Genomic DNA, 53,577 nt, shown 5'->3' with positions numbered 1-53,577 from the left:
CTCGACGAAGCGCCGCACCGTCTCCGTCCGGTTGGTCGCGAGCACGAATGTTTCGGGCCGGTCGTGCTGGAGCATCAGCCGCATGCCCTCGACATAATCGCGCGCGAAGCCCCAGTCGCGCTTGGCATCGAGGTTGCCGAGTTCGAGCACATCCGCCTTGCCGAGCGCGATCTTGGCGACCGTATCGGTGATCTTGCGCGTCACGAACTCGCGCCCGCGCAGCGGGCTCTCGTGATTGAACAGGATGCCGCTGCAACCGAAGATGTCGAAGCTCTCACGGTAGTTGACGGTCAGCCAGTGCGCGTAGAGCTTCGCGACGCCGTACGGGCTGCGCGGGTAGAAGGGCGTCTCCTCGGTCTGCGGCACCGCTTGGACCTTGCCGAACATCTCGGACGTCGACGCCTGATAGAAGCGGATGCGCTTGTTGACGGTGCGGATCGCCTCCAGCAGGTAGGCGGCGCCGAGGCCGGTGATCTGCCCGGTCGTGATCGGCTGATCGAACGAGACGCCGACGAAGCTCTGCGCCGCGAGGTTATAGACCTCCGTCGCCTCCGACGTCTCGATCAGCCGGATCGCGGAGCCCATGTCGGTCAGGTCGTATTCGACCAGCTTCAGCCCGGGGTTGTCCGCGATGCCGAGCTCGTCGATGCGCCAGAAGTTGACGGAGCTGGTCCGGCGGTAGGTTCCGTACACCTCATAGCCACGCGCCAGCAGGTTCTCGGCCAGATAGGCGCCGTCCTGCCCGCTGATCCCCGTCACGATGGCTGTCTTGGGCATGAGGTTCCTGCATCGGCGCGCGAGAATGCGCGAAAGGTCTGCGGGTCTAGACGCCGCCGTCCGCGTTGGCCAGTATCGTTGCCGGTGAGATGGAGGGCGTCGTGAGCGTTGGCATTCGGATCGCAGTGACCCTGGTCCTGGCAACCGTCCCGGTCGCGGCAACGGCGCAGCAGGTGATCGGCACCGGCGCGCGCGAGGCGACCAGCGCGGCCAGTACCGAGCTCGTGACGACGGAGCTGCCCGCGGCCGTACCGCTCGCCGCCAAGCGGCGCTCCGCCCGGCCGATCAGCGCGAACCAGTCCTACAACCGGGAGCGCGCCGCCGCGGGGCGCGTCGGCGTGCGGCTGGGCGACGACATGAGTTTTCGCGCGGAGAACTGACGCGGCGCCCGCGCAGGCGTGTTGCGCGAGCGGCTATACCGGCAGCAGCTGGAGCGAGCGCAGGTTGATCTGGTGCGGCGTCGTGGTCGGCTGCAGCGTTCCGGTGATCTCCAGCACCGGATAGTCGCACGAGACCACGCCATCGGTGCGGTACCGGCCGACAAGCCCCGGCACCGGTCGCAGCGGCGTAACGGTGTTGCCGCAGGTGAGCTGGAAGCCGAGCACGCCCAGCGCGTCGCCGCCCTGCACCTGCTGCACGGCGAGCTGATAGGCGCCGCGCCGGCCGGTCGTTCGCTGGCGGGCGAACACCGGCACGCCCCGGCCGTCCCAATTGATGTCGAGCTGGGCCGATCCGTTCTCGACATAGGCGCTGGTGCCGTAGCCCTCGCCGGTCAGCAGCGCCCAGTCCAGGTCGACCACGCTCTCCTCGGCGGCCATGCTGTCCCGCGCGGCGGCGCGCGTGAAGGTCGGATCGCTCACCGCGCCGCGCTGCGGCAGGAGTGTTCGCCAGAGCGCCACCGCGAGGTCGGTCCGTCCGCCGGCCTCGAACACGCGGATGGCCGTGATCGCCTCCCCTTCGGTCACCGCATCAAGGGCGCCGAGCTCGCGCAGCAGGGCGTAGCGCGCCACCAGCTGCTCCGGGCTGCGCAGGTGGCCGGTGCTGCTCAGATAATCCCCGCGCCACACCGGCCTGCCGGCCAGCCGGCGCGCGACGACACGCCGCATCTCCGGCTCGACCTCCAGCATGCTCAGCACCGGAACGATCCGCTCGGTCGCCTCGCGACGCCGCAGCAGCGCATCGCACGTGTCCAGGATCGTCCGGATGTCGACCCGCGCGACCGCCAGGGTCAGGCTGTTCTGCAGGCTCACGCTGTCGCGCCAGCCGAGCTGCCTCAGCTGGCGCACCCACGGCTCCGGCGCGTCCCCTGCGTCGACGGCGCTGGTCATCGCCACGTTGACCAGCCGCTGCAGCAGGGGGCTTCCGGTCAGCGCCAGGCGCATGCTCGGCTCCGGTACTGCTGCCAGGGCTGCGCTAGCGGATGGCGTGCGATCCGCGAGCGCAGCCGCGCCGCGCACGAGCGACACCTGCCGGATCGCGTTCGCCGTCCGCGCCGCATAGGCCGCGACCACGAACAGGATCAGGCCGGTGAGCGCCGCTGCTACGATCCGGCGCCAGTCCGCGCGCCGCCCGGCCTCAGCGCTTGCGGCTGCCATAATCGTAGCTGTAGCCGTATTCCGTGCCGTAGCCGTAGCCCGAGCGACCCGGATCGAACTTCAGCAGGACGGCGCCTGCCATGGCACCGCCACCCTGCTTCAGCCGCGACAGCGAGGTTTGCATCATGCGCGGCGCATTGCGGCCCGACTCGACGATGTAGATCGTCGCTTCGACCTCGCTGGAGAGGATGACGGCGTCGGCGAGACCGAGCACGGGTGCGCTGTCGATCAGCACGACGTCGTAGCGCGACGCGAGCTCGGCGAAGAGCGCGCGCACGCGGGGGCTGTCCATCAGCTCGGTCGGGTTGGGCGGGATGTCGCCCGCGACGATCAGGTCGACGTTGCTCTCCGGCGTGTGACGGAGGCTCTCCTCCAGGCTCGTCTGGCCCGTCACGAGGTTGCTGAAGCCGCGCGTATTGTCCTGCTCGAACAGGCGGTGGAGGTTCGGACGACGCAGGTCGACGTCGACCAGCACCACGCGGCGGCCCAGCCGTGCGAGGCTGAGCGCCAGCGCGCGGCATGCGGTCGACTTGCCCTCGCCCTGCTGGGTGCTGGTGAACATGATCGTCCGCGGCGTACCGTTGGACGACAGCAGGGACAGGCTGGTGCGCACGGAGCTGTAGGCGTCCGACTGGAACGACTTCGGGTCGGCCAGATCCTCGTTCGGCGTGCTCGAGGTCGGCACCACGCCGAGCAGCGACAGCCCGGTCGCGGCGGTGACTTCGTCCGGCGTCCGCACTCGGCGGAACAGCTGCTCGCGCAGGAAGACCACCAGCGCCGACAGCAGCATGCCGAGGATCAGCGCCAGGGCGAGATTGAGCGACAGCTTCGGCCAGGACGTACGGTCGGGAATGCTCGCCCGATCGACCACCGCCAGGTTGTTGGTCTGGACGCCCGATTCGGCATTCAGTGCGTTGAATCGCCGCAGCAACGCCTCATACTGCTGGCGGTTGGTGTCCGCCTCGCGCCGCAGGATGGACAGCTCGATGCCCTGGTTCTGCTCGGCGAGCGTCCCGCTCTTCAGAGCGTCGATTTCGCCGGACAACTGCCGCTCGCGTGCTTGCGCGATGCGGTAAGCGCTGCGCACTCCGGCGCGGATGTTGCCGGCAATGGCGCCGATCTGACGATCGAGCTCGGCGATCTGCGCGCGTGCCGCGACCACGGTCGGATAGTCCTCGCGGCGGGTCGTCAGCTGCTGGCGATACTCGGCCTCGACCGACGCGCGGCGATCGATCAGCTGCTGCACGGCGCTGTTGCTCAGCACGTCCGGGGTGCTGAGCGGCGGGATCTGTGCGATCTGGCGCCACTTCTGCTCGGCCGCGATCCGCTCCGACACGGCGCTCGAATAGGCCTGGTTGAGCTGGACGAGCTGCGCCGTGATCAGCGACTGGGGACGCCCGTTATCGGTCGAGGCGGTGCTGCCGGCGGCATTGCCGGCATCGACGATCCGAGTGCGGCGGGCATAATCGACGACCCGCTGCTCGGTCTGCTCCAGCCGCGCCTGCGCCTCGCGCAGCTGGTCGCGCAGGAAGTCCAGTGCATAGACCGAGCTGTTCGCCTTTCGCGCCAGGTTCGAGCGGATGTACGCATCCGCGAACGCGTTGGCGACGCGCGCGGACAGGCGCGGGTCGGGACTGGTGAAGGAGATCTGGGCGATCCGGGTCGTGCCGGTATAGCGCACCGACATCCCCTTCGCGAGGGTGTCGAGGATCACTTCACGCCGCGCGTCGCGCGGGGTCATGCCGAGCGGCACGCGGGTGGGATCGACCTCGACCCGCATGGCGTCGAGGAAGCCGTTGCCGCGAAACAGCCCCTGCCGCTCGGCAACCGCCTCGGCCACGCCGCGGCTGCGGATGATGTCGAGCTGGGTCTGCATGAACCGCTCGGAGTCCAGGCGGCTCGATGCCCCTTCCCGGTCGGCCTCGGTGCCGAGCACCTTTTCCGCTTCCTGCCTGACCTCGACAGTCGCGGTCGCCTGATAAAGCCGCGTGCTCAGCAGCGCGGCGACGATCGCGAGCGCGATGCAGAGCGCGAAGATGCCGGCGATCCACCACCGCGCGCGGTACGCGGCCGCCCAGATCTCGCGAAGGCCACCGGCGCGCGGAGCCTGCGCCTCGGCCGCGGGCGATCCGGGTGCGAGCGGGACTGCCGCTGCGCCGCTGCCATCGAAGGGGAATTGCATCAACCGGATCCTACTATTGGCTCAGCGCCACGAACAGGCCGGCGACGCCCGGCAATGCGCCAATGGCGACCCGCAGCAGCGAGGACGCCTGCGAGAAGCCGACAACGATGATGTCGCTCTGCTGTATCTGCGGGTCATCGGCCCGCCCGGCGCGGATCTCGCGCAGGTCGAAGCGCGCGACGTAGCGCTGCCCACCGCTCTCGCGGATCACCAGCACTTCGTTCAGCTTGGCGAACTCGGTCACGCCCTCACCAAGCGCGACCGCCTGCACCAGCGACAATCGCGCGCCCGGGATCTGGTACACGCCCGGCTTGCGGACCTCGCCATCGACCGTGACCGTGAAGTTGGCGGCGCGCTCCAGCGACACGGACACGCTGCTGTTGCGGAGGTACCGCTGGTTGAGCAGCGTCGACAAGCGGTTCGCGACCTCCAGCGTCGACATGCCCGACACCTGAAGCTCGCCGAGGAGCGGGTACGAGATCTTGCCGCTGAGCGACACCGGCAGGCTGTCGAACGAGAGCTCAGGCTCCCGGAACACCCGCACCGTGATGGTGTCGAGCGGACCCAGCCGGTAATCCTGGTTCGCGACCGGCGTCACGATCCCGCCGCGCTCGGCCGGCGGCAAGGGACCACCGATCTCCAGGCCCGAGCCGCCCCCGCACGCACACAGGCTCAGCACCGCCAGGATCGGAAGGAATGTGAGACGCAAACGATGTCACCTTGAGGATTGGCGGAGCGCAAAGGCCCCGTTCCGTTAGCAGCAGGGCTTATTCGACTTCAAGCCGCATCGGTCGGGCCGGCGCGGCAGCCGGGCGCCACAACCGCAGCACGCCGGCGAGCGCCAGGGCGGCGAACACCGCCGCGGCGGGCCGGCGGAGCGGATAGTCGACCAAGCTGTGCAGCGCGAAGAGCAGGAGGATGACATAGGCTGCGACCGCTTCCGTACGGCGGGGATCGCCAGGCGGCAGGGTACGCCAGACAGCAACGGACTGGAGCACGCCGATCACCAGGAGCGCCAGCACCGCGCAGCCGGCAACGCCACCCTCCAGCACGAGTTGCAGATAGTCGTTGTGGAGCGCGTTGACGTAGGTCGGCTTGACCCAGGCAAGCTGCTCGTGCGCCGCGAACAGCGTGGCGAACGAGCCGAAGCCGCTGCCGGTCGACCAGTAGCGCGCGACCAGCGGCCACGACCAGTCGAGGAATGACCAGCGCAGATCGTCGTCGACGTCGCCGACCCGATCGCCCACGACGCGGAACACGTCGCTCCCGACCACGGCGGCGATGAGCAGCGCGCCCAGCGCCAGCGCCGCGAGCCGCCAGCGCAACGGCACCTGGCGCATCGCGTCGGCGAGGACGATCAGCCCGGCAATGCCGCCGAGCGCGAGCCCGGCGCGGCTGTTGGTGGCGACGATGCACACCAGCGCGAGCGCGGCGAAGGCGACGGCCGCGACCCGGCCGCGGCGCGTTCCGAGGAGGTCCTTCGCGACCACCAGCCCGACCAGGACCATCGCGCAGGCGATCGTCAGCGCCATGTGGTTCTTGTTCGCCTGGAAGCCGAGCAGGTTGGCCGAGGAGCGGTTGATCTGAAGGTGCGGCCAGCCGTCGTTCAGGACCTGCAGCAGCCCGATCGCCATCCCGGCGACAACGACGCCGGCGGCCACTGCCATCACGCGTCGAAAGGGTCGCGCCTCCAGCTCGAGCAGCAGCGCGGTCAGCACGGTGAAGCCGGCGGCGAGCAGCGCGGTGATAGCGGTGCTCGCCGGCTCCAGGCTGAGCGGCTGCCACGTGTCCGCCAGCCCGGCGAGCGACAGGGTGCCGAGCCGCAGCTCCTGCCCGGGCAGCTGCTGCCAGAGGGCGGGCGGCAGCGGCACCAGTTGCAGCAGGGGCAGCACCGCGATGCCGATCAGGCCGAACCGTGCGGCGAGCGGCAGGCAAGCGATCGTCCGGAATCCCGTCCGCCACGCCAGCATCACCGCCGCCGCGATCACGATGAGCGTTGCCAGCATATAGGCCGGCGTCCACCCGACCGATCCGCCGCCCAGCAGGGCGAGGGCAAGAAAGAGACCGGTCGCCAGGACGAAGTCGAGGCCCAGGTCGCTGATCGTGCCGCCGCGCTCGTGACGTGACCGGCGGCGCTGCTGTCGCTGCATCAACTCTTCCGTGAAGGCTTCAGGGGTAGTGACGGGCCGGCGCGCCTAGCATGGGTCGCGCGCGACGGCTAATCCGCGGCGGCGCTGCCCTTCGCTCGGCGGATCGCCTTCAGCCGGTGCCACACGTACCAGCCGACCGCCGCGACCAGGACGACCCCGATGATCGCGTCGGCGGAGTGGAAGAAGGCGCGGACGCGCGGGTCGCCGTGCCACTTCTCGCCGAGTTCGCGCCCGATCCAGGCGAGCGCGAAGCAGAACGGCCAGGAGCCGGCGAACGTGTAGAGGTGAAACGGGACGAGCGGCATCCGCGCCACCCCGGCGGGAAAGGCGATGAACGTCCGGATCACCGGCAGCAGGCGGCCGACGAAGACGGCCGAGGTGCCGAAGCGCGCGAAGAAGCGGTCGGCGGCGTCGAGTTCGTCCGGGCCGATCAGCAGATACTTGCCCCAGCGCTCCACGAACGGCCGCCCGCCCCGCTTCCCGACCTCGTACGCGACCACCGAGCCGACGTTGCACCCGAAGGCACCCGCGGTCGCGGCGAGCCAGATGTTCATCTTGCCCTGCGACACCAGATAGCCTGCGAACGGCATGATGAGCTCGGACGGGAGCGGCACGCACGCGCTCTCGATCGCCATCAGCAGCACGACGCCCCAGTAGCCGGTCGCGTCGATGACCCCGATCACGAGCTCGGCGAGGAAGGAGAGGATGTCTTCGACCATGCGCGCGCCCGTGGCCGAAAGCGCGGCGGATTGCCAGCGTCATCGCGCGACGGGCAATGCTTCGTTGCGGCGTCAGCGCTCGGACGGGAACACCGTCTCGCCCGCCGCGCACATCGCGACGAAGCGCTTGATCCGCTTGGCCCGGGTCTCCGGGCGCTTCGCCTCGTGGATGCGGTACAGGATGGCGTAGCGGTTCGCGCCGCTAAGCGTGTCGAAGAAAGCGCGCGCCGGCGGGTTGGCCGCGAGGGCGGCGGCGAGATCGTCGGGGACGGTCGCACTGGATGCGGGCGGATAGGCGGCGTCCCAGCGCCCGTCGGCCCTGGCGCGCTCGACCTCCGCCAACCCTGCGGGTGCCATGCGACCCGCTGCGATCAGCTCGTCGGCGCGGGTGCGGTTCTTCTCGCTCCACGGACTGCGGGCCCGCCTCCGCGTCATGCGGATCAGCGACCAGGCGTCGTCCCACTTGCCCGCTTGCCCATCGATCCAGCCGTGGATCAGCGCACCATCGACCGCCTGCGCGCGGGTGAGGGTCGATTCGGCGTTGCCCTTCTTCGGCAGCTTGAGCCAAACGCCCGCCGCGGCCCCGCCGTTGGCGGCGAGCCAGCCCTCCCACACGCCCGCGTCGGCGAAGGGGAGCACCGGCAGGCCGTCGTCGGCCGGCGTCACGCCGCGCGCGCCTCCAGCGCCGAGGCGGCCTCCGCCAGCAGGGTCCGGAGGATGTCGGCGAGCGGCTCCTCCCTGGTCACCATGCCGACCGACTGGCCCGCCATCAGGCTGCCGTGCTCGACATCGCCGTCGACCACCGCGCGCCGCAGCGCGCCCGCCCAGTAATGCTCGATCTGAAGCTGCGCCTCCGCCATCGCGAGCGATCCGGAGTCGATCGAACCCGCAACTTCGCGCTGCTTGGCGGTGAACAGCTCGGTGCCGGCGTTCTTCAGCGCGCGGACCGGGATAACGGGCAGGCGCGGGTCGACCTGGACGCTCGCGACCGCATCGCGGGCGGAGGCGCGAATGAAGGCGCGCTTGAAGTTCGGGTGCGCAATACTCTCCGTCGCGCACACGAAGCGGGTGCCGAGCTGGACGCCCGCCGCCCCCATGTCGAGGTAGCCGGCGATCGCCTCCCCCCGCCCGATCCCGCCCGCCACGAACACGGGGAGCGTCTCGGCGATCTCCGGCAGCATCTCCTGCGCCAGCACCGATGTGGAGACCGGACCGATGTGGCCGCCCGCCTCCATTCCCTCGATCACCAGCGCGTCCACACCCGACCGGATCAGCTTTTTCGCCAGGCTGAGCGCGGGCGCGAAGCAGATCACCTTGGCGCCCGTCGCCTTGATTGCCTCCAGCGCACCCTTGGGCGGCAGGCCGCCCGCCAGCACGACATGGCCGACGCCGTGCCGGCCGCAGACCTCGATCAGATCGGTCAGCTGCGGGTGCATGGTGATCAGGTTGACGCCGAACGGCCGGTCGGTGAGCGCGGTCGTGCCTGCGATCTCCGCGTCGAGCAGGTCGGGCGTCATCGCCCCGCACGCGATCAGCCCGAAGCCGCCGGCGTTGGACATGGCGGCGACCAGATTGCGCTCGCTGACCCACGACATCGCGCCGCACAGCACCGCCACCTCGCTGCCCAGAAACGCCGCGCCACGCGCCATGCGGCGTTGCAGCCGCTCTTCCCCGATGCTCATGGCCGCGTGGGTTAGGCGAGGCGGCGGAACGCGGCAAGCCGTACCCCGGCTTGCAACCGCCGCGCGGCGGCGTAGCGTCACCGGATGACCGACCCGACCGATCCGGTCCCAAGCGGCGCGCGGCCGACCTTGCTGGACGACGCGGCCACCCGCCGGATCCTGCGCTGGCTGCCGTTCGCGATGGCCGGGCACCTGCTGGTCGGTGTGCCGGCCCTCATCATCTCGCTGGTCGTCGCCTACGCCACCTTCGTCCAGGCCGGCGCGACCCAGCGCATGCAGCAGGCCGCCGCCTGGCCGATCGTCGCGGCGCGCACCACCAACTATACCACGGCGGGTGAGCGCGTGGTGGCGTTGTCGCTGGTCAACGACGGGCTCGGCCCCGCGCTGATCGGGCCGGTCGAGGTGCGCTACCGCGGGCGCGCCGTCGCAACCCCGACCGCGCTGCTGGCGGCGTGCTGCGGCTACCGCGCCGGGCAGACGATGCAGCTGCGCGGCACGCCGATCGTGCAGACGGCGCTCCGCCCCGGGCAGGAGGTATCGTTCATCGGGGTGCCGGGCGTCCCCGCCAACGCCGGCCTGGTCGACCGCTTCGATGCCGCCCGCCGGCACGTCACGGTGCGGGCCTGCTACTGCTCGATCTTCGAGGAGTGCTGGACGATCGCCGGCGAACAAGCGAAGCCGCAGCGGGTGGCGCAGTGTCCGGCCGACTGGACGGTGCTCCGCGCCGGCTGAGCACGCCAACGGCTCACGTCCGGTCAGGCCCGCCTGGTCGTAATCCATTGGAAAGCGACACTTTGCCTCCTTATTCGTCGGAGCTGACCGACCGGAGGAGGAAGCAATGCGCACGATCCTGGGATTGATGACAGCTGTCGCGCTTGCCGCAAGCGGGGCACACGCGCAGATCGATCCATCGGCGGTCGGCCAGAGCGGCGTGCACAGCTCGACGATGCGCAACCACGCGGACCGCATCGCGCGCGAGCGCGGGGGCGCAGCGCGACCCGACAACAGCGCCCGGGCTCGCGCCGTGTGCGCGCAGCGCATGGAGCTGCGCGCCAAGTTCGGGAGCGATGATCCCAAGATCCGGCAGATCTTCGATCTCTGCAACCGGCTGCACTACTGATCCGGCGCCCGCGCGGGCTATCGCACCGCGCCACCATCGGGCATTGATGACCGCATGCAGCAGGCCGCGCACCAGCTTACGCTCTCGACGCCTGGTGCGGGCCTCCACGAGTTTACCCCCGCGGTGACCGGCTGGGTCGCTGCGCAGGGCCTCGCGACCGGGCTGCTGACGCTGTTTGTGCGGCACACCAGCTGCTCGCTGCTGATCCAGGAGAATGCCGCACCCGCCGCGCGCCGCGACCTGCAGCGCTACTTCGCCCGGATCGCGCCGGAGAGCACCGCCTACGAGCACGACGACGAGGGGCCGGACGACATGCCCGCGCACCTGCGCGCGGCGCTGACCGCGACCAGCCTGTCGGTGCCGGTCGCGGGCGGCCGGATGGTGCTCGGGACGTGGCAGGGCATCTACCTGTTCGAACATCGCGCCAGCCCGCACCGGCGCCAGGTGGCGCTGCACCTGATCGGCGCGTAGCATCGCCCCGATGCTCCGCCGGCTCCTCGTGCTGCTCGCCGCCGGCCTCTGCCTCTCGGCCGCCGCGCCGCAGCCGCTCGCGCCGACCATCCACGTTGTTCGTCACTTCGACACGCCCGCGGGCGAGCGCGACCCGGCGCTGACCGAGGTCGGCCGGCAGCGCGCCGCGGCGCTGGTGCGCTGGTTCGAAGGCAAGCCGCTCGCCGCGATCTACGTGACCAACTTCCGCCGCTCGCGCGCGACGATCGCGCCGCTCGCCGCGGCGCGCGGCCTCAACCCGACGATCTATGGTCCCGCGCCTGACCCCGCGTTGATCGAGCGGCTGCGGGCGGAGCGCGGACCGGTGCTGATCGTCGGCCACAGCAACACGGTGCCGGACATCGTCGCGATGCTGGGCGGCGCGCGACCCGCGCCGCTCACCCACCCGGACTTCGGCGATGTCTGGACGATCGCGGCTGGTAGCGTCGCGAAGACGCAGATCGACCCCTAGCGTCGCGGCAGCGCCAGCGCGACCGCCAGCCCGCTGCCGACCAGCAGCGCGTCCTCCACGAAGCCGCTCGCGGTCTGGCCGTAACGGGCCATCGCGCGCTTGCGCAGCCAGAGCCCGCCGAACGAGGTCGCGAGCGCCGCCGCGGTGGCGAGGGCCGCGCCGGCAACCCGCCGGTCCTTGGGCGCGAAGGCGGCGCCCGCCGCCGCGGACGTGATCGTCCGCCCGATCAGCCCGGCCGCCACGGTGCGGTCGGGCGCGGTGGTCATCTTGTCGCCCGCCATCTCCGCCCCCGCCATCGCGACCGTACCGGCGCTGACCAGCGGGTGCGCGAGGAGCGACGGCAGCGTGCCCTCGTCGAGCTTGCCCTGGCGCGCGGCGCCCGATGCGAGCGCGAGCGGGGTCATGGCGCGCTGGCCGGCGATGATGCCGATGAGCAGGGAACGAAGCATGGAGCTGTCCTTTCGAGCGGTCGCCCCGGTGAACGCCGACGCCCGCGATCGGCTCCCGGCCTTCAGCCGGCGGCGTCCTCCGCATCCAGGCCGTAAGCGCTGTGGAGGACGCGGACCGCGAGCTCGGTCTCGTCCTCGTGGATCAGCACGCTCACCTTGATCTCGCTGGTGGAGATCGCCTGGACGTTGATCCCGCGCGCGCCCAGCGTCGTGAACATGGTGGAGGCGACGCCCGCGTGGCTGCGCATCCCGACACCCACCACGCTGATCTTCGCAACCCGCGTATCGTGGATCAGCTCGCCGAAGCCGATCGCGGCGCGCGCCTGGTTGAGCGTCTCCATCGACCGCGCGAGGTCCGCCGACGGCACGGTGAAGGTGACGTCCGTCGAACCCTTCCCGTGCGCGATGTTCTGGATGATCATGTCGACGTTGATGCTGGCGTCGGCGAGCGGCGCGAAGATGCTGGCGACCGCGCCGGGCTTGTCCGGCACGCTGGTCAGCGTGATCTTCGCCTCGTTCTTGTCGTGCGCGATGCCGGTGATCAGCTGGCGTTCCACGTCGTCAATCTCCTCTTCGCCGACGATCATCGTCCCCGGCAGCTGGTCGGCCATCGGCGCGTCGTCGCCGGTGAAGGACGACAGCACCTGGACGCGCACCCCTTCCTTCATCGCGAGCCCGACCGAGCGGGTCTGAAGCACCTTGGCGCCGACGCTCGCGAGCTCCAGCATCTCCTCGTAGGTGACCTTGGAAAGCTTGCGCGCCCGCGGCACGATGCGCGGGTCGGTCGTGTAAACGCCGTCGACGTCGGTGTAGATATCGCAGCGGTCCGCGCCCATCGCCGCCGCGACCGCGACCGCCGACGTGTCGGAGCCACCGCGGCCGAGCGTGGTCACGCGACCGTCGTCGGCCACGCCCTGAAAGCCGGGGATCACCGCGACCTCCCGCCGCGCCAGGCTCTCAGCCAGCGCCGCTGTGTCGATCGACCCGATCCGCGCGCTCGCGAACGCATCGGAGGTGTGGATCGGCAGCTGCCACCCGAGCCAGCTGCGCGCGGGCACGCCGATCGCCTGGAGCGCGATCGCGAGCAGCCCGCTCGTCACCTGCTCGCCCGACGACACGACGACATCATATTCGCGCGCGTCGTAGAGCGGCGACGCCTCGCGGCAGAAGCCGACCAGCCGGTCGGTGTCGCCCGCCATCGCGGACACGACCACCGCAACCTCGTTGCCCGCCGCCCACTCGCGCTTGACCCGCTGCGCCACCGTGCGGATGCGCTCGATCCCGGCCATGGAAGTACCGCCGAACTTCATCACGATGCGGGCCATGGGCGGGAGTGCTTCGTCCTTGGAGGTGGGCGGGGCGCCCTGATAAGAGGGCACCATGAGTGACGCAACAGTAACAGCCGCGACCATCGACCCGGCCGGGGCCGCGCATTTCGGGCGGCTGGCGGCCGACTGGTGGAACCCGAAGGGGACGTCGGCGATGCTGCACCGGCTGAACCCGCCGCGATTGCAGTTCCTGCGCGCGGCGGTCGATCGCCACTTCGATGTCGATCCGGCGAGCTTCACGCCCCTCGCTGGCAAGCGCGCGCTCGACATGGGCTGCGGCGCCGGGCTGCTTGCCGAGCCGCTCGCCCGGCTGGGCGCGGCGGTGACGGGCGTGGATGCGGCCGCCGAGAACATCGGCGCGGCCCGCGCCCACGCGGCGACGAGCGGCCTCACGATCGACTACCGCGTTGGTGATACCGAGGCGGTCCGCGGCGAGCAGTTCGACCTGGTCGTGAGCTTCGAGGTGATCGAGCATGTGACGGACGCCGCCGCCTTTGTCCGCGGGCTGGCGGGCGTGCTGGCGCCGGGCGGGCTGCTGCTGCTCTCCACCCCCAACCGCACGCCACTGTCGCGGCTCGCGATGATCACGCTGGCGGAGGGAACCGGGCAGATCCCGCGCGGAACCCACGACTGGGACAAGTTCCTGACCCCCGACGAGCTGACGGCGCTGCTGGCGGACGCGGGACTGCGCGTCACGGAGACGCAGGGCCTCGGCTTCTCGCCGATCCGCGGTTTCGCGCTCAGCGACTCGACCGCGCTCGACTATTTCGTGAGCGCACGGGCGACTTCCATTCGTCCTGAGTAGCGACTGAGCGCTGGCGAAGGCGCGTATCGAAGGGCCTCGACCCCGCAATGGCGCGCCGGTTGATCCTGACTCCAGCGGCGTCACTAAAATCAAGCTCGTCGCTCGCCTGCGGCCGCGCGGCGATTAGCGAAACGGCAATGGTTGCAGCGCTATGGCTGGTGCCGGCAACGGAGCGCGACATGGTAGACCGCATCACCGACCTGACGCTGAAGCTCGCCTTGCTGCTCGCGAGCCTCGGATCCTTCCTGTCGCTCGTCAAGATGACGCTGGAGCACTTCCGCCCGACGCCGTATCACTGGTGGGCGGCGGTCGCGTTCTTCGGCGCGACGCTCGCGCTTGCCGGGGCAGTGCGGCTTCGCGGCACCCGTGACGCGCCGGCGCTGCCGCGCTGACCGCCGCAGTCAGAACAGGCGCCCGCCGTTCGGTACAGGCTCGCTCGGAGCCACCAGCACGACCTTTCCGTCGGCGTCGGGGAAGCCGAGCGTCAGCACCTCCGACATCATCGGCCCGATCTGGCGCGGCGGGAAGTTGACCACGGCGGCGACCTGACGCCCGACCAGCGTGCCCGGCGCATAATGCTCCGTTATCTGCGCCGATGAGGCCTTGCGGCCGATCACCGGGCCGAAATCGATCAGGAGGCGATACGCGGGCTTGCGCGCCTCCGGGAAGTCGCGTGCCTCGACGATCGTACCGATCCGGATGTCGACGGCCAGGAACTGGTCAAAGGTGATGGTCGGCGCGACCGGTGCGTCGGCGGCGTGGGACACGTGCATGGCAGGCTCCATTGACAGCGCAGCCGCTGTGCCACAGCCAATCGGGCGTGGCGATCACCCTTCCCCCCGCCTGGCGGACGCTCGGCGACGATCCCCGGGTCGCGGCGGCGCTGACCGCCGCCGAAGGCTTTGCGGCGGCGGAGGAAGCGGCCGGGCACCCCGTCTACCCGCCGGTCGCGGCGCGGCTCCACGCGCTTGCCCTGACCGCGCCCGAGCAGGCGCGGGTCGTGATCCTCGGCCAGGATCCCTATCATGGTCCGGGGCAGGCGCACGGCCTGGCCTTCTCCGTGCCCGCCGGCATCAAGCCGCCGCCCAGCCTGCGCAACATCTTTGCCGAGCTGGCGAGCGACCTGGGGGTGCCGGCACCCGGCCACGGCCGGCTCGACGCCTGGGCACGGCAGGGCGTGCTCCTCCTCAATGCGACGCTCAGCGTGCGCGGCGGCGCGGCCGGGTCCCACGCCGGGCGCGGGTGGGAAGTGGTGACCGACGCGGTGATCCGGACGGTCAGCGACGGCGTCGCGCCCGTCGCCTTTATCCTGTGGGGCAATCATGCCGCGAAGAAGGCCGTGCTGATCGACGGTGCGCGTCACCTGGTGCTGACCAGCGCCCACCCCTCCCCGCTGTCGGCGCGTCGCGGCTTCCTCGGCAGCCGGCCCTTCTCGCGCGTCAACGCCTGGCTCGCGGCTAACGGGCGCGGGCAGATCGACTGGACGCTGCCGGAGGTCGCCGATGTGCAATGAACAGTCGAACCGCGTGGCCGCCGGGCTGATCCGCGACGACATTCAGCAGCTGCGCATCCCGCTCGACTTCCCCGAGGGACTCCCCAACCTAGAGCCGCGCGACAGCATCCGGATCACCGATCGCAACGCGATCCTGCGCACGGCGGCGGGCGGCACCGGCGCCGAGCTGGTCGTCAGGCGGTGGAGCTGGCCCGGGCCGGGCGGGCGGCCGGTGTACAACTTCCGGTCGGAGGGGCGGCGCTTCCCGCACGGCCGCTGCCTGATCGTCGCCGACGCCTTCTACGAGTTCACCGATCCGCCGCCCGACGCGCCCAAAAGGGCGCGCAAGACCAAGTGGCGCTTCACCAAGGCCGGAGAGGCGTGGTTCGCGATTGCCGGCCTGTGGCGCGCGGACCCGCAGGTCGGCGAAGCCTACACCATGCTGACCGGTGCGCCGGGTCCGGACATAGCCCCGTACCACGACCGACAAGTGCTGGTGCTCGAACGCAGCGACTGGGCGGCGTGGCTGGCCGCGGAGACGACGGCACCGGAAGCGCTGCTGGCGCCATCCCCGCTTGGTACGTTCGCGGTCGAACAGGTGGCTTGATCGTGGGACTCGACCGCCCAGATCTGCTAAGGCGTTGTCCGTGTTGAGGAAATCAGTCATGCGTCGCACCCTGTCCGCCATCCTGACCTTGTCGCTGCTGTCGGCGTGCGGCGGCGGTGGTGGTGGCGGCACGTCGGGCACGGTTTCCACGACGCCGAGCCCCACCCCGACGCCGGTTCCGACCGCGTCACCGACACCCACCGCGACCGCCGGCTGCTCGCTGCGGGAGCGCCAGGACTGGGCGCTTTCGCAGCTGCGCGAATGGTATCTGTTCCCGGAAACGCTGCCGGCGACGCTCGATCCCGCCCCCTATACCAGCGTCGACACCTACATCGACGCGCTCACCGCGACCGCCCGGGCGCAGCGACGCGATCGCTACTTCACCTACATCACCTCGATCGCGGCCGAGAACGCCTACTACAGCTCCGGCCAGACCGCCGGCTTCGGCTTCCGCCTCACCACCAACACGGCGCAGCGCCGGGTGATCGTCGCCGAGGCGTTCGAGGGCGCGCCCGCGCTCGCCGCCGGGATTGACCGGGGCACGGAGATCCTGGCGATCGGCACCAGCGAGGCGACGCTGCGTCCGGTCAGCGACCTGATCGCGAGCAACGGCAGCGCGGGCGTCACCGGCTCGCTCGGCCCTGACACGCCGGGGACCGCGCGCACTTTCCGCATCAGCGATGCGACTGCCGGCAGCCGCGTGGTGACGGTCGCCAAGGCCAATTACGAGCTGACGCCGGTGTCGTCGCGGTACGGCGCGCGGATCATCGACGACGGCGGGCGCAGGGTCGGCTACGTCAACCTGCGCACCTTCATCTCGACCGCCGACCCGGCGCTCAGGGCCGCGTTTGCGCAGTTCCGCAGCGCCGGGGTGACCGAGCTGATCGTCGATCTGCGCTACAACGGCGGCGGTCTCGTCTCGATCGCCAACCTGCTCGGCGACCTGATGGGCCGCGACCGGACCGGCAGCGACGTGTTCAGCTACACGACGTTCAATCCGGCCAAATCGGCGGAGAACAGCACCCGCTACTTCCAGCCGCAGTCGCAGTCGGTCGGCGTGACCAAGGTCGCCTTCATCGGCCTGTCCGGTACCGCCTCCGCCAGCGAGCTGGTGACCAACGCCTTCATCCCGTACCTGCGCGCCAACGCCGCGCTGGTCGGCACGAACACCTATGGCAAGCCGGTCGGCCAGATCGCGCTCGACCGGGCGGGATGCGACGACCGGCTGCGGGTGGTCGCCTTCGCGACGCAGAACGCCAATCGCCAGGGCGCCTACTACGACGGGCTGGCGGGGGTCATGGAGCGGACCTGCTCGGCGAGCGACGAGCTGGCCTTTCCGCTCGGCGACGCGCGCGAGTCGTCGGTCAGGGTCGCGCTCGACTTCCTCGCGGGGCGCAGTTGCACGCCGATCTCCGCGGCTCCGGTCGGCACCGCGGCGCGGCGTGTGGCCGATCAGGAGCTGCTCTCGCCCGAGCGGCCCTCGACCGCGCAGCGCGAGGTGCCGGGACTGTTCTGAGGAACCGGTTGCCGCGTCCGGCGCGTTGAGCGCCCGAACGCCGCAACCGGAGCCTTCAGCCATGACCGACACCGCCGCCACCCACCGCAGCCTCGCCGACCTGGCCGAGAAGATGCGCGACATCGATTTCTGCACGCTCAGCACCCGCACCAGCGGCGGGGCGATCGCCGGGCGCCCGATGAGCAACAACCGCGACGTGGCCTATGATGGCGACAGCTGGTTCTTCTCCTACGAGCAGGCGCGCACGATCAGCGACATCGAGGCGGACCCGAACGTCGGCCTGTCGTACCAGGGGAAGTCCGGGCTGCTCGGCATGCGCCCCTTCTTCCTCACCATCGAGGGTCGCGCGACGCTGATCCGCGACAAGGCGCAGTTCGAGGCGCACTGGACCAAGGATCTCGACCGCTACTTCCCGCAGGGCGTCGACACGCCGGGGATTGTCCTCATCCAGGTTCACGCGAGCCGCGCGCACTATTGGGACGGCGAGGATGAGGGCGAAGTGACGCTCTGAGTCCCACCCTCAACCGTCATGCCAGCGCAGGCCGGCATCCATGTCTGTGACGAAAAGCGAACGCTCGGGGCTGATCGACACGGACATGGACCCCGGCCCGCGCTGGGGTGACGGGTTTCAGCGCTCGCCCGCCAGCCGCGCTCGCGACCACAGCGCCGAATCGCGCGGCGCATCTGGGTAGAGCCGCCGCCGGTTCGCCGCCTGCCACCCGGCGCGGGCGATCGCCACGATCTTCTCGCCGCGGGTGGTCGTGACGCGGTGATCCCAGGCGTGCTCGCCCGCCGCGGCGACCTTGCGCGCGATCCCGCCGTAGATGTCGGCCGCCGCCAGCACCGCCCAGGCCTCGCGCCCGCCCAGCGCCGGCGTGCCGAGCCGCGCGCTCTCCTCGTAGCAGGCGGCCATTCGCGCGAGCCGGGTGGAGAGCACCGCCAGCCGCTTGCGGAACGGCGGCTTCAGGTGCTCGCCGGGCGGCATGTCCATCTCGACCAGCCATTCGACCGGCAGGTAGCAGCGCCCGGCGCGATCATCCTCCTCGATGTCGCGCGCGATGTTGGCGAGCTGAAACGCGAGGCCGAGATCGGCGGCGCGGTCCAGCGTCGCGGTGTCGTTCGGGTCCACCCCCATCACCACCGCCATCATGCAGCCGACCACGCCCGCGACATGGTAGCAGTAGCGCAGCAGGTCATCGGTGGTGCGCGGCCGCCACTCGTCGGCGTCGAGCGCGAAGCCGGCGATGTGCTCGTCGATGAACACGCGCGGCATACCCGTTTCCGCGACCACGTAGCGCAGCCCGTCAAAGGCGGGATCGCCGGTCCACTCGCCGCGGAGCACCGCGTCGGTCCGCGCGCGGATGGTCGCGATCCGCGCCGCCGGGTCGGTCACCGCCTGCTGGTCATGCCCCAGCACCTGATCGTCGGCGATGTCGTCGCACGCGCGGCACCAGGCATAGAGCAGCCAGGCCCGCTCGCGCGTCACCGGCCCGAACAGCTTGCTGGCCGCGGCGAAGCTCTTCGATCCGCGCGCGATGGTGGTCCGGGCGGCCGCGACCGTCTCGGCGCGGGTGGCCAAGCTCACAGGTCCTTGGCGCCGATCTCGCCGATCGTCGTCGCGGGCCGGAACGCCGCCATCTGCTCGAGCAACCCGTCCAGCCGATCGTCGATCAGCAGCAGGCCGCGGTGCTGCGCACGCAGGAAGCCGACGTCGCCCATCGTCCGCACGAACTGGATCAGCCCGTCATAGTAGCCCGCGACGTTCAGCAGCCCGACCGGCTTCGCATGATAGCCGATCTGCGCCCAGCTCATCGCCTCCCACAGCTCGTCCATCGTGCCGGTGCCACCGGGCAGCGTGACGAAGCCGTCCGACAGGTCGGTGAAGGCCTGCTTGCGCTGGTGCATCGTGTCCACGACGTGGAGCTCGGTGCAGCCGCGATGCGCGACCTCCGCATCGACCAGCGCCTGCGGTATGACCCCGATCACCTCGCCGCCCGCCGCCAGCGCCGCATCGGCGACCGCGCCCATCAGCCCCAGCCGCCCGCCGCCGTAGACGACGCCGATCCCGCGCTCCGCCAGCGTGCGGCCGACCTCACGGGCATTGTCGATGTAGACCGGATCGGCGGGGGTCGCCGACCCGCAGTAGATGGCAAGACGCTTCATGGCGCGCGCGCTAGGCGAAGCGGCCCAGGCCAGCAACCCTGGGGCTCACCGATCCCCTTCGAGCATCAGCCCCGCGGTCGCCTTGGCGCTGCCGACCACACCCGGGATCCCCGCGCCCGGATGCGTGCCCGCGCCGACGAAGTAGAGGTTCGGGATATTGTCGTCGCGGTTGTGCGCACGGAAATAGGCACTCTGCGTCAGCACCGGCTCCAGGCTGAAGGCGCTGCCCTGGTGCGCCGACAGGTCGCGGTTGAAGTCGGCCGGCGAGTAGCTGAATTTGGTGACGATCCGGTCGTGGATGTCGGGGAGCAGCCGGCGGCCGACCTCGTCCAGGATGCGCTTCTCCAGCACCGGCGCGAGCGCGTCCCAGTCGCCGACGAACTTGCCCATGTGCGGCACCGGCGCCAGCGCGTAGAAGGTGGAGCATCCCTCCGGCGCGAGCGTCGGATCGGTGACGGTCGGATGGTGGAGGTAGAGCGAGAAGTCCTCGCTCACCAGCCCGTGGTCGTAGATGTCCGACAGCAGCCCCTTATAGCGCGGGCCGAACAGGATCATGTGGTGCGGGATGCCGGGCCAGGTCCCGCGGACGCCGAAGTGCACCACGAACAGCGACGGCGAGAAGCGCTTCCGCTCCAGCCGCGCCGCGGTCCGCTGCGCCGCGCGCGATCCGCTCAGCAGCGTGCGATAGGTGTGGACCAGGTCGCCGTTGGATGCGACCGCGTCCGCCTCGATCCGCTCGCCGTCCGCGAGCGTGACGCCGGTCGCCCGGTCGCCCAGCGTATCGATTGACGCGACCGGTGCCGACAGCCGCACGACGCCGCCCAGCCGCTCGAAGTGGCGGACCATGCCCGCGACCAGCCGGTTGGTACCGCCTTGCGCGAACCACACGCCGCCGTCGCGCTCCAGCTTGTGGATCAGCGCGTAGATCGCGGATGTCGTCATCGGATTGCCACCGACGAGGAGCGTATGGAAGCTGAGCGCCTGGCGCAGCTTCTCGTTTTCCACGAAGCTCGACACCATCGAGTAGACGGAGCGCCACGCCTGGTACTTGGCGAGCGCGGGCGCCGCCTTCACCATCGACGTGAAGTCGAGGAACGCGACGTGGCCGAGCTTCTCGTACCCCTCGCGGTACACGCCTGCGGAGTACTCCAGGAACCGGGCGTAGCCGTCGATGTCCTTGGGGTTGAGCTTGCCGATCTCGGCGCGGAGCACCGTGTCGTCGTTGGTGTAGTCGAAGTTGGTGCCGTCCGGCCAGTTGAGCCGGTAGAAGGGATTGACCGGGAGCAGCGTCACGTCGTCCGCGATGTCGCGGCCCGACAATGCCCACAGCTCCTGGAGCGTATCGGGCGCGGTGATCACGGTCGGTCCGGCATCGAAGGTGAAGCCGTCGCGTTCCCACACATAGGCACGGCCGCCGGGCCGGTCGCGCGCCTCCACGATCGTCGTCGCGACTCCGGCGGACTGGAGGCGGATGCCGAGCGCGAGGCCGCCGAAGCCCGCGCCGACGATGACCGCGCGCTTCATGCCGCGCGTCCCGCGAGCGCGCGGACGGCGCGGCCGATCGGAACCGGCGGGCGCCCCATCAGGATGCGCGCCTTGTCGCCCAGCCGGCTCCGCCCCGCGTAGAAGCGGGCGATGAGCGCGGCGTCGAGGCCGTAGAACCGCTCCAGCACGCGGTAGCGCTCACCCGGATCGGCGGCGCGGAACAACATCTTGTCGAGCATGCGGTAGAAACTGCGATCCTTCCAGGCGGCGCGGGCGTGCGCGTGAAGCCGCTCGCCCAACGCCTCGCTCGTCAGGTCGGGTGCATCCGCGACCAGGCTGGCGACACGGACGGCATCGGGCAGCGAGTAGCCGGTGGTCGGGTGGAACAGTCCGGCGCGCACTCCCGCCTTGGCCGGGCCCGATCCGCTGCTCGCCCAATAGGCGTCGAAGTCGCCGCCGATCACGACGCCGAGTGCCCCTGCCTCTTCGCGGGCGATCCCGGCACGCTTCCAGCCCTTCGCGGCGGCATAGGTGTCAATCCGGACGCCCAGCGCTGCGCGGTCGATGTCGGGGGTGTCGGAATAATAGGTGTCCTCCACGAACATCCGGTCGTCGGCGAACGGGAGCGTGTAGACGAAGCGAAAACCGTCGATCTGGTCGACGGACCCGTCCATCACAGTCGGCCGGACGGCACCGTGCGGGCGCTTGAGGATCAGCTCGCGACCCAGGAACTTCTGCCAGCCGAGCTCCAGCGTCGAGAGGTCGCCCGCGCCGCGGCAGTCGATCACGCACCCGGCCTCGATCCGGTCGCCGTCGGCCAGCAGCACGGCATGCGCCTCCACCGACACGACCTTGCGCCCGGTCAGCACGCTTCCCTCCGCGCAGGCGGCGCGGACCTCGCGGTCGAAGCGTTCGGAGGTGACCGAATAGTAGTTGGCGGGAAGCGTCCGGCGCCGCGCCGGAAAGGCGATGTCGTAGCCCTGCCAGACATGCGCCACCACCGGGATCACGATCTCGCGGTCGGTCTTGGCGATGTCGCTGCCGAAGAACGACCAGATGTGATTGCCGCCGAGCGTCTCACCGCGCTCCACGATCACCACGCGCGCGTCCGGCCGGCGCTGGCGGAGCGCAAGCGCGATCAGCCCGCCCGAGAGGCCGCCGCCGACGATCGCGACGTCGCAGGGTATGATCGCTGCCACAGCGTGTCGCCTAGCCCAAGCACAGGGCGGGCGGAAGGGTGCGCGGCGTACCGCACCGCCGCCCGGCTGTGCCGCTTTGGGTGGATTGGGTAACGGACTCCGGGTAAGTGCGCGTGGCATGACGGTTTTCCTTGCCATTGTCCTGTCCGCCGTCGCGATGACGGTGATCGTCGGCGTCCGCTATCTGCTGACCAGCGCAGGCTTCGCGCTCGCGACGCGGCTTACGCGGCCGGGGCACTACGCCGGGCTGGACGAACAGATCAGGCGGGAGATCCGCTGGAGCCTCTACTCCGCGGCCATCTACGGCGTCCCGGCGGGCATCGTCGCCTGGGGCTGGCAGAACCGCGGCTGGACGCTGATCTACGAGGATTGGGGCGCCTATCCGCTATGGTACGTGCCGGTGTCGGTGCTGCTCTTCCTCTTCGCGCACGATACCTGGTTCTACTGGTCGCATCGCTGGATGCATCGGCCGGCGGTGTTCAGGCGTGTCCACGCCGTCCACCATGCCAGCCGTCCCCCGACCGCCTGGGCGGCGATGGCGTTCCATCCCTGGGAAGCACTGACCGGGGCTGTGGTAATTCCGCTACTGGTGTTCGTGATTCCGATCCACGTCGCGATGCTGGGTCTGGTCCTGACCGTGATGACGTTTATGGGTGTAACCAATCACATGGGCTGGGAGATTTTCCCTAGGTTCATGTGGGGGGGGCCACTGGGGGCGTGGCTGATCACTGCCAGTCATCATCAGCGTCATCACGACGCCTATGGGTGCAATTATGGACTCTACTTCCGGTTCTGGGACCGCGTTTGCGGCACCGACCGCGGTCTGGGGGATTTCGCGTCGCAGCGGCGTCGCGGCGGCAGCGCTGGGGGCGGCGCTGGTGCTGGGCGGCGCGTCGCCGATCGCGTCGGTTGAGATCGACATCACCAAGCTGCGCTCGACCAAGGGCGTGATCCAGCTGTGCCTCACCGCCGACCCGACGAACTTTCCATCCTGCGTTGACGACGCCCGCGCGCTGTCGCGGCGCGTGCCGGCGCGGGAGCGCACGATCCGGGTCGAGGGGCTCGCGCCCGGTGCCTACGCCGCCGCGCTGATCCACGACGAGAACGGCAACAACAAGCTCGACACGATGATGGGCATCCCGCGAGAGGGCTTCGGTTTCTCGCGCAACCCGGCAATCGGCTTCGGCCCGCCGCGCTTCTCGTCCGCGCGGTTCGTTCTGGACTCGGGACGCAACGAACAGGACATCCGGGTCCGCTACCTGCTCTGAGGCGCAACAAGCCCTTCCGCCGTCGGTAGAGGACCCTTTCGAGCCATCTGGCGTTACGCGGCTGCAACATTCCTTGTGCCTGGAGCGCCACAGCCGTGAAATTTCTGTCCTTGACCCTAGCCGGGCTGTTGCTCGCCACGCCTGCCTTCGCGCAGGAAGCGGCGCTGCCGCCGGAGCCTCAGACGCCGACGCTGCCAAGCGACATCGACGTCGACGGCGACTCGCTGACGATCGGTGCCGGGGCGGTGTACCTGCCCGATTACGAGGGTTCGGACGACTACCGCTTCACGCCCGCGCCCGGCGCCATCGGGTCGTACAAGGGCTTCTCGTTCCAGCTTGCGGGCAACCGCCTGTCGGTTGACGTGATTCCCGACCGCTCGGCGAACGGGATCGACTTCCAGGCCGGGCCGATCGGGGTCGTGAACCTCAATCGCACCTCGATCGACAACATCGACGACGCGCGCATTCGGGCGCTGGGCGAAATCGACACCGCGATCGAGCTCGGCGGCTATGTCGGCATCGCCAAGACGGGCGTGATCACCAGCCCGTACGACCGGCTGTCGATCTCGGCCAGCTACCGCGTCGACGTGACCGACGCGCACGGTTCCGGCATCTTCCAGCCCTCCGTCAGCTATCTGACCCCGCTGTCGCGCAAGGCGGCGGTCGGGCTGTTCGCGACGGCCGAGCGGGTGGAGGGCGACTTCGCCCGCACCTACTACTCCGTCACCCCCGCCCAGTCGCTGGCGAGCGGCCTGCCCGTCTTCGCCGCACGCGGCGGGTGGAAGAACTATTCGGTCGGCGCGCTCGCGACCGTCTCGCTGACCGGCGACCTGCTCCACGGCCTGAAGATCGTCGGCGGCGGCACCTACTCGCGGCTGCTCAACGGCTTCTCCTACTCGCCGGTCGTGCGGATCGCGGGCGAGAAGAGCCAGTGGCTGGGCGTGGTGGGGCTCGCCTACACCTTCTGAGCTCGAACTCGGCGGACCTAATCACTCCTTAAGCCGGCCGTCCTACGCTCGCCGCCGGGCAGCGCGCGGGCAGGGACGGCATGGCGATCATCACCTTCAGCAAGCAGGTCCCGTTCCCGATCGGGGCGCTTCGCGACGCACTCGGCAAGCACGTCCCGCTCCATCGCTGGCACTGCGGCGAGGACGATGACGGCTCCCCCGGCCAGATCGGGCGGTACGCCGCCTCCGGCCTGATCCAGGGGCGGTCGGACGGCTCGCTGATCCTGACCGAGTACCGCGCCCGCCGCGAGCAGCACCCCGACGCGCCGCCGCATGGGTGGTATCTGGAGCTGCTGCCGCCCACCACCGAGCTGCGGCCGGTCGCGGAGCGGATCACGACGGTGATCTGCGCGGCGGCGATGAGCGCGGACGAGGACGGCGCGCTCTGCCAGCTGATCCCCGGCACCGCCTGGCTGCCTGTCGCGGCGCTACCGGCGATCCTCCGCGCGCTCGCGAACGAAGCGTCGCTCGCCGACGCGGTCGCCTGCGCCGGACCCGGCGTGCAGGCGGCGACGCGCGCGGCGACGGCGCCGACGGTCGACGCGCGGCAGCCGGATGCGCATCGCCGGGGCATGCCGATGCTGATGCTGCTGGCCGATCGGCCGCTGCAGCCCGATTGGGCGATCATCGAGCAGGTCGCGCAGGCGATCGACCCGGCCGGCCACTGGTCGCTCACCGGCGCGGGACTGGCAGGCCGCGGCACGCAGGTCATCGTCAAGCAGACGAGCGAGCCCGCACCCGACTTCGTGTGGGAGAGCTGCATTCGGTACGGCTCCTGGGGTGACGGCGATGGTGCCCGGCTGCGGGCGCACCGCACGACCGCGATGATCGGATCGATGCTCGACCCGGCCGCCGTCCCGTTTGAGACGGTGCGCCAGGTCGCCAAGGTGATCACGGTGGTCGCGGGCCTGCTGGCGCGGCTGCCGGGCACGATCGCGCTGATCAACACGACGACGCGCGGCCTCTTCGCGGCAACGGCGCTGCACGACATGCTCGGCATCGTCGTCACGGCGGACGAGCTGCCGCTCGCGCTGTGGACGCGGACGGAGGTGATCAGCGACCGCGACGGCGACGTGTCGTTCGCCACCGTCGGGCTCACCCCGCTGATCGGGCTGGAGGTCGAGATGTGGCACGCGCCGCTTCCCTTCGGTGAAGCCGCGGATCAGATGAGCAACGTCCTTCGCTACCTGCTCACCCACGGACAGGTGATCGGCGACGGCGACACGATGGGGAAGACGGCGGACGATCGCGCGATCCGCTGCACGCTGGAGCCCGCGCGGGCGCCGGGGCGCGCGGGTCGGGCATTGTCGCTGACCTTCGTGCGCAACGATGGCGGGGCGGCGGCGAGCCCGATCGCGGGCGACCTGAGGCCTGGCGCCGACGGGCAAGGGCTGGCCTTGCCCGCACGGATGGAGGCGGACCGGCCGACAGGCATCGCCGCACCCACAGCGCCGACGCGCGCTCGCCCGTCCGCCCCGGCAGCACCGCCGCGCGCGCCCGCACCGGTCGCTGCTCCACCGCTCGCGGCCGGTCGCCGCGCCGGAGGGTTCGGCCGCAAAGGGCTATGAACGCCTGCCGATCGCGCCTACACCCGTTCCATCCCCGGGGGAGCGCTCCGTCGCGCTTGAGAGGGTGGCCGCAGCCACCGACCCGCCGAACCTGATCCGGCTGACACCGGCGTAGGAAGTGGAGCGGCGCCCCCCGGCCACCGTCTCCTCTCCTTCGAGATGGAGAGTGACATGGCAGACCTTCCCGCCCGTACCGAGATCGGCGTCACCACCGGCCCGATCCGCGGCTCCCGCAAGATCCACGTCGGCCCGCTGAACGTCGCGATGCGCGCGATCGATCTGGAGCCGTCGTGCGGAGAGCCGCCGCTCAACGTCTACGACACCTCCGGTCCCTACTCCGACCCGACCGCCACGATCGACATCATGGCGGGCCTGCCCCAGCTCCGTCGCGAGTGGATCGTCGCCCGCGGCGACGTCGAGTCGTACGACGCACGCGAGATCCGCCCCGAGGACAACGGCCAGCTCGGCCCCGACCGCTCGGGCGGGGTCCAGCCCTTCCCGGGCGTCGTCAAGCGCCCCCTGCGCGCCAGGGCCGGCGCCAACGTCAGCCAGATGCACTACGCCCGCCGCGGCATCATCACGCCCGAGATGGAGTATGTCGCGACCCGCGAGAATCTGGGCCGCGAGATGGCGCGCGCGTACCACCGCGACGGTGAGAGCTTCGGCGCCGCCATCCCCGATTACGTCACCCCCGAGTTCGTTCGGGACGAGGTCGCCCGCGGCCGCGCGATCATCCCCAACAACATCAACCACCCGGAATCGGAGCCGATGGCGATCGGCCGCAACTTCCTGGTCAAGATCAACGCCAACATCGGCAACTCGGCCGTCGCCTCCAACGTCGCAACCGAAGTCGACAAGCTCGTCTGGGCGATCCGCTGGGGCGCGGACACGGTCATGGACCTGTCGACCGGGCGCAACATCCACGACACGCGCGAGTGGATCATCCGCAACTCGCCCGTCCCGATCGGCACCGTCCCCATCTACCAGGCGCTCGAAAAGGTCGGCGGCATCGCCGAGGAGCTGACGTGGGAGATCTTCCGCGACACGCTGATCGAGCAGGCCGAGCAGGGCGTCGATTACTTCACCATCCACGCCGGCGTCCGCCTGCCCTACATCCCCATGACTGCCAAGCGCGTCACCGGCATCGTCAGCCGCGGCGGATCGATCATGGCGAAATGGTGCTTGGCGCACCACAAGGACAGCTTCCTCTATGAGCGCTTCGACGAGATCACCGAAATCATGAAGGCGTACGACATCGCCTACTCATTGGGCGATGGTCTCCGCCCCGGATCGATCGCGGACGCCAATGACGAGGCGCAGTTCTCCGAGCTCTACACGCTCGGTGAGCTCACCCACCGCGCCTGGGCGCAGGACGTGCAGGTGATGATCGAGGGGCCGGGCCACGTCCCCATGCACAAGATCAAGGAGAACATGGACAAGCAGCTGCAGGTCTGTGGCGAGGCGCCGTTCTACACGCTCGGGCCGCTCACCACCGACATCGCGCCCGGCTACGACCACATCACCAGCGGCATCGGCGCGGCGATGATCGGTTGGTACGGCACGGCGATGCTCTGCTACGTCACGCCCAAGGAGCACCTCGGCCTGCCCGACCGCGACGACGTGAAGGTCGGCGTCGTCACCTACAAGCTCGCCGCCCACGCCGCCGACCTGGCGAAGGGCCACCCCGCCGCGAAGCTGCGCGACGACGCGCTGTCACGCGCCCGCTTCGAATTCCGCTGGCGCGACCAGTTCAACCTGTCGCTCGATCCCGAAACGGCCGAGCAGTACCACGACCAGACCCTCCCCGCCAAGGGCGCCAAGACCGCCCACTTCTGCTCGATGTGCGGCCCGAAGTTCTGCTCGATGAAGATTACGCAGGAGGTGCGCGAGTTCGCGGCGAAGCAGAATGCGCCGGTGGAGACGTTCGTGGCCGCGGAGGACGCTGAGGTTGGTATGCAGGGAATGAGTGAGCGGTTCCGCGAGGAAGGTGGGGAGCTTTACCTTGCATCCGATGGGCGGGCTTGACCCCCTCGCCAGAGCCTGATTCAACCTGCGCCTGCCACGGATGGGCATGTGTAGAAGGTCGATATCGTGAGTAAGGCGCGCTTTTCCATCATCTATGACGGACCAGCGTTGACCGATCACACGATGGACGTGCGGGAGTTAGCACCCGCCTTACTCGCGATCGGCGAGATGTTCGATGCGGCGAACGTTGCATTGAATGGTGACGCTACGGACGTTCGTGTAAACGTGCGCGCACACGAGCCAGGTTGCTTCTCGATCGACTTGGATGTTGTCCAGAGTATCATCAAGCAGGGCATCGCTTTGCTTAGTGGCGACCAAATCGCCGCCGCGCTCAACCTGAAGGAACTACTCGTTGGCGCAGTTGGCGGGTTCGGTGGCCTGATATGGTTCATCCGTTGGATGCGCGGCCGGCAACCCGACCGTATTGAACGGCTGCCTGCCGGCATGGTGCGGGTCACCATCGACGGCGAAAGCATAGATGTGCCGCTAAAGCTATTGCGCTTGTATCAGGACATCGCAGTCAGGTCGGCTGTTGAACGCGTAGTTGAAATTCCACTGCAGCGCTCAGGAGTCGAGACTGTCGAGTTTGCGGAACAGGGAACTATCACTTCGCGCGTCGAACGAGCCGAATCAGAATTGTATCGAGCTCCGGCTATCGAAGATCAAGTCATAATCGATGACATTCGACGAGCGGCGTTCTCGATTGTGTCGTTGGCGTTCAAAGAAGACAATAAATGGCGCCTGCACGACGGACAAAATCAGATCAGTGCGATTATCGCGGATGAGGACTTTTTGGGTCGCGTAGATCGTAACTTGATTAGCTTCTCGAAAGGTGACGTACTTATCTGTGAAGTGAGATTTCGCCAGAAGCAGACAGGTAAGGGATTGGTTACAGAGAACATCGTGGAACGAGTATTAGAGCATCGTCCCGCGCCTCGCCAACTCGAATTTTTGATCGACGACGGGTCGGCAAATCTTCAGTAATGATACCGGCACTGCGCCACCTGCAACACCTGCTCGGCTCCACTCCCCGCCACTCGGTACACCAGCCGATGCTCGTGGCTGATCCGGCGCGACCACCAGCCTGACAGGTTGCCGCCGAGCGGCTCGGGTTTGCCGGTGCCCTTGAACGGGTGACGCCGGCATTCCTCGATCAGCGTGTTGAGCTTGGCGAACAGCTTGGCGTCGTCTGCTTGCACGCTCAGATACTCGGCCCAGGAGCGCGACGAGAACTGGACGTTCAAGGTTTGGGAAGCTCGTGCACCTCGCCACCGCCGGCTTCCAGCTCGGCGATGCTCTCCAGCAGCCGCTTGGCGTTCGCCGGGGACGCCATCAGGTGCAGCGTCTCCTCCATCCCGGCCCATTCGTCGGCGGAGATCATCACGACGTTCTCGCCACGCTGACGAGTGATTAGGAGCGGCGCACGGTCGGCGACGGCCTTGTCCATCACCTTCTTCAGGTTGTCGCGGGCTTCGGTGTAGCTGACGGTCTGCATGGACCCAATCTGTGCAGACTTCTGTCCAGAGTCAAGCGGGTGTGCGGCGCCCCAGATGCAGCGCCAGCCACCCCCCCAGCGCCGGCGCCAGCACCGTTGCCACCTGCATCCACAGCGGCGCGGGGATCTGGGTCGCGTTGTAGATGCCGGCGGCCGCGATCAGCCCGGCGATAATCCACGGCGCCACGCTCCACCGCGTGATCGCGAGCGCGGTCCAGCCGCCGAGCAGGGCCCCCGCGAACCAGCCGAGTACCACCGCGATCATCGCGCCGGCGGGGGCGCTCTCCAGATAGCGGGCGACGCCTTCCGGCGTCAGGTCCAGCCCGGCCGGGGCCGGATAGACCCGGTGGCCGATCAGCTCGACCAGGGTGATGGTGATGACGGCAACGACGACGCCGGCGAGCGTGCCCAGGACTTTGCGCATGTGCGATCCCCTCCCCAAGCGGGCGCGGGACCCGCCGGGATGGATCATGACTCAGCTTACCGAGTCGCGCCAGCGAGCGGAACAGCCGCGCTTGCCGCCATCGTGCGATGCGATCACGGTGCCACGGCGCTGGTACGCAGCCAACACTACCGGGAAGGACAGGCCGGTCTGGCCCTGCGACGTCGGCAACACTGCCGCCCGGCACGTAGCGGCCGGCCGGTAGCGCACGGGCACGACTCCGTATTTCCAAGCGCTGCACCTGGCGCACAGCCGATCCGTCCACCGGTCCGATCGCCGCCGTTCACCGCCCGACGGATGCCCATCCGTCACACCCGCCCCCCGAAATCTCCAACCCGCGCCATCCCCGCTGTCCTACGTCGCCCGCGACTGCTCCACCCTTCACGATGGAGCACGACCCGAACCGCACCCCCGCGCCGTCCAGCGAGGACCCGCGCGCCCTGCAACGCCTCGACGATGACCTGGACGACGATCCCGAACCGCCCGTCTTCGACGCGCACGGCTTCGATCCGGCCGAGTTCGAGTGGCGGCCGGTGCCGCGCAAGCGGCGCGCCGACGGCTGGACCATCGACAAGCAGCGCCAGTTCATCGAGGTGCTGGCTGACACCGGCCTCGTCTCCGCGGCGTGCGAGGCGACCGACATGTCGGTCCAGAGCGCCTACCGCCTGCGTCGCGCGCCCGGAAGCGAGGGGTTCGCGCGCGCCTGGGCGGCGGCGACTGCGGCGGCCGTCACCCGGCTGGTCGACGTCGCCTTCACTCGCGCGATTGAGGGGGAGGAGGTGCCGGTGTTCGACCGCGACGGCGTTCGCATCGGTGCCAAGTGGCGGCACAACGACCGACTGCTGATGTTCCTGATCCGCGCCTATCAGCCCGAGCGCTTCGCCCACGCACACCGCGACGTCCGCCCGCCCGATGCGGCGCTGCCAGCGCCCGAGCTGCCGGTCGTCCGCGCGCTGGAGGCGCTCGCCCCGGTGCCGCCGGCCGAGCCGCACACGCTCCTGCCGCCGGAGCGGCTCGCGGAAGAAGTCCTCACCGCCCGCGCGGTGGCCGAGGCCCACAATCGCTACCCCGTCGATGAGCGCGAACGCTATCGCCGGCCGACCGCGCCACCGTCGCACCCCGCCGCGCTCGATCGCAGCCTCGCGCGCCAGCAGCGCGCGGCGGCGCGCGCCGCGCGAGCGGACGATCCTGGCCTCACCCTTGACTAACCTTTGGCGGCGGCGCCCGGCGGATCAGCCGCGCTTGCCGCCGTCCTTGGACGCGATCATCATCCCGCGGCGCTGGCACGCGGCCTGCACCACCGGAAAGGAGAGGTCGGTCTGGCCCTGCAGCGTTGGCAGCATCGCCGCCTGGCACGCCGCGACCGACTGGTAGCGGACGGGCATGACGCGGGCCTGCTGGCAGGCGGCGCCGTCGTCGCCGCACCCCAGGATCGCCATCACGTAATAGAGCGGTTCCATCTGCTCTTCTCCCGTACCTAAGCCCATGAACACGCAAGGGCCGGGCACGGTTCCGGCCGGGCGCTCGCTTGTGCGGGCGCGAAATGTCCCTACGTGACGCACCATGCCGCCCGCGCGATCCGCCGGTGCCGATCGTCCGCTGTGGCCGACGCTCAGGCGCTTCCTCCCCTATCTCTGGCCTGCCGATGCCCCGACCCTGAAGGCGCGGATCGTCGGCGCGATGGGCTTCGTGCTCTGCTCGAAGCTGGTGCAGGTCTACGGCGCGCCCTTCGCGCTGCAGGGCGCGGTCGACCGGATGGCGAGCGGCCCGCGCGACGCGGTCAGCCTGGTGGTGCTGCTGGTGATCGGCTATGCCGCCGCGCGGCTCGGCACCGTCCTCTTCGACAACCTGCGCAACGCGGTGTTCGAGCGCGTTGGGCAGGACGCGACCCGGCGGCTGGCGGCGCAGGTCTTCCGCCACCTCCACAACCTGTCGCTGCGCTTCCACCTCGAACGGCGCACCGGCGCGGTCACCAAGGTGGTGGAGCGCGGCACCAAGAGCATCGACACGATGCTCTACTTTCTCCTCTTCAACATCGCGCCGACCATCCTCGAACTCGGGCTGGTGCTCGGCATCTTCGCGACGCGTTTCGGCTGGTGGCTGGTCGCGGGCACGCTCGCGATGGTTGTCGTCTACATCGCCTTCACGCGCTGGGTCACCGATTGGCGGGCGGCTCTGCGCGAGCGGATGAACGACCTCGATTCGGGCGCGGTCGCGCACGCGGTCGACTCGCTCCTGAACTTCGAGACGGTAAAGTACTTCAACGCCGAGGATCGCGAGGCGGCGCGCTACGCGAAGGCGGTCGGCGCCTATGCCGACGCGGCGGTCAAGTCGGAGAACTCGCTCGCCTGGCTGAACGTCGGGCAGGCGACGATCACGAACGTGATGCTGGCGGCGGGCATGGCATTGGTCGCGTACGGCTGGGCGGCGGGGCGCTTCACGGCGGGCGACGTGGTGCTGGTGTCGACTTTACTCGCGCAGCTGTTCCGCCCGCTCGACCTGCTCGGTATGGTGTACCGCACGGTGAAGCAGGGCGCGATCGACATGGGCGCGATGTTCGACCTGATCGACACGCCGGCGGAGGTGCAGGACGCGCCCGGCGCCGCGCCGCTCCAGGTTTCGAGCGGCCAGGTCCGGTTCGAGGACGTGCGCTTCGCCTACGATCCGGATCGCGAGATCCTGAAGGGCATCGACCTCGACATCCCCGCCGGTGCCACGGTCGCGGTGGTGGGGCCGTCGGGCGCGGGCAAGTCGACGCTCGCGCGCATCCTCTACCGCTTCTACGACCTGACCGGCGGGCGCGTGACGATCGACGGGCAGGATATCGCCGCTGTCACCCAAACCAGCTTGCGCGCCGCGATCGGGATCGTCCCGCAGGACACGGTCCTGTTCAACGAGACGATCGGCTACAACATCGCCTACGGCCGCGAGGGCGCGAGCGAGGACGACATCGCCGCCGCCGCGCGGGGGGCGGCGATCGCGCCTTTCATCCAGGCGCTTCCCGACGGCTTCGACACTCGGGTCGGCGAGCGCGGGCTGAAGCTGTCGGGCGGCGAGAAGCAGCGCGTCGCGATCGCGCGGACGCTGGTCAAGGATCCGCCGATCCTGATCCTGGACGAGGCGACCAGCGCGCTCGACAGCCGCACGGAGGCGGAGATCCAGGCGACGCTGGAGACGATCGAACAGGGACGCACCACGATCGTGATCGCGCACCGCCTCTCCACGATCGTCCACGCCGACCGGATCGTCGTGCTGGAGGCGGGCCGCATCGCCGAGCAGGGCACCCACGCCGAGCTGCTGCGCGCCGGCAAGCTCTATGCCGAGATGTGGGCGCGTCAGGCCGCCGAGCAGGATGCGGCGCTGGCGGCCGAGTAGCTCAGGCGCAGGTCAGCCGTACCTGCTTCGCCGGCTTGTCGAAGACGATGGCGGAACAGCGGGCGAGCGCATCGCTGCCGAGGGTGATCCGATCGCGGCTGCGGTCGCGCTTGCCCTTCGCCTCCACCACGATCTCGTCCGGATCGGCCGCGGCCGTTGTGCTGGCGATCCCGTCGGCATTGCCGAAGTCGCCCGTGCGGACATCGAGTCTGGTGATCGAAAGCGGACCGACGGCGAGCGGGCGGGCGAGCGTCATGGTCCGGACCGGGCGCACGACACCGAAGACGATCGGCACCGAGCGGCGCGCCTCCGCGAGGGTGCCCGCGTGCACCCGCGCGAGCGTCAGCGCCATTCCGGCGTTGGTGAGCGTGTGCGGCTGGTTGAGATCGAAGCGGATGCGGACCGGTTCCCCCTCCACATCGATGCGCGCGAACAGGCCGACCGATCCGCCGAGCAGCCCGCCCGCGTCCAGCATCGGCAGCGTCACCGTGCGCTCGCCAGCTTGCGGTGCCCGGAGGGTGAAGCGCACCACGTTGTCGGGCAGGCCACCGGGGCCGACCGCTCCGTCGACGTCGTCGCGGTAGGGCCGCTCGACCCAGCCGATCCGCCGCTTCTGCTCGCCCCGCCCCAGATTGATGCGCTCGACTGCGGTCGTCACCGGCAGCACGACCGGGCCGATCAGCCAGCGGATGGTGAACATGCCCGGCTTGAGCGCCAGCCGGTCGGCATAGGCTCGCGACACGATCGGCATCGACGGCGCGCCGGGATCGACGAGCAGCGTGCCCGCGACGCCATTGATGGTTGTGGCGACCGGCCGGCCGACGACGATCACCCGCTCGACCGGAGCCGCACCGACCAGCACCAGGGCCCCAACCGCCGCTACCCGCATGACGTCACTCCCGCTCGCCTGCCATACAGGCTCGCGCGTGATTCAGGCCGAAGCAGGGCAGCCCTATTAATCCGGGCCGAGGCGACGATATAGGCCACGCAATGCTCTCCGACGCCCGCGCGGCCCTTCAGACCATCTTCGGCTATCCCGACTTCCGCGGCGTCCAGGCGGACGTGGTGACGCGTGTGCTGACCGGGCGCTCGACCCTCGCCGTCATGCCGACCGGCGCGGGCAAGTCGCTCACCTATCAGCTGCCCGCAACGATGCTGCCGGGTACCTGCGTGGTCGTCTCTCCCCTGATTGCGCTGATGCACGATCAGCTGCGTGCCGCCACCGCGGTCGGCATACGCGCCGCGACGCTCACCAGCGTCGACGAGAACCGGGCGGAAACCCGCCGTCGCTTCCTGGATGGTGTGCTCGACCTCCTCTACGTCGCCCCGGAGCGCGCCTCCGGCGGCGAGTTCCGCGACCTGCTCGACCGCGGCAAGGTCAGCCTGTTCGCGATCGACGAGGCGCACTGCGTCAGTGAGTGGGGCCACGACTTTCGCCCCGACTATCGCCTGCTCCGCCCGCTGCTCGACCGCTCTCCCGATGTGCCGCGTCTCGCGCTCACCGCGACCGCCGACGCCCATACCCGCGCCGACATTCTCGAGCAGCTCGGCATTGCTGCCGACGGGCTGATCGTCGCGGGCTTCGACCGCCCCAACATCCGCTACCAGATCAGCCCCCGCGACAATGTCACTCGCCAGATCGCGGACCTGATCGCGGAAACGCCGGGTCCCGGAATCGTCTACGTGCCGTCGCGCGCGGGGACGGAGAAGATGGCGGCGGCGCTGGCGAAGACCGGCCGCCCGACCCGCGCCTACCACGCCGGGCTGGAGCCCGCGGTCCGCGCCGCCAACCAGGCGGCGTTCGTGGCGTCCGAGAACATGGTGATTGCCGCGACGGTCGCCTTCGGCATGGGGATCGACAAGCCCGACGTCCGCTTTGTCGCGCATGCCGGACTGCCCAAGTCGATCGAGGCTTATTACCAGGAGACCGGGCGCGCCGGACGCGACGGCGACCCGGCGATCGCGCATCTGTTCTGGGGCGCCGACGACTTCGCCCGCGCTCGCCAGCGGATCGGCGAGGTCGAACCGGCGCGTCAGTCGGGCGAGCGCCAGCGGCTGAACGCAATGGCGGCGCTGGTTGAGACGCCGAGCTGCCGGCGCCGCCTGCTGCTTCAGCACTTCGGCGAGACCGATGCGCCGGTCGATTGCGGCAACTGCGACAACTGCCTCAACCCGCCCGCCAGCATCGATGCGACCACCGTTGCCCGCAAGTTCCTGTCTGCCGTGTTCCGCACCGGACAACTCTACGGTGTCGGCTATGTCGAGGGCGTGCTGACCGGCCAGTCGAGCGACCGCTCGCTCCAGAACGGGCATGAGAACCTGAGCGTCTTTGGAATCGTGTCCGGCGACGAGGCGGCGTTGCTCAAGCCGGTCGCGCGGGCGCTGCTCGCGCGCGACGCGCTCCGCGCCAATCCCCACGGCGGGCTGGAGTTCGGGCCCGGGGCCAAGGCGCTGCTGAAGGGTGACGCGACGCTCGACCTGATCGTGCCGGCGCGGCGGTCACGGCGCGCCCGCGGTGCGGCGATCGACAATCCGGTCGGCGACCCGCTGTTCGAGGCGCTGCGTGCGAAACGCCGTGAGCTCGCGCAGGAGGCTGGCGTTCCTCCCTACGTCATCTTCCACGACGCGGTGCTGCGCGCGATGACGGCGGAGCGTCCGGCAACGATCGCGGCACTCGCGCGCATCTCGGGCGTTGGCGCGGTCAAGCGCGATGCCTATGGTGACGCCTTCCTATCCGTGATCCGCCAGTTCCGAGAAGCAGAGGCATCCGAATGATCCGCCAGATCGACGACCAGATAAGCGTTGCGCCGCAGATCACGCCTGAGGAGGTGCAGGCGATTGCGAACGCCGGTTTTGTCGAGATCGTCAACAACCGTCCCGATGACGAGGAGCCCGGTCAGCCGAGCGGCGCCGATATCGCGGCAGCGGCTGCAGCCGCGGGCATCGCGTATCGCGCCGTGCCTGTCACGCACTCGGGCTTCTCCGGCAACCAGGTCGAGGCGATGGCCGCGGCGCTGACGGCGGCGGGCGGCCCGGTCCTCGCCTACTGCCGCTCGGGCACGCGCAGTGCGCATCTGTGGGCCCTCGCTCGCGCCCGCATGGGCGACGAACCGGCAATGCTGGTCGCGAAGGCGGCGCAGGCCGGGTACGACGTCGGGGCGATTCGCCCGATGCTCGACACGCTCGTCGCGTCGCGATGACGCCGACGCAGTGGGTGGGGCTGATCGGCGCGATCCTGGTGATCGCGGTCGTAGCTCGCCTGCTGCGTCTCTCGGAAAGCCGCCTGTCCACCACCGCCGCCGCCCGGGCACACGCCGAGCGACTGCTCGCCGGCTTCGTCAGCGGCCGCGCGCTGGTGAGCGAGGATGCGAGCGCCGCGCTGGTAGCCGGCAACGGCACCGTGGCCGTCCTGGTCCGCGACAAGCACCGCGTCCGTGCCGGCCGGATGGTACCGCCGCTGCGACTGGGTGAAGCGATCGAGGGCGTCGCGATCCGCACCGGCGCCGGCCTGTTCGGGTCAGTGGTTCTCCGCGGCGTGCTGGTCGAGGATGTCCGCGCGCTAGAGGCGAGCGTTCCACCGCTAACTGTCCACTAAGGCCTACGCCGGGTACGATGTTCCACGTGGATCAGTGCCGGAAGTGCCGCATCCCCGTGAACACCATGGCGAGGCCTGCCTCGTCGGCGGCGGCGATCACGTCCGCGTCACGGATCGATCCGCCGGGCTGGATCACCGCCGTGGCGCCCGCCTCCACCGCCGCCATCAACCCGTCAGCGAACGGGAAGAAGGCATCGGAGGCAACGGCTGAGCCGATCGTTCGCGGCGCCGGCCAGCCGGCCTTCTCAGCCGCATCCTTGGCCTTCCAGGCCGCAATGCGAGCGCTCTCCAGTCGGTTCATCTGACCGGCACCGACTCCGGCGGTCGCGCCATCCTTTGCGTAAACGATCGCGTTCGACTTGACGTGCTTGGCGACAGTCCAGGCGAAGCGGCAGTCGGCAAGCTCCTGCGCGGTAGGCGCGCGCTTCGTGACAACCGTCAGCTCGCCGATTTGGCCATTATCGCGACCCTGGAGCAGCACGCCGCCTGCGATCGTCTTCAGCGTCATGCCCGGCCGCGCCGGATCGGGCAGCGGCCCGGTTAAAATCATACGCAGATTCTTCTTGCGGGCGAAGACCGCCCGCGCGTCCTCATCGGCGTCGGGCGCGGCGACCACTTCGGTGAAGATGCTGCTTATCGCCTCGGCCGTGGCACCATCGAGCGGCCGGTTGACCGCGATGATTCCGCCGAAGGCCGACACGCTGTCACAGGCGAGCGCCGCCTCATACGCTTTTAAGAGCGTCGTGGCGGTCGCCACGCCGCAGGGATTGGCGTGCTTAACGATCACGCAGGTCGGTTCCGCGTCACGGAACTCGCTGACCAGCTCCAGCGCGGCGTCGGCATCGTTCAGGTTGTTGTACGACAGCTCCTTGCCCTGCACCTGGCGATGATCGGCGAGCGTTCCGCGCGCGGCGGTCGCGGGCAGGTAGAGCGCCGCCGCCTGGTGCGGGTTCTCGCCGTAGCGCAGCGACTGTGCCCGGCGCAGCGCGAGGCTGAGGCTCGCCGGGAATTGCTCGCCCTGATCGGAAAAGGCGAACCAGCTCGCGATCGCCGCATCATACTCCGCCGTCGCGGCATAGGCCTTTGCGGCCAGACGCGTGCGGGTCGCAAGGTCGGTCGTGCAACCGGCGACCAGCGGGTAATCGGCCGGATCGGTGACAATCGCGACGCTCGCGTGGTTCTTGGCCGCCGAGCGGACCATCGACGGTCCGCCGATGTCGACGTTCTCGATGATCGTCGCGCGGTCCGCACCCCCGGCAACCGTTGCCGCAAACGGATAAAGGTTTACGACCACCAGGTCGATCATCCCGATCCCGTGCGCGTCGGCCGACGCCATGTGGGCCGGCATGTCCCGACGGGCGAGCAGCCCGCCATGGACCCGCGGATGGAGGGTCTTGACGCGCCCGTCCATCATCTCCGGGAAGCCGGTGAGGTCGGCGACATCGCGCACCTCCAGCCCCGCGGCGCGCAGGGCCGTCGCGGTGCCGCCAGTTGAGACCAGCTCGACGCCCTGCGCAGCCAGCGCCGTCGCCAGCTCAACGATGCCAGTCTTGTCGGACACCGACAGCAGCGCCCGCTCGATCCTCACGTCCGTCATGTCTCAGTCCTTATCTCGAGCGGTGAAACCACCAGCTGACGCTCGTGCCGCCCGCGGGCACGTCGCCGGTCACCACAAGCTGCTCGGTGCGGTGCGGCCGGCCGCTCGCATCAAGCCACACGCTCTCGTCGATGGTGAGCGGCGCGCCCTTGCAGCGGAACTGCCAGAGCAGATTGCCGGGCAGGCGGAGCACCGCCCCCTGCCCGTCGCTGGTCGGCGACACCTCGACGCTCGGCGCCAGGTGGAAGCGGACGGCGAAGGCAGGCGTACTCTTGCGCCCCCTCCCCGTATTCGACGGCAGCAGCGAGTCCTCGCCGCGCACGTCGCGGCCGTCCCCGCCGACGGCGAGCGTCCGGCGATGGAGGAAACCAAGGCGGCGCACATAGCCGTCGTGGCTCGCCTCGATCCGGCTTAGCGTGTCGCTCTCGCTGCGGGTCAGCTCGACCTCGCTCACGCCCTTGCCGAGCGTGCCGTCGGCCTGGATCGCAGTCGAGTTGAGGTCACCGAGTGTCAGGGTGGAGTGTGCCGCGGTGGTGCGCAGCCCCTCGGTCAGCGCCGCTGGAAGCTGTGCGTTCGCCATCCGCGCGCCGCCGCAATTGACCACGATGCGGTGCGGGCCGTCCGACAGCTCGAAGGCGAGTGTGGAGGCGCAGCCGCCATCGACCAGCCGGGCAACCGGCGGCGGCGCACCGTCCATAACGAGCAGCGTCGATCCGGCCGTGATCCGCTGGTACCCCCAGTCGCGCGCCTGGCGCAGCGGCCGCGCGCGAACGCCTGATGCGGCGATCACCGCATCGATCGCATCGCCGCCGACCGGCCCGCCGCCTTGCCAGCTGCCGAGACCGCGATCACCGTGGCAGACGCCGAGCAGCGGCGGCACCAGCCGCGCGAGCGCCGTCTCCAGCACCGCCGGCGGCTCCAGCCGCCGGGCGGCATAGACCGCGCGGAGCTGCACCAGCACCATCAGCGCGTCGAGCTGCCCGACGGGGGCGCGCCCCACCACCCCGCCATCGGGCGTGATGCAGGTATCGAGCGCCCGCGCGAGGCCGCGTTCGCCGAACTGCCGCCGCGCCTCGCCACCCGGGATCATAAGCCCGGCCGCAACCACCCCGCTCCACGCCGCGATCCGGGGCGGACCAAGCGGCGCCCGCTCCGCCGTGCGATCAAGGTGACGCGCCCCGCGAGCGAGGGCGTGGAGCACGCTGGAGCGGTAAACGAGGTCGGTCGAAGACAGGATCAGCGGCGCATGCGCGACCCAGGCGAGGATCCGCCGCCCCCACAGCTCCGGCCGCCAGGCGGTATCGGACACGCGCTCCCCGTGCGCGGCGATCCAGCGGCGCGTGATCCCTTCGGCGATCGGCGCCGCCTGCGCGCGCGGGGCGACGCTCGACAGGTCGCGTAGCCAGCCGAAGCCTTGCAGGTGATCGGCAAAGGGCCTCGACCAGTCGGGCTTCGCCAGATCGAGCACCTCGATCGGGCGTCGCTCGCCGCGGAACGCGATCACACCGTCGAGCAGCGCCCGGCCGCGCCCGACATCGCCGAGGAACGGATCATCGGCGACCGTGATGAGCTTCAACGGGTGGCGCCCGCGCAGCCGGACATTGTGGAGCGGCGAGCGCCAGGCGAGCGCCTGCAGCCGTTCCGACAATCGCTGGGTGAGCGACAGGCCGGCGTCACCGCCGACCCGGATCAGCCGCTTGCCCTCCTCGATCCCGTCGGCGGCGGGCTCGACCTGACCGGCGTCGATCACCCCGCCTTCAACGCGGCGATGTTGGCGGCATACCGGTCGGGCCCGCCTGCAAACGCCGCCGTCCCCGCGACGAGCACGGTTGCGCCCGCTTCAACGCACGCGCGCGCAGTCTCCGGCTCGATACCACCGTCGACCTCCAGCTCGATCGCGCGTCCGCTCGCGTCGATCATCTTGCGGATCGCGGCGATCTTCTTGAGCTGGCTGGTGATGAAGCGTTGGCCACCGAAGCCCGGATTGACACTCATCACCAGCACCTGATCGACCTCATCGATCAGATAGTCGAGCAGCTTGGCGGGTGTCGCCGGATTGAGCACCACCCCGGCGCGCTTGCCCAGGCCCTTGATGTGCTGGATCGATCGGTGGACGTGCGGCCCTGCCTCGATATGGACGCTGATCGTGTCCGCGCCGGCTTCCGCAAAGGCATCGAGGTACAGATCGACCGGCGCGATCATCAGGTGGACGTCGAACGGCTTGTCGCTGTGCAGGCGCAGGGCCTTCACCACCGCCGGACCGATGGTGAGGTTGGGGACGAAATGCCCGTCCATGACGTCCACGTGGATCCAGTCAGCGCCGGCCGCATCGATCGCGCGCACTTCCTCGCCCAACCGCGCGAAATCGGCGGAGAGGATGGAGGGCGCGATGCGGACGATCATGCGCGGGCGTTTAGCACGCGCGTGTAGCGCGGCAAGTCAGTCGGCGCGTGCCAGTCGGGCGACGAAGAAGCCGTCGACCCCGCCCTGTTCGACCAGCATGGTGGGCAGGGTCCGCACCGTGCCGTCGGCGCCGGGAACAATCCCCGCGGGCAGCTCGGCGGTCGTCGCCGGCACGATCCGGTAGTCCGACCGATTGGCGAGGAACAGGGCAAGCTGGGCCTCCCCTTCCGCCGGCTCGAGCGAGCAGGTCGCGTAGACGAGCGTACCGCCGGGCCGCACCCAATCGGCTGCCCGCGCTAACAGCCGCGACTGCAGCTCCGCCATCTCGGCGATGAACGCCGGCCGCGCTCGGTGCAGTACGTCGGGGTGCCGCCGGAAGATGCCGGTCGCACTGCACGGCGCGTCGAGCAGGACAGCGTCGAAGGGTACATCCGGCGACCAGGCGAGCGCATCCGCCGTGACGATCTCGGCCGAGAGCCCCGTTCGCGCGAGATTCTCGGAAAGTCGCGCGAGACGACTAGCCGATATGTCGAGCGACGTGACCGCCCATCCCGCCGCAGCGAGCTGGAGTGTCTTGCCGCCCGGCGCAGCGCACAGATCAAGCGCGCGCCCGCGCCCGCGCCCGATCAGCCGGACCGGGATGCTGGCGGCGAGATCCTGCACCCACCAGTCGCCGGTCGCGAAGCCATCCGCCGCGGCGATGTCGCTGCCGGCCGGGATGCGCCGGTGACCAGGGGCGAGCGACGCTCCGTCCGGCGCGTCGGCGAGCGGCTGCTTGAGCGACAGGTCGAGCGGCGGCGGCGCGGCGATGAGCCCCCGCGCGGCGGCAACCAACTGCTCGCCCCACTGCGCCGTCCAGCGATCGGCAACGTCGGCGGGCAGTGCCGGTACCGCGGGCAGAGTGGCGTTCGCCCGCATCAGGGTGCCGAACACGCCATGGACGAGCTTGCGCGGACCCCCGTCGACGAGCGGCAGCACGGTCGCGATTGCCGCATGCGGGGGCGTGCGGAGCTGCAACGCGCCCGCGAGCGCGAGCCGGAGGACACTGCGCGCCTTGGCATCAGGCGGCAGCGGCTGGCGGGTCGCCGAGTCGATCAGCGCGTCCAGGTCAGGCAAGCGACGGAGCACCTCCGCCGCGAGCGCGTGCGCCAGCGCGCGATCGGGGGCATGAGTGATTCCCTGCGTGGCATTGTGGAGCGCTGCCTCGATCGGCTGGCCGCGACGCAGCACCGCATCGAGCAGGCGCAACGCCGCCCTGCGGGCGGGCACGCCCGGGGGATCGTCGCGGAGGGTCTTGTCGGAAGCGGCCATTGCCCCGATGTGGCGGTTGCCGCCCGTTGTGGCAATCGATGGAGCCGAGCCATGGGCAAGCGCCCCGCGCATGTGAAGCCGCCGAAGGATCTGCCGCCCAATCCGCCCGTTCCGGTGCCCGAGCCGATCGAGCGCAGCGCCGATCCGCTCGATCCCGTCCGCTACGGTGATTGGGAGCGGCGCGGGATTGCCTGGGACTTCTAGGCAGCCAGCCTGACGGCTTAATCCTCGAGTATCTCAGCCGCGCGGGCTACCGCCAGTCTCAGCGATAGAAGATGTGGTTGCCGATCGCCGCGATCTTCTGCGCGCGCCAGCCGGGGGTGCGACCGCGGGCGTGGAAGTACAGCGCCTGCTCGGCCGCCCCGTCCCACAGGTCACGCATGGCGACCTTGGCGACGGCAACTGCCGTGGTCCAGCCGGCACGACCCTCCGCGCTGGGCACGGTGCCGCCGCGCACGAAGGAGAACTGCCCGCGCTGGGTCAGGACCGCGCAGATCGACGACGCGAAGCGACCGGACTTGCTGCGGTTGATGATGGTCTGCGCAACGGCGAGCTGCCCGGCGAGCGGCTCACCCTTGGATTCGAAGAACACGCCGGCCGCGAGGCAGCGCAGATCACGATCATCAACCGCGTGATCCTGCGCCGCAACGGCCGCGGAGAGCGTGGCATAATCGGGGTTGTCGCCGGCGAGCACATCGTCGGCGCTCTGGGCGACATCGACGATGGCGGGCTTGAGCCGGGGCGTGGCGTTCGGCGTGGCGCTTTCGGGCGCATCCAGCGGAACCTGCGGCACGGCCAACGCATTAAGCGTAGCAACCGGATCGCGGTGCAGGTCCTGCGCGAAGCCGGGGGACGTAGCGCCGAACAGGAAACCGGCGCCAAAAAGAGCGGCCGCAAAGGTCGCGGCACGAGCAATACGGAACATCAACAATCGATATTATGCGGTTGGCCGTCGCCGTGGCAGATCGACCGGAACACCCCCGGTACTTGCCCCACCGATGAACCCCCCGACTGCGTCATCGATCAGGATCGCACCCCATATCGACACAACGCTGACTTGGATGCCGCCGCTTCCGCCAGCGCACCTTACCAGTCAATTGATCCCGATCGTTTCAGCGGCGAACCGTTCGGCGTCGGCGACAGACAGTTCGACGACCCACAGATCGGGATCGCTGGCGCGACGCCGCTGCCAATAGGCGGTGACGGCCTGTTCGGACGAGTCGTCAGGGCCGGTCCGGCGGAGTGTGACGCTGCCGTCCGGGCCGAGACTCCGCTCCAGCACCGTCGCGCTCGCCCCGCCCAGCACTACCACCAGCACGGCGCCCGCGATCGCATCGCCGCGGGCGAGGATCATCGCCGACCCGCCAGCCGCGTCGACCCGGCGCAGCAGCGCACGGACCCGGACGTCGGTGGCCAGCCGGACGGTCAAGCGCTGTAGCCCGGCAGGCTGGTGAGCGCGATGCGGGAGCGCATGAAGGTGCCCGTGCCACGCGCGACCTCCTCCCCCGTGTCGTCGATCAGTCGTGCTTCGGCGACCAGCACGCGCCGCTGCCCGCTGATCCAGCGACCCTCCGCAGTCACCGGTCCTGCCCCGAGCGGCCGCGTCAGCAGCAGGTTAAAGGCGGTGGTGAGGAGAAACCGGTCGGTGACCAGGCTGTTCGCCGCGTAGAAGGCGGCATCGTCGAGCATCTTGAAATAGGCCGTGCCGTGCGCCGCACCCGCCGCGTGGAAGTGCGCAGCGGTCAGATCGCACCGGATCGTCGCCGTTCCCGGGGCGGCGATCGTCAGCCCGGAGTCGAATAGCCGGTTGATCGGCGCGGCGGCGTAGAGCCGCTCGAGCGCGCGGAAGTGCGCGTCGGCGCCGAGCGGCACCTGCTCAGGCAGCGTCGCGGACATCGTCGCCGGTGAGCAGCACGAACAGGGCGTCGCGCGATCCCGCCCCGCGCAGCTTGTCCGCAAAGCCGCGCTCGCGCAGCCGCCGCGACACGCGCGCGAGCGCCTTCAAATGGTCGGTACCGGCATCGGTCGGCGAGAGCAGGACGAAGAACAGGTCGACGGGAAGTTCGTCGACCGCGGCATAGTCGATCGGCCGCGGCAGGCGCACGAACAGGCCCCGGACCTGGGTCAGTCCCTCGATCCGAGCGTGAGGGACCGCGATCCCGTTGCCGTAGCCGGTCGTTCCGAGCTTCTCCCGCTCGCTCAGCCGCTCCGACACCGTCGCCTTGTTCAACCCCCAGACCTGCGCGGCCGCGGTGCCGAGGCCAGCGAACAGCGCTCGCTTGTTCGCAGCGGCCAGCGATGGCAGCACGGCATCGAGCGCGAGCAGGTCGCCCAGTTCCGTCACACACTCTCTCCGTGGAACGGCGGGCGCCAGGCCGGCACCCGCCCGTGCGAGTTTACCGCTCCGCGCTGCGGTTCGGCTCGACCCAGCCGATCGTTCCGTCGTCGCGGCGGTACACCATGTTGAAATTGCCCGTGCCGCTATTGCGGAACAGCAGCGCGTTGGTGTTGCGCAGATCGAGCATCATGACCGCGTCGCCAACCGACGCGTCCGGCACGTCGACCCGCGTCTCCGCGATGATCAGCGGGGCGTCGGGCACCTCCTCCTCATCCAGAGCGCCGCCGTTGAAGACGGTATAGCCCGCGTTGTCATACGCCCCTGCCTCCGCGAACGACTGCGCCTCGCCCGCGTTGCGGTCCTTCAGCCGGCGCATGTAGCGACGCAGCTGCTTCTCGATCTTGTCGGCCGCGCCGTCGAAGGCGAGCTGCGCCTCCGCACCCGCATTGAAGTGCGAACCCTTCAGCACCAGTCCCTGCATCACGTGCGCGACGATGTCGCAGGTGAAGCCGTGGTCGTGCGGCCCCTTGCCGAAGGTCACCTGGGACGAGATGGCGCGCGAAAAATACTTGTCGGCGATACCCTGGAGCCGGTCCTGCACGTGCGCCTTCAGCGCGTCGCCCGTATCGACCTGATGACCCGAGATCCGGATATCCATGCCCTCATTCTCCTTTTCTTATGGGACGGGGTGGGACCACCCCGCGGACATCACTGCAACGTTTCAGCCCCCCACAGCGGTTCCTTGATCGTCCGGAGGAAGGCGGCGTGCCGCGCCCGTTCCTCGTCCGACGGTGCATGGACGCGCGCGGCGCGAACGATGCGGCGCCCGGCGGGCACGACGATCGCCTCCGTCGGCACGTCGACGGCCAGCCCGAGACCGATCTGCCGCCCCCCGGTTAGCTCGACATAGACCTGCGCGAGCAGCTGCGCATCGAGCAGCGCGCCGTGCAGCACCCGGTGCGAGCGGTCGATCCCGTAGCGGACGCACAGCGCATCAAGCGTGTGCTTGGCACCGGGATGCCGGGTGCGCGCCAGCATCAGCGTGTCGACCATGCGGCTGCGGCACACCTCCGGATGGCCGCACCGGCCGAGCTCGCCGTTGAGGAAAGCGAAGTCGAACCCGGCATTGTGCGCCACCATCGGGGCATCACCGATGAAGTCGAGCAGCTCGGCGGTGATGCCGCCAAACACCGGCTTGTCGGACAAGAACCGCGCCGACAGCCCGTGGACGCGCTCCGCCTCCTCCGGCATGTCGCGCTCCGGATTGACATAGGCGTGGTAGGTCCGGCCGGTCTCGACCCGGTTAAACAGCTCCACGCAGCCGATCTCGACCAGCCGGTCGCCGCCGGCGAAACTGAAACCCGTGGTCTCGGTATCAAACACGATTTCGCGCATCCAGCCCTTATCCTCCCGGGCGCTGGACGAGGCAAGCGATCAGCGCGCGGACGGCGGCGCGGGTCTTCTCCACCGGCACGTCGGTGGCGATCACGTAATCGGCCCGCGCGCGCTTCTCGGCGTCCGGAAGCTGGGCCGCCAGGATCCTGGCGAAGCGCTCCTCCGTCATACCGTCGCGCGCGAGAACCCGAGCACGCTGCACCTCGGCTGAAGCGGAGACGACCGCGATTTCGTCCACCGATTGCCATCCGCCCGCCTCGAACAGCAGTGGTACGTCGAGCACGACGAGCGGCGCGGTGGCGTGATCGGTCAGGAAGCGCGCCCGCTCGGCCGCCACCGCCGGATGGACGATCGCCTCCAGTGCCGCACGCGCGACCGGGTCACCGAAGACCGCCTCCGCAAGCGCCGTGCGGTTCACCCCGGCCGGTCCGGTCGTATCGGGAAAGCGCGCCTCGATCGCTGCCACCAGGGCGCCGCCCGGCCCCTGCAACTGGTGCACGGTCGCATCGGCGTCGAAGACCGGCAAACCCTCTTCCGCGAACATCCGCGCGACCGTCGACTTGCCCATCCCGATCGAGCCGGTGAGACCGAGGACCACCGTCATACCGTCAGCAGGGAGCGCAGTTCTGCGTCGCATTCACGGGTTGGGGCGGCGCCGAAGAACAATTCAAAGGCGACCGCGGCCTGGCCGACCAGCATGTCGAGGCCGTCAACGGTCGCGAGCCCGCGCGCGCGCGCCGCGGCGAGCAGCGGCGTCTCGAGCGGCGCATAAACGATGTCGTAGACCACAGCGTCATCAGCGAGTGGCGAGAGATCGAGATCGAGCGACGGCTGCCCGCTCATGCCCAGGCTGCTCGTATTCACCAGCAGCGCGGTTGTCGGCGCGAGTGGCGCATCGAGCGGCACGACGTCGCCGCTCAGCCCGAAGTCGGCGAGCAGCCCGGCCGCCCGCAGGGGCGTGCGGTTCATCAGCGTGATGCGCTCCACCCCGAGCCGCGCTAGCGCGAACAGGACCGCGCGGGCCGCTCCCCCTGCGCCTACCACCGTCACGTGACGTCCAGTCAGCGCCAGCGTCGCGATCGGCGCGGCGAAGCCGGCGGCATCGGTGTTGGTGCCGACGAGCGTTCCATCGGGCTCACGCAGCACCGTGTTGATCGCGCCGATCGTCTTTCGCACCCCCGCCGGATCGGTGACCAGATCGAGCGCCGCGACCTTGTGCGGCACGGTGACGTTGCACCCCCGCCATTCCGTATCCTCCGCCCGCGTGATGAAATAGGCAGGCAAGTCGTCCGGGCGGACATGGACCGCCCGATAATCGCCGGATTGCCCAAGCGCCTCCAGCCAGAAGCGATGGATCAGCGGCGACTTGGAGTGAGCGACCGGATCGCCGATCACCTCGGCATAAGGGATCATGACGTCAGCACGCCCCGCGTGCGGAGGTAGTCGAGCACCGGCAGCAACGGGAGGCCGAGGATGGTGAAGTGGCTGCCCTCGACAGCCGCGAAGAGCTGGACGCCCGGCCCTTCAATGCGGAAGCAGCCGACACAGGCTGCGATCGCGGGCCACTCCGCGTCCAGGTAGCGCGTGATGAAGTCGGCGGACAGCGCGCGTACGTGGAGGGTGGCGGTATCGACGTGGCGCCAGACCGGCTGGCTGCCCAGCGCCATCACGGCAGCGCTGTGCAGGCGAACGCGCGTCCCCGACATGCGGCGGAGGTGATCGCAGGCATCCTCGCGGCTCTCCGGCTTGTCCAGCAGCGTGCCGTCGGCGAGCTCCACAATCGAGTCGCTGCCGAGAACCAGTGCGGCGGGCGCCCGCTGCGACACTCGCAGCGCCTTTAGCTGAGCGAGCGCGTCGGCGGTGTCGCGCGGGTAGGTGCCGGTCGCGGCGAGCGCCGCCTTGGCCGCGTCCTCGTCGACGTTAGGTCGCTCGACGTCGAACGCGACGCCGGCGTCGCTCAGCATGGTCCGACGCGCACTGCTGCCGCTCGCCAGAATCAGCCTCATGTCTCGACCTGCGGCAGGCTGCGCTGATTGTAGAGGCCGATGATCGCGGCGGCGGTCTCCTCGATCGATCGGCGGGTCACATCGATGACCGGCCAGCCGTTGTCGGCGAACATGCGGCGCGCGAAGGCGACCTCGCGGGCGACCGCGTCCTGCTCGACATAGGGCGTCTCGACCTTCTGATTGAGCGACAGGAGGCGGTTGCGGCGGATCTGCACCAGCCGGTCGGCGCTGGTGGTCAGTCCGACGATCAGCGGCCCATTGAGCGTGAACAGCGCCGCCGGCGGCGGTGACTCCACCACGATCGGGATGTTGGCGGCCTTGAAGCCCCGGTTGGCGAGGTAGATCGACGTCGGCGTCTTGGATGACCGCGACACGCCGGCGAGCAGAATGTCCGCTTCCTCCCAGTCCTCCGCGGCGATGCCGTCGTCATGGGCGATGGTCCACTGGATCGCCTCGACCCGCGCGAAATAGGCGGCGTCGAGCGTATGCTGCCGACCGGGCCGCGCCTTTGCCTCCTGTCCCAGCAGGCTCGACAGCGCGTCGTTGACTCCGTCGAGCGGCGCGACTGCGGGCAGACCGAGCGCGCGGCAGCGTGCCTCCAGCATCATGCGGATCGTCGGGTTCACCAGCGTGAAGAGCACCAGGCCGGGATGCTGGGCAATCTCCGCTAGGATCCGCTCCAGATGCGCTTCGTTGCGCACCATTGGCCAGAAGTGCCGCTGGGTATCGACGTCGTCGTACTGGGCGAGCGCGGCCTTGGCGATGTTCTCCAGCGTCTCTCCGGTCGAGTCGGAGAGGAGATGGAGGTGCAGGCGCATCACCGGGATCGATCTGTGGACAACATCGGGACGGCCGCTAGCGCAACCCGCCGCACCCGCCAAGCGGCGGAACGACGGTCGCTTTGTCCACGCTCGTCCACAATCCGCCGCACATCACCGGGTTGCATCCACAGCCTGTGGATTGCGTGCACGTTGGAACTCGAATCGTGTTCTGGCCGGGGTACGTGGCGCGTCAACTTGTGGACGGTGGCTGGACGGATGCTCAAACCCCGCTACCCACGCGCCAACCACCTTCAACAACCCTTTAAGATTCTCTTTATTTATAGTTGGGAGACCCGGTGAGCGACGTGCCCGCCCCCAAACCGCTCCTCCGGACGCTCCGGGGAGAAACGCTGCCGGTGCCGCCGGTCTGGCTCATGCGCCAGGCCGGCCGGTACCTCCCCGAGTACCGTGAGTTGCGCGCGGAGAAGGGCGGGTTCCTGGCCCTCGCGACCGATCCGGTGGCGGCGGCGGAGGTGACGCTTCAGCCAATCCGACGCTTCGGCTTCGATGGGGCGATCCTCTTCTCCGACATCCTGATGGTGCCCTGGGCCATGGGGCAGGAGCTGACGTTCGGGGCCGGCGAGGGACCGCGCCTCGCGCCGCCGCTCGACACGTTGGCGGCAATCGAGCGGCTCGGTGAGGTCGACACGGCGAAGCTGGAGCCGATCTACGCGACGATCCGCGGTGTCGCCGCGGCGCTACCGCCGACGGTCACCTTCCTGGGGTTCGCAGGATCGCCCTGGACAGTCGCCACCTACATGATTGCCGGCCAGGGATCGAAGGACCAAGCAGCCGCGCGGATGCTCGCCTACCGCGATCCTGACGCCATGCAGGCGCTGGTCGACCGGATCGTCCCGGTCACGATCGACTATCTCGCCGCCCAGCATGCGGCCGGGGTGGAGGCGGTGCAATTGTTCGACAGCTGGGCGGGCAGCCTGTCGCCGGCACAGTTCGAACGCTGGGTGATTGCGCCCAACGCCGCGATCGTCGCGGAGCTGCGGGCGCGCTGCCCGGATCTCCTGATCATCGGCTTTCCCAAGGGGGCGGGCGGCAAGCTCGCCGCCTATGCGCGCGAAACCGGCGTCGACGCGCTCGGCATCGACGAAACCGTCGATCCGGCCTGGGCTCATCAGGTGCTGCCGACCGACCTGCCGGTGCAGGGAAACCTCGATCCGCTGGCGCTGGAGGCTGGCGGCGACGCGCTCGACGCTGCGATCGACCGCATCCTGGACGCGTTCCGGGGACGGCCGCACATCTTCAACCTCGGCCACGGGATCGGGCAGCACACGCCGATCGCCCATGTGCAGCGCCTCCTGGAGCGCGTAAGAGGCGCGGCATGACCAACCTGCTCGGGGCCGCCTACCTGTGGGTGAAGGCGGCGCATGTCATCTTCGTGATCTTCTGGATGGCGGGATTATTTATGCTGCCGCGCTACCTGGTCTACCACCAGGAGGGTCTGGCGATCCCCGGCGAGGCGGCGCGATGGCAGCACCGCGAGGCCGTGCTTCGCCGGATGATTCTCACGCCGTCGCTGGTGATCGTGTGGGGCCTGGGGCTGCTGCTCGCCGCCAACGCCGGGCTGTTCGACGGCGTGCCCGGGCTCGGCTGGCTCCATGCCAAGCTGCTGCTGGTGCTCGCGCTCTCGGGCTATCACGGCTGGGCGATCGGCTATGCCCGGAAGCTCGGCCGGGGCGAGGCACCGCTCCCCCCGCGCACGCTCCGCCTCGTCAACGAAGTGCCTGCGCTCGCCGTCTCGCTGATCGTCATCCTGGTGATCGTGCGACCATTCTGATCGGGTAGGTCAGGCGCTCGTGCTTGACTTGGCGCAGGGTGACACCTAATTCGCGTGTCCGAGGCCGACACCGCCAGCCAGCGGGCGCGCCTCGCTTCCCATCTTTCCCGCGCCGTCGTCTTCTCGACCCCTCCAGCGCCCGAAATCCTCGACAGCATCCAAGTCCGGACGCCCGCAATGCATCTGAAAGACCTCAAGAAGAAATCGCCCGCCGAGCTGGTCAGCATGGCCGAGGAGCTGGGCGTCGAGGGCGCATCCACCCTGCGCAAGCAGGACCTGATGTTCGCGATCCTGAAGGTGCAGGCTGACAACGGCGAGCAGATCATGGGCGAGGGCACGATCGAGGTGCTGCCCGACGGCTTCGGCTTCCTGCGCTCGCCCCAGGCCAACTACCTCGCCGGGCCGGACGATATCTATGTGTCGCCGAACCAGGTCCGCAAGTTCGGGCTGCGCACCGGCGACACGGTCGAGGGCGAGATCCGCGGGCCCAAGGACGGCGAGCGCTACTTCGCACTGGTGAAGCTCTCCAAGGTCAATTTCGACGACCCGGACGCGGTTCGCCACCGCGTCAACTTCGACAATCTGACCCCGCTCTATCCGGAATCGAAGCTGACGCTGGACCAGCTCGATCCGACCCAGAAGGACAAGTCGGCCCGCGTCATCGACATCGTGTCGCCACAGGGCAAGGGCCAGCGCACGCTGATCGTCGCGCCGCCGCGCGTCGGCAAGACGGTGATGCTCCAGAACATCGCCAAGGCGATTACCGACAATCACCCCGAAGTGTTCCTGATCGTCCTCCTGATCGACGAGCGGCCGGAGGAAGTCACCGACATGCAGCGCTCCGTGCGCGGCGAGGTCGTGTCCTCCACCTTCGACGAACCCGCCACGCGCCACGTCCAGGTCGCCGAGATGGTGATCGAGAAGGCCAAGCGGCTGGTCGAGCACAAGAAGGACGTCGTCATCCTGCTCGATTCGATCACGCGCCTGGGCCGCGCCTACAACACGGTGGTGCCGTCGTCGGGCAAGGTGCTGACCGGCGGTGTCGACGCGAACGCGCTGCAGCGTCCGAAGCGCTTCTTCGGTGCCGCGCGCAACATCGAGGAGGGCGGGTCGCTGTCCATCATCGCCACTGCGCTGATCGATACCGGCAGCCGCATGGACGAGGTGATCTTCGAGGAGTTCAAGGGCACCGGCAACTCGGAGATCGTGCTCGACCGCAAGGTCGCGGACAAGCGCATCTTCCCCGCGCTTGACGTTGGCAAGTCCGGCACCCGCAAGGAAGAACTGCTGGTTGAGAAGGACAAGCTCAGCAAGATGTGGGTGCTGCGCCGCATTCTGATGCAGATGGGCACGATCGATGCCATGGAATTCCTGCTCGACAAGATGAAGAACTCGAAGACCAACGACGACTTCTTCGACAGCATGAATCAGTAGCCGCTCGTGGCCTGTCGCCTGCTGCGGCAGGACTCACGTCGGCACGGTCGGCGGGGCCCCAGCCCCGACCGACGACGCGGCTGCGCCGCGGCGCTCAAGAAGCAGAACGTTACAAACCGCTCAGAAGGCGCGTGCTTTGCCCGCGCCTTTTTTGTCTCTAGGACGCCCGCATGACCGAACTCTGGCAGCACATCCTCGCCGACTTCTCGAACATCACCTCGCCCTCGGCGCTGACCGCGTTCCTGCAGGTGCTGATGATCGACGTGATGCTGGCCGGCGACAACGCGATCGTCGTCGGCGCGCTCGCAGCCGGGCTGCCCGCCGATCAGCGCAAGAAGGTCATTCTGATCGGCATCATCGCCGCGCTGGTGCTGCGGATCATCTTCGCGCTGCTGGTCACACAGCTGATGCAGATCGTAGGGCTGATCTTCGCTGGCGGGCTGCTGCTGCTTTGGGTGTCATGGAAGATGTGGCGTGAGCTGCGCCAGCCCCCCGGGCACCATGACGAGGAAGCCGCCAACCTCAAGCCCGCCAAGAGCTTCGCGGGCGCGGCGTGGGCGGTGGCAGTCGCGGACGTGTCGATGAGCCTGGACAATGTCTTGGCGGTGGCGGGGGCCGCACGCGAGCACCCCGGCATCCTGATCGTCGGCCTGCTGCTGTCGGTGGCGATGATGGGCGTCGCCGCCAACATCATCGCCAAGTACATCGAGCGCTATCGGTGGATCGCGTATGTCGGGCTGCTCGTCATCCTTTATGTCGCGGGCAAGATGATCTTCGAGGGCTTCACCGATCCGTGCGTCGGCTTGTCGCCGCTGTTCTCCGATGCAGCTCGCGTCTGCACGGAGAACGCGGCCTGAGCCTCAGGCGAGGTGCTCGCGGAAGAACGCTGCCGTTGCCGCGTCGGCCCGTTCCGCCGCTTCTGGTGAGCGCCGGGTGCCGACCTCGGTTGCGAAGCCGTGGTCTTCGCCCGGATAGTCGATGATCGCGACCTTCGGGTGATCGTCGAGGCCGTCGTGCATGGCGGCCTGGGTGGCCGCATCGACGAAGTGGTCGGCGCCGGCGACATGGAGGAGTAGCGGGTGCGCGATCGCCTGAGCCTCACGCAGCAGGTCGGGGATGCCCACCGGATAATAGCCGACGCTCGCGTCGACGTCGGTGCGGGCCGCGGTCATGTAGGCGAGGCGCCCGCCCAGGCAGTAGCCGACGCACCCGACCTTCGCTCCCCCGCTCGCCGCTCGGGCGAAACGGATCGTCGCCTCAATGTCGCGAATGGCGGCGTCTTGGTCGAATTGGCCGATCAGCCCAAGCGCGCGCTGCATCTGCTCCGGCACGTCCGGATCGAGCTGGATGTCAGGTTCGATGCGCCAGAACAGGTCCGGCGCGACCGCCAGATACCCCGCGTCCGCGAGTTTGTCGCACTTCTGACGGATGCCGGGATTCACCCCGAAGATCTCCTGAATGACGACAATCGCCGC

Annotated in this window: 62 protein-coding genes (2 of these 62 only partly in view); 27 read left to right on the top strand and 35 right to left on the bottom strand. The window is 69.5% G+C overall.

Annotated features, from left to right (window positions below; all coding sequences use genetic code 11):
* Positions 1 to 777, bottom strand: the 5' portion of a protein-coding gene (gene gmd, locus CRO12_RS05470; protein ID WP_097062933.1) for a GDP-mannose 4,6-dehydratase. 261 nt of this gene lie to the left of the window's left edge; 777 of the gene's 1,038 nt are visible here — the first part of the coding sequence; the start codon lies at positions 775 to 777; its stop codon lies beyond the left edge, outside the window.
* A gap of 101 nt (positions 778 to 878) precedes the next feature.
* On the opposite strand from gmd, the gene CRO12_RS05465 reads away from it, so the two are divergent.
* A complete protein-coding gene (locus CRO12_RS05465) occupies positions 879 to 1,157 on the top strand; it encodes a hypothetical protein (protein WP_144033524.1) in 279 nt (92 codons plus the stop codon).
* A gap of 33 nt (positions 1,158 to 1,190) precedes the next feature.
* Here CRO12_RS05465 and CRO12_RS05460 read toward each other — a convergent pair whose 3' ends face one another.
* The 7 genes from CRO12_RS05460 to CRO12_RS05430 all read right to left on the bottom strand — a co-directional run bounded on the left by CRO12_RS05460 (position 1,191) and on the right by CRO12_RS05430 (position 9,105).
* Positions 1,191 to 2,372, bottom strand: coding sequence for a hypothetical protein (locus CRO12_RS05460; RefSeq protein ID WP_097062931.1), 1,182 nt, complete (start codon positions 2,370 to 2,372; stop codon positions 1,191 to 1,193).
* Positions 2,353 to 4,554 (bottom strand): GumC family protein, encoded by a 2,202-nt coding sequence (locus CRO12_RS05455; protein WP_097062930.1) that lies wholly within the window; start codon positions 4,552 to 4,554, stop codon positions 2,353 to 2,355. Before CRO12_RS05455 ends, CRO12_RS05460 begins: the two co-directional genes overlap by 20 nt.
* Positions 4,555 to 4,567: 13 nt before the next feature.
* Positions 4,568 to 5,263, bottom strand: coding sequence for a polysaccharide biosynthesis/export family protein (locus CRO12_RS05450; RefSeq protein WP_097062929.1), 696 nt, complete (start codon positions 5,261 to 5,263; stop codon positions 4,568 to 4,570).
* A 58-nt stretch (positions 5,264 to 5,321) separates the two neighbouring features.
* Positions 5,322 to 6,704, bottom strand: coding sequence for an O-antigen ligase family protein (locus CRO12_RS05445; protein ID WP_097062928.1), 1,383 nt, complete (start codon positions 6,702 to 6,704; stop codon positions 5,322 to 5,324).
* Positions 6,705 to 6,772: 68 nt separating this feature from the next.
* Entirely contained in the window at positions 6,773 to 7,423 is a 651-nt protein-coding gene (locus CRO12_RS05440) for a DedA family protein (RefSeq protein ID WP_097062927.1), read from the bottom strand.
* 72 nt (positions 7,424 to 7,495) lie between these two features.
* The gene (locus tag CRO12_RS18280; RefSeq protein WP_179640870.1) at positions 7,496 to 8,089 is read right to left on the bottom strand and encodes a YdeI/OmpD-associated family protein; all 594 of its coding nucleotides are present in this window, start codon (positions 8,087 to 8,089) and stop codon (positions 7,496 to 7,498) included.
* Positions 8,086 to 9,105 carry an NAD(P)H-dependent flavin oxidoreductase gene (locus CRO12_RS05430; RefSeq protein WP_245858218.1) on the bottom strand — a complete coding sequence of 340 codons (1,020 nt, stop codon included), beginning with the start codon at positions 9,103 to 9,105 and terminating at the stop codon, positions 8,086 to 8,088. Before CRO12_RS05430 ends, CRO12_RS18280 begins: the two co-directional genes overlap by 4 nt.
* A gap of 84 nt (positions 9,106 to 9,189) precedes the next feature.
* On the opposite strand from CRO12_RS05430, the gene CRO12_RS05425 reads away from it, so the two are divergent.
* The 4 genes from CRO12_RS05425 (at position 9,190) to CRO12_RS05410 (ending at position 11,186) form a co-directional block, all read left to right on the top strand.
* Positions 9,190 to 9,837 carry a hypothetical protein gene (locus CRO12_RS05425; RefSeq protein ID WP_097062925.1) on the top strand — a complete coding sequence of 216 codons (648 nt, stop codon included), beginning with the start codon at positions 9,190 to 9,192 and terminating at the stop codon, positions 9,835 to 9,837.
* A gap of 106 nt (positions 9,838 to 9,943) precedes the next feature.
* Positions 9,944 to 10,225 (top strand): hypothetical protein, encoded by a 282-nt coding sequence (locus tag CRO12_RS05420; protein ID WP_097062924.1) that lies wholly within the window; start codon positions 9,944 to 9,946, stop codon positions 10,223 to 10,225.
* A gap of 54 nt (positions 10,226 to 10,279) precedes the next feature.
* Positions 10,280 to 10,696, top strand: coding sequence for a secondary thiamine-phosphate synthase enzyme YjbQ (locus tag CRO12_RS05415; protein ID WP_097062923.1), 417 nt, complete (start codon positions 10,280 to 10,282; stop codon positions 10,694 to 10,696).
* 10 nt (positions 10,697 to 10,706) lie between these two features.
* Positions 10,707 to 11,186 (top strand): SixA phosphatase family protein, encoded by a 480-nt coding sequence (locus CRO12_RS05410; RefSeq protein ID WP_097062922.1) that lies wholly within the window; start codon positions 10,707 to 10,709, stop codon positions 11,184 to 11,186.
* On the opposite strand, the gene CRO12_RS05405 is transcribed toward CRO12_RS05410, so the two are convergent.
* Complete coding sequence (locus tag CRO12_RS05405; protein WP_097062921.1) at positions 11,183 to 11,635, bottom strand: DUF4126 domain-containing protein; 453 nt, start codon at positions 11,633 to 11,635, stop codon at positions 11,183 to 11,185. The genes CRO12_RS05410 and CRO12_RS05405 overlap by 4 nt on opposite strands.
* Positions 11,636 to 11,697: 62 nt before the next feature.
* Positions 11,698 to 12,960 (bottom strand): aspartate kinase, encoded by a 1,263-nt coding sequence (locus CRO12_RS05400; protein WP_097062920.1) that lies wholly within the window; start codon positions 12,958 to 12,960, stop codon positions 11,698 to 11,700.
* Between the two features lie 55 nt (positions 12,961 to 13,015).
* On the opposite strand from CRO12_RS05400, the gene ubiG reads away from it, so the two are divergent.
* A complete protein-coding gene (ubiG, locus tag CRO12_RS05395; protein WP_097062919.1) occupies positions 13,016 to 13,768 on the top strand; it encodes a bifunctional 2-polyprenyl-6-hydroxyphenol methylase/3-demethylubiquinol 3-O-methyltransferase UbiG in 753 nt (250 codons plus the stop codon).
* Between the two features lie 137 nt (positions 13,769 to 13,905).
* A complete protein-coding gene (locus tag CRO12_RS05390) occupies positions 13,906 to 14,160 on the top strand; it encodes a hypothetical protein (RefSeq protein WP_097062918.1) in 255 nt (84 codons plus the stop codon).
* Positions 14,161 to 14,169: 9 nt separating this feature from the next.
* Here the strand turns inward: CRO12_RS05390 and CRO12_RS05385 are convergent, their stop codons facing one another.
* The gene (locus CRO12_RS05385) at positions 14,170 to 14,541 is read right to left on the bottom strand and encodes a tRNA-binding protein (RefSeq protein ID WP_097062917.1); all 372 of its coding nucleotides are present in this window, start codon (positions 14,539 to 14,541) and stop codon (positions 14,170 to 14,172) included.
* A gap of 47 nt (positions 14,542 to 14,588) precedes the next feature.
* On the opposite strand from CRO12_RS05385, the gene CRO12_RS05380 reads away from it, so the two are divergent.
* The 4 genes from CRO12_RS05380 to CRO12_RS05365 all read left to right on the top strand — a co-directional run bounded on the left by CRO12_RS05380 (position 14,589) and on the right by CRO12_RS05365 (position 17,894).
* A complete protein-coding gene (locus tag CRO12_RS05380) occupies positions 14,589 to 15,281 on the top strand; it encodes a uracil-DNA glycosylase (RefSeq protein ID WP_097062916.1) in 693 nt (230 codons plus the stop codon).
* Complete coding sequence (locus tag CRO12_RS05375) at positions 15,271 to 15,867, top strand: SOS response-associated peptidase family protein (protein ID WP_097062915.1); 597 nt, start codon at positions 15,271 to 15,273, stop codon at positions 15,865 to 15,867. Before CRO12_RS05380 ends, CRO12_RS05375 begins: the two co-directional genes overlap by 11 nt.
* Before the next feature lie 58 nt (positions 15,868 to 15,925).
* A complete protein-coding gene (locus CRO12_RS05370; protein ID WP_097062914.1) occupies positions 15,926 to 17,383 on the top strand; it encodes a S41 family peptidase in 1,458 nt (485 codons plus the stop codon).
* 61 nt (positions 17,384 to 17,444) lie between these two features.
* Positions 17,445 to 17,894, top strand: a complete 450-nt coding sequence (locus CRO12_RS05365; RefSeq protein ID WP_097062913.1) for a pyridoxamine 5'-phosphate oxidase family protein — start codon at positions 17,445 to 17,447, stop codon at positions 17,892 to 17,894.
* A 117-nt stretch (positions 17,895 to 18,011) separates the two neighbouring features.
* Here CRO12_RS05365 and CRO12_RS05360 read toward each other — a convergent pair whose 3' ends face one another.
* From CRO12_RS05360 to crtY, 4 genes are read right to left on the bottom strand one after another with little or no spacing between them, the layout of a single operon-like run.
* Positions 18,012 to 18,968 (bottom strand): phytoene/squalene synthase family protein, encoded by a 957-nt coding sequence (locus tag CRO12_RS05360; RefSeq protein ID WP_097062912.1) that lies wholly within the window; start codon positions 18,966 to 18,968, stop codon positions 18,012 to 18,014.
* Positions 18,965 to 19,546: an LOG family protein gene (locus CRO12_RS05355; RefSeq protein ID WP_097062911.1), complete on the bottom strand. Its 582-nt coding sequence runs from the start codon at positions 19,544 to 19,546 to the stop codon at positions 18,965 to 18,967. Before CRO12_RS05355 ends, CRO12_RS05360 begins: the two co-directional genes overlap by 4 nt.
* A gap of 45 nt (positions 19,547 to 19,591) precedes the next feature.
* Positions 19,592 to 21,070: a phytoene desaturase gene (locus tag CRO12_RS05350; protein ID WP_097062910.1), complete on the bottom strand. Its 1,479-nt coding sequence runs from the start codon at positions 21,068 to 21,070 to the stop codon at positions 19,592 to 19,594.
* Positions 21,067 to 22,230: a lycopene beta-cyclase CrtY gene (gene crtY / locus CRO12_RS05345; RefSeq protein ID WP_097062909.1), complete on the bottom strand. Its 1,164-nt coding sequence runs from the start codon at positions 22,228 to 22,230 to the stop codon at positions 21,067 to 21,069. Before crtY ends, CRO12_RS05350 begins: the two co-directional genes overlap by 4 nt.
* A gap of 118 nt (positions 22,231 to 22,348) precedes the next feature.
* Here crtY and CRO12_RS05340 point away from each other — a divergent pair, with 118 nt between their 5' ends.
* The 6 genes from CRO12_RS05340 (at position 22,349) to CRO12_RS05315 (ending at position 29,082) form a co-directional block, all read left to right on the top strand.
* Complete coding sequence (locus CRO12_RS05340) at positions 22,349 to 23,143, top strand: sterol desaturase family protein (RefSeq protein ID WP_097062908.1); 795 nt, start codon at positions 22,349 to 22,351, stop codon at positions 23,141 to 23,143.
* A complete protein-coding gene (locus tag CRO12_RS05335; protein WP_342747200.1) occupies positions 23,109 to 23,498 on the top strand; it encodes a DUF2141 domain-containing protein in 390 nt (129 codons plus the stop codon). Before CRO12_RS05340 ends, CRO12_RS05335 begins: the two co-directional genes overlap by 35 nt.
* 95 nt (positions 23,499 to 23,593) lie before the next feature.
* Positions 23,594 to 24,466 (top strand): MipA/OmpV family protein, encoded by an 873-nt coding sequence (locus CRO12_RS05330; protein WP_245858216.1) that lies wholly within the window; start codon positions 23,594 to 23,596, stop codon positions 24,464 to 24,466.
* Positions 24,467 to 24,546: 80 nt separating this feature from the next.
* The gene (locus CRO12_RS05325; protein WP_097062906.1) at positions 24,547 to 26,073 is read left to right on the top strand and encodes a DUF4261 domain-containing protein; all 1,527 of its coding nucleotides are present in this window, start codon (positions 24,547 to 24,549) and stop codon (positions 26,071 to 26,073) included.
* Positions 26,074 to 26,244: 171 nt separating this feature from the next.
* Positions 26,245 to 28,098 carry a phosphomethylpyrimidine synthase ThiC gene (gene thiC, locus CRO12_RS05320; RefSeq protein WP_097062905.1) on the top strand — a complete coding sequence of 618 codons (1,854 nt, stop codon included), beginning with the start codon at positions 26,245 to 26,247 and terminating at the stop codon, positions 28,096 to 28,098.
* A gap of 66 nt (positions 28,099 to 28,164) precedes the next feature.
* Positions 28,165 to 29,082: an LAPAL motif-containing putative phage structural protein gene (locus CRO12_RS05315; protein WP_144033523.1), complete on the top strand. Its 918-nt coding sequence runs from the start codon at positions 28,165 to 28,167 to the stop codon at positions 29,080 to 29,082.
* Here CRO12_RS05315 and CRO12_RS05310 read toward each other — a convergent pair.
* From CRO12_RS05310 to CRO12_RS05300, 3 genes are read right to left on the bottom strand one after another with little or no spacing between them, the layout of a single operon-like run.
* Positions 29,076 to 29,342 (bottom strand): Txe/YoeB family addiction module toxin, encoded by a 267-nt coding sequence (locus CRO12_RS05310; protein WP_097062903.1) that lies wholly within the window; start codon positions 29,340 to 29,342, stop codon positions 29,076 to 29,078. The genes CRO12_RS05315 and CRO12_RS05310 overlap by 7 nt on opposite strands.
* Positions 29,339 to 29,593: a type II toxin-antitoxin system Phd/YefM family antitoxin gene (locus CRO12_RS05305; protein ID WP_097062902.1), complete on the bottom strand. Its 255-nt coding sequence runs from the start codon at positions 29,591 to 29,593 to the stop codon at positions 29,339 to 29,341. Before CRO12_RS05305 ends, CRO12_RS05310 begins: the two co-directional genes overlap by 4 nt.
* Positions 29,594 to 29,624: 31 nt before the next feature.
* Entirely contained in the window at positions 29,625 to 30,017 is a 393-nt protein-coding gene (locus tag CRO12_RS05300) for a hypothetical protein (RefSeq protein WP_097062901.1), read from the bottom strand.
* Between the two features lie 404 nt (positions 30,018 to 30,421).
* Between CRO12_RS05300 and CRO12_RS05295 the strand changes: the two genes are divergently transcribed.
* Positions 30,422 to 31,243, top strand: a complete 822-nt coding sequence (locus tag CRO12_RS05295; RefSeq protein ID WP_097062900.1) for a hypothetical protein — start codon at positions 30,422 to 30,424, stop codon at positions 31,241 to 31,243.
* A gap of 24 nt (positions 31,244 to 31,267) precedes the next feature.
* On the opposite strand, the gene CRO12_RS05290 is transcribed toward CRO12_RS05295, so the two are convergent.
* The gene (locus tag CRO12_RS05290; RefSeq protein ID WP_097062899.1) at positions 31,268 to 31,495 is read right to left on the bottom strand and encodes a hypothetical protein; all 228 of its coding nucleotides are present in this window, start codon (positions 31,493 to 31,495) and stop codon (positions 31,268 to 31,270) included.
* 103 nt (positions 31,496 to 31,598) lie between these two features.
* Here CRO12_RS05290 and CRO12_RS05285 point away from each other — a divergent pair, with 103 nt between their 5' ends.
* Positions 31,599 to 33,410, top strand: a complete 1,812-nt coding sequence (locus CRO12_RS05285; RefSeq protein ID WP_179640869.1) for an ABCB family ABC transporter ATP-binding protein/permease — start codon at positions 31,599 to 31,601, stop codon at positions 33,408 to 33,410.
* Position 33,411: 1 nt separating this feature from the next.
* Here CRO12_RS05285 and CRO12_RS05280 read toward each other — a convergent pair whose 3' ends face one another.
* Positions 33,412 to 34,299, bottom strand: a complete 888-nt coding sequence (locus tag CRO12_RS05280) for a pepsin/retropepsin-like aspartic protease family protein (protein WP_097062898.1) — start codon at positions 34,297 to 34,299, stop codon at positions 33,412 to 33,414.
* Positions 34,300 to 34,400: 101 nt separating this feature from the next.
* On the opposite strand from CRO12_RS05280, the gene CRO12_RS05275 reads away from it, so the two are divergent.
* The 3 genes from CRO12_RS05275 to CRO12_RS05265 are packed head-to-tail and all read left to right on the top strand — an operon-like array spanning position 34,401 to position 37,005.
* Entirely contained in the window at positions 34,401 to 36,185 is a 1,785-nt protein-coding gene (locus CRO12_RS05275; protein WP_097062897.1) for a RecQ family ATP-dependent DNA helicase, read from the top strand.
* Complete coding sequence (locus tag CRO12_RS05270) at positions 36,182 to 36,610, top strand: protein tyrosine phosphatase family protein (protein WP_097062896.1); 429 nt, start codon at positions 36,182 to 36,184, stop codon at positions 36,608 to 36,610. Before CRO12_RS05275 ends, CRO12_RS05270 begins: the two co-directional genes overlap by 4 nt.
* Positions 36,607 to 37,005 carry a hypothetical protein gene (locus CRO12_RS05265; RefSeq protein ID WP_097062895.1) on the top strand — a complete coding sequence of 133 codons (399 nt, stop codon included), beginning with the start codon at positions 36,607 to 36,609 and terminating at the stop codon, positions 37,003 to 37,005. The genes CRO12_RS05270 and CRO12_RS05265 overlap by 4 nt, the downstream gene beginning before the upstream one ends.
* A gap of 31 nt (positions 37,006 to 37,036) precedes the next feature.
* Here the strand turns inward: CRO12_RS05265 and purH are convergent, their stop codons facing one another.
* From purH to CRO12_RS05245, 4 genes are read right to left on the bottom strand one after another with little or no spacing between them, the layout of a single operon-like run.
* Positions 37,037 to 38,602, bottom strand: a complete 1,566-nt coding sequence (purH, locus tag CRO12_RS05260; RefSeq protein WP_097062894.1) for a bifunctional phosphoribosylaminoimidazolecarboxamide formyltransferase/IMP cyclohydrolase — start codon at positions 38,600 to 38,602, stop codon at positions 37,037 to 37,039.
* A gap of 10 nt (positions 38,603 to 38,612) precedes the next feature.
* Positions 38,613 to 40,352: a heparinase II/III family protein gene (locus CRO12_RS05255; RefSeq protein ID WP_245858215.1), complete on the bottom strand. Its 1,740-nt coding sequence runs from the start codon at positions 40,350 to 40,352 to the stop codon at positions 38,613 to 38,615.
* Positions 40,349 to 41,005 carry a ribulose-phosphate 3-epimerase gene (gene rpe / locus CRO12_RS05250; RefSeq protein ID WP_097062893.1) on the bottom strand — a complete coding sequence of 219 codons (657 nt, stop codon included), beginning with the start codon at positions 41,003 to 41,005 and terminating at the stop codon, positions 40,349 to 40,351. Before rpe ends, CRO12_RS05255 begins: the two co-directional genes overlap by 4 nt.
* 36 nt (positions 41,006 to 41,041) lie before the next feature.
* Complete coding sequence (locus CRO12_RS05245; protein ID WP_097062892.1) at positions 41,042 to 42,316, bottom strand: RsmB/NOP family class I SAM-dependent RNA methyltransferase; 1,275 nt, start codon at positions 42,314 to 42,316, stop codon at positions 41,042 to 41,044.
* Positions 42,317 to 42,367: 51 nt separating this feature from the next.
* On the opposite strand from CRO12_RS05245, the gene CRO12_RS05240 reads away from it, so the two are divergent.
* Positions 42,368 to 42,520 carry a DUF1674 domain-containing protein gene (locus tag CRO12_RS05240; protein WP_097062891.1) on the top strand — a complete coding sequence of 51 codons (153 nt, stop codon included), beginning with the start codon at positions 42,368 to 42,370 and terminating at the stop codon, positions 42,518 to 42,520.
* A gap of 58 nt (positions 42,521 to 42,578) precedes the next feature.
* Here CRO12_RS05240 and CRO12_RS05235 read toward each other — a convergent pair whose 3' ends face one another.
* The 10 genes from CRO12_RS05235 to CRO12_RS05190 all read right to left on the bottom strand — a co-directional run bounded on the left by CRO12_RS05235 (position 42,579) and on the right by CRO12_RS05190 (position 48,873).
* On the bottom strand, positions 42,579 to 43,241 hold the full coding sequence (locus CRO12_RS05235) for a cell wall hydrolase (protein WP_097062890.1): 663 nt from the start codon (positions 43,239 to 43,241) through the stop codon (positions 42,579 to 42,581).
* 168 nt (positions 43,242 to 43,409) lie between these two features.
* A complete protein-coding gene (locus CRO12_RS05230; protein WP_097062889.1) occupies positions 43,410 to 43,745 on the bottom strand; it encodes a DUF1491 family protein in 336 nt (111 codons plus the stop codon).
* On the bottom strand, positions 43,742 to 44,212 hold the full coding sequence (locus tag CRO12_RS05225; protein WP_097062888.1) for a PaaI family thioesterase: 471 nt from the start codon (positions 44,210 to 44,212) through the stop codon (positions 43,742 to 43,744). Before CRO12_RS05225 ends, CRO12_RS05230 begins: the two co-directional genes overlap by 4 nt.
* Positions 44,193 to 44,660, bottom strand: coding sequence for a PTS sugar transporter subunit IIA (locus CRO12_RS05220; RefSeq protein WP_097062887.1), 468 nt, complete (start codon positions 44,658 to 44,660; stop codon positions 44,193 to 44,195). The genes CRO12_RS05225 and CRO12_RS05220 overlap by 20 nt, the downstream gene beginning before the upstream one ends.
* A gap of 52 nt (positions 44,661 to 44,712) precedes the next feature.
* Positions 44,713 to 45,312, bottom strand: coding sequence for a ribosome hibernation-promoting factor, HPF/YfiA family (gene hpf / locus CRO12_RS05215; protein WP_097062886.1), 600 nt, complete (start codon positions 45,310 to 45,312; stop codon positions 44,713 to 44,715).
* A gap of 50 nt (positions 45,313 to 45,362) precedes the next feature.
* Entirely contained in the window at positions 45,363 to 46,049 is a 687-nt protein-coding gene (gene dnaQ / locus CRO12_RS05210; protein WP_097062885.1) for a DNA polymerase III subunit epsilon, read from the bottom strand.
* Between the two features lie 7 nt (positions 46,050 to 46,056).
* Positions 46,057 to 46,653, bottom strand: coding sequence for a dephospho-CoA kinase (gene coaE / locus CRO12_RS05205; RefSeq protein WP_097062884.1), 597 nt, complete (start codon positions 46,651 to 46,653; stop codon positions 46,057 to 46,059).
* A complete protein-coding gene (gene aroE / locus CRO12_RS05200; RefSeq protein ID WP_179640868.1) occupies positions 46,650 to 47,462 on the bottom strand; it encodes a shikimate dehydrogenase in 813 nt (270 codons plus the stop codon). The genes coaE and aroE overlap by 4 nt, the downstream gene beginning before the upstream one ends.
* Positions 47,459 to 48,055 carry a Maf family protein gene (locus CRO12_RS05195; protein WP_097062883.1) on the bottom strand — a complete coding sequence of 199 codons (597 nt, stop codon included), beginning with the start codon at positions 48,053 to 48,055 and terminating at the stop codon, positions 47,459 to 47,461. Before CRO12_RS05195 ends, aroE begins: the two co-directional genes overlap by 4 nt.
* Entirely contained in the window at positions 48,052 to 48,873 is an 822-nt protein-coding gene (locus CRO12_RS05190) for a pyruvate, water dikinase regulatory protein (protein WP_179640867.1), read from the bottom strand. The genes CRO12_RS05195 and CRO12_RS05190 overlap by 4 nt, the downstream gene beginning before the upstream one ends.
* Positions 48,874 to 49,172: 299 nt before the next feature.
* Here CRO12_RS05190 and hemE point away from each other — a divergent pair, with 299 nt between their 5' ends.
* From hemE to CRO12_RS05170, 4 genes are all read left to right on the top strand, one after another.
* A complete protein-coding gene (gene hemE, locus CRO12_RS05185) occupies positions 49,173 to 50,216 on the top strand; it encodes a uroporphyrinogen decarboxylase (protein ID WP_097062881.1) in 1,044 nt (347 codons plus the stop codon).
* Complete coding sequence (locus CRO12_RS05180) at positions 50,213 to 50,668, top strand: CopD family protein (protein ID WP_097062880.1); 456 nt, start codon at positions 50,213 to 50,215, stop codon at positions 50,666 to 50,668. Before hemE ends, CRO12_RS05180 begins: the two co-directional genes overlap by 4 nt.
* A gap of 177 nt (positions 50,669 to 50,845) precedes the next feature.
* A complete protein-coding gene (rho, locus tag CRO12_RS05175) occupies positions 50,846 to 52,102 on the top strand; it encodes a transcription termination factor Rho (RefSeq protein ID WP_097062879.1) in 1,257 nt (418 codons plus the stop codon).
* A gap of 170 nt (positions 52,103 to 52,272) precedes the next feature.
* Positions 52,273 to 52,959 carry a TerC family protein gene (locus CRO12_RS05170; RefSeq protein ID WP_097062878.1) on the top strand — a complete coding sequence of 229 codons (687 nt, stop codon included), beginning with the start codon at positions 52,273 to 52,275 and terminating at the stop codon, positions 52,957 to 52,959.
* Positions 52,960 to 52,962: 3 nt separating this feature from the next.
* On the opposite strand, the gene CRO12_RS05165 is transcribed toward CRO12_RS05170, so the two are convergent.
* Positions 52,963 to 53,577, bottom strand: partial view of a dienelactone hydrolase family protein gene (locus CRO12_RS05165; protein WP_097062877.1) — the 3' portion only. It continues 78 nt past the right edge of the window; 615 of the gene's 693 nt are visible here — the last part of the coding sequence; the start codon falls outside the window, past its right edge — the gene reads right to left on this strand; its stop codon occupies positions 52,963 to 52,965.

Origin of the sequence: Sphingomonas guangdongensis (genome assembly GCF_900199185.1) — a bacterium.
GTDB classification, from domain to species: Bacteria; Pseudomonadota; Alphaproteobacteria; order Sphingomonadales; family Sphingomonadaceae; genus Sphingomonas; species Sphingomonas guangdongensis.
The sequence above is the reverse complement of the archived record's forward strand: the minus strand, read 5'-3'. Positions and strand labels throughout refer to the sequence as shown.

What these genes read in the sequence shown, in the direction of transcription:
- CRO12_RS05460 (WP_097062931.1), bottom strand. Translation starts at nt 2,372, where the DNA reads ATGGCAGCCGCAAGCGCTGAGGCCGGGCGGCGCGCGGACTGGCGCCGG.
- CRO12_RS05455 (WP_097062930.1), bottom strand. Translation starts at nt 4,554, where the DNA reads ATGCAATTCCCCTTCGATGGCAGCGGCGCAGCGGCAGTCCCGCTCGCA.
- CRO12_RS05445 (WP_097062928.1), bottom strand. Translation starts at nt 6,704, where the DNA reads ATGCAGCGACAGCAGCGCCGCCGGTCACGTCACGAGCGCGGCGGCACG.
- CRO12_RS05440 (WP_097062927.1), bottom strand. Translation starts at nt 7,423, where the DNA reads ATGGTCGAAGACATCCTCTCCTTCCTCGCCGAGCTCGTGATCGGGGTC.
- CRO12_RS05430 (WP_245858218.1), bottom strand. Translation starts at nt 9,105, where the DNA reads ATGAGCATCGGGGAAGAGCGGCTGCAACGCCGCATGGCGCGTGGCGCG.
- CRO12_RS05425 (WP_097062925.1), top strand. Translation starts at nt 9,190, where the DNA reads ATGACCGACCCGACCGATCCGGTCCCAAGCGGCGCGCGGCCGACCTTG.
- CRO12_RS05420 (WP_097062924.1), top strand. Translation starts at nt 9,944, where the DNA reads ATGCGCACGATCCTGGGATTGATGACAGCTGTCGCGCTTGCCGCAAGC.
- CRO12_RS05415 (WP_097062923.1), top strand. Translation starts at nt 10,280, where the DNA reads ATGCAGCAGGCCGCGCACCAGCTTACGCTCTCGACGCCTGGTGCGGGC.
- CRO12_RS05410 (WP_097062922.1), top strand. Translation starts at nt 10,707, where the DNA reads ATGCTCCGCCGGCTCCTCGTGCTGCTCGCCGCCGGCCTCTGCCTCTCG.
- CRO12_RS05405 (WP_097062921.1), bottom strand. Translation starts at nt 11,635, where the DNA reads ATGCTTCGTTCCCTGCTCATCGGCATCATCGCCGGCCAGCGCGCCATG.
- CRO12_RS05400 (WP_097062920.1), bottom strand. Translation starts at nt 12,960, where the DNA reads ATGGCCCGCATCGTGATGAAGTTCGGCGGTACTTCCATGGCCGGGATC.
- ubiG (WP_097062919.1), top strand. Translation starts at nt 13,016, where the DNA reads ATGAGTGACGCAACAGTAACAGCCGCGACCATCGACCCGGCCGGGGCC.
- CRO12_RS05390 (WP_097062918.1), top strand. Translation starts at nt 13,906, where the DNA reads ATGGTTGCAGCGCTATGGCTGGTGCCGGCAACGGAGCGCGACATGGTA.
- CRO12_RS05385 (WP_097062917.1), bottom strand. Translation starts at nt 14,541, where the DNA reads ATGCACGTGTCCCACGCCGCCGACGCACCGGTCGCGCCGACCATCACC.
- CRO12_RS05375 (WP_097062915.1), top strand. Translation starts at nt 15,271, where the DNA reads ATGTGCAATGAACAGTCGAACCGCGTGGCCGCCGGGCTGATCCGCGAC.
- CRO12_RS05370 (WP_097062914.1), top strand. Translation starts at nt 15,926, where the DNA reads ATGCGTCGCACCCTGTCCGCCATCCTGACCTTGTCGCTGCTGTCGGCG.
- CRO12_RS05365 (WP_097062913.1), top strand. Translation starts at nt 17,445, where the DNA reads ATGACCGACACCGCCGCCACCCACCGCAGCCTCGCCGACCTGGCCGAG.
- CRO12_RS05355 (WP_097062911.1), bottom strand. Translation starts at nt 19,546, where the DNA reads ATGAAGCGTCTTGCCATCTACTGCGGGTCGGCGACCCCCGCCGATCCG.
- CRO12_RS05350 (WP_097062910.1), bottom strand. Translation starts at nt 21,070, where the DNA reads ATGAAGCGCGCGGTCATCGTCGGCGCGGGCTTCGGCGGCCTCGCGCTC.
- CRO12_RS05340 (WP_097062908.1), top strand. Translation starts at nt 22,349, where the DNA reads ATGACGGTTTTCCTTGCCATTGTCCTGTCCGCCGTCGCGATGACGGTG.
- CRO12_RS05325 (WP_097062906.1), top strand. Translation starts at nt 24,547, where the DNA reads ATGGCGATCATCACCTTCAGCAAGCAGGTCCCGTTCCCGATCGGGGCG.
- thiC (WP_097062905.1), top strand. Translation starts at nt 26,245, where the DNA reads ATGGCAGACCTTCCCGCCCGTACCGAGATCGGCGTCACCACCGGCCCG.
- CRO12_RS05305 (WP_097062902.1), bottom strand. Translation starts at nt 29,593, where the DNA reads ATGCAGACCGTCAGCTACACCGAAGCCCGCGACAACCTGAAGAAGGTG.
- CRO12_RS05300 (WP_097062901.1), bottom strand. Translation starts at nt 30,017, where the DNA reads ATGCGCAAAGTCCTGGGCACGCTCGCCGGCGTCGTCGTTGCCGTCATC.
- CRO12_RS05295 (WP_097062900.1), top strand. Translation starts at nt 30,422, where the DNA reads ATGGAGCACGACCCGAACCGCACCCCCGCGCCGTCCAGCGAGGACCCG.
- CRO12_RS05290 (WP_097062899.1), bottom strand. Translation starts at nt 31,495, where the DNA reads ATGGAACCGCTCTATTACGTGATGGCGATCCTGGGGTGCGGCGACGAC.
- CRO12_RS05285 (WP_179640869.1), top strand. Translation starts at nt 31,599, where the DNA reads ATGCCGCCCGCGCGATCCGCCGGTGCCGATCGTCCGCTGTGGCCGACG.
- CRO12_RS05280 (WP_097062898.1), bottom strand. Translation starts at nt 34,299, where the DNA reads ATGCGGGTAGCGGCGGTTGGGGCCCTGGTGCTGGTCGGTGCGGCTCCG.
- CRO12_RS05275 (WP_097062897.1), top strand. Translation starts at nt 34,401, where the DNA reads ATGCTCTCCGACGCCCGCGCGGCCCTTCAGACCATCTTCGGCTATCCC.
- CRO12_RS05270 (WP_097062896.1), top strand. Translation starts at nt 36,182, where the DNA reads ATGATCCGCCAGATCGACGACCAGATAAGCGTTGCGCCGCAGATCACG.
- CRO12_RS05265 (WP_097062895.1), top strand. Translation starts at nt 36,607, where the DNA reads ATGACGCCGACGCAGTGGGTGGGGCTGATCGGCGCGATCCTGGTGATC.
- purH (WP_097062894.1), bottom strand. Translation starts at nt 38,602, where the DNA reads ATGACGGACGTGAGGATCGAGCGGGCGCTGCTGTCGGTGTCCGACAAG.
- rpe (WP_097062893.1), bottom strand. Translation starts at nt 41,005, where the DNA reads ATGATCGTCCGCATCGCGCCCTCCATCCTCTCCGCCGATTTCGCGCGG.
- CRO12_RS05245 (WP_097062892.1), bottom strand. Translation starts at nt 42,316, where the DNA reads ATGGCCGCTTCCGACAAGACCCTCCGCGACGATCCCCCGGGCGTGCCC.
- CRO12_RS05240 (WP_097062891.1), top strand. Translation starts at nt 42,368, where the DNA reads ATGGGCAAGCGCCCCGCGCATGTGAAGCCGCCGAAGGATCTGCCGCCC.
- CRO12_RS05235 (WP_097062890.1), bottom strand. Translation starts at nt 43,241, where the DNA reads ATGTTCCGTATTGCTCGTGCCGCGACCTTTGCGGCCGCTCTTTTTGGC.
- CRO12_RS05225 (WP_097062888.1), bottom strand. Translation starts at nt 44,212, where the DNA reads ATGTCCGCGACGCTGCCTGAGCAGGTGCCGCTCGGCGCCGACGCGCAC.
- hpf (WP_097062886.1), bottom strand. Translation starts at nt 45,312, where the DNA reads ATGGATATCCGGATCTCGGGTCATCAGGTCGATACGGGCGACGCGCTG.
- dnaQ (WP_097062885.1), bottom strand. Translation starts at nt 46,049, where the DNA reads ATGCGCGAAATCGTGTTTGATACCGAGACCACGGGTTTCAGTTTCGCC.
- coaE (WP_097062884.1), bottom strand. Translation starts at nt 46,653, where the DNA reads ATGACGGTGGTCCTCGGTCTCACCGGCTCGATCGGGATGGGCAAGTCG.
- aroE (WP_179640868.1), bottom strand. Translation starts at nt 47,462, where the DNA reads ATGATCCCTTATGCCGAGGTGATCGGCGATCCGGTCGCTCACTCCAAG.
- CRO12_RS05195 (WP_097062883.1), bottom strand. Translation starts at nt 48,055, where the DNA reads ATGAGGCTGATTCTGGCGAGCGGCAGCAGTGCGCGTCGGACCATGCTG.
- CRO12_RS05190 (WP_179640867.1), bottom strand. Translation starts at nt 48,873, where the DNA reads ATGCGCCTGCACCTCCATCTCCTCTCCGACTCGACCGGAGAGACGCTG.
- CRO12_RS05180 (WP_097062880.1), top strand. Translation starts at nt 50,213, where the DNA reads ATGACCAACCTGCTCGGGGCCGCCTACCTGTGGGTGAAGGCGGCGCAT.
- rho (WP_097062879.1), top strand. Translation starts at nt 50,846, where the DNA reads ATGCATCTGAAAGACCTCAAGAAGAAATCGCCCGCCGAGCTGGTCAGC.
- CRO12_RS05170 (WP_097062878.1), top strand. Translation starts at nt 52,273, where the DNA reads ATGACCGAACTCTGGCAGCACATCCTCGCCGACTTCTCGAACATCACC.